Source organism: Pseudophaeobacter flagellatus, assembly GCF_021228235.1.
Classification (GTDB): domain Bacteria; phylum Pseudomonadota; class Alphaproteobacteria; order Rhodobacterales; family Rhodobacteraceae; genus Pseudophaeobacter; species Pseudophaeobacter flagellatus.
Window position 1 is genome coordinate 332,387 of record NZ_JAJQRG010000004.1, and the last position, 57,671, is coordinate 390,057.

Here is a 57,671-nt window from a genome sequence, read left to right on the forward strand (position 1 = left end):
AGATCCGTTCAAGCGGGATGCGCACCATATTGTCCAATGCTCCGGTGAACAGGATGACAAGCGCCTGGATCACCACGATCAGTTCGCGCGGGATATTGGTCCAGAGTGCCAGTTCTGCGCCGCCCTGATAGAGAAAGCCAAACAGGATCGCGGCCAGAAAGACGCCAAAGGGGTGGTTGCGCCCCATTAAGGCCACGGCAATGCCGATGAAACCGGCACCTTCCGTCGCGTTGAGCACCAGACGCTCGGCCTCGCCCATGACGTTGTTGATTGCCATCATTCCGGCCAATGCGCCCGAGATCATCATGGTGATGATGGTGATTTTCACTGGCGAAATACCGGCGTAGCGTGCGCCTGCCTCGGATTTGCCAAAGGCGCGGATTTCAAATCCCAGCGGCGTGCGCCAGATCAGCAGCCAGACCGCCAGACAGGCGGCAATGGCCACCAGCAGGCTGACATTGGCAGGGGCCGATTTGGAAAAGGCAATGCCAAGCGGCGTCAGCAATTCATGCAGCGTGGGCAGATGTATCGTATCGCTGAACCGGGCCGAGGCCGGATCCATCGAACTGGGGGGTTTCAGCACGTTGACCAGCACATAGTTCAGTACCGCAGCGGCGATGAAATTGAACATGATGGTGGTGATGACGATATGACTGCCGCGTTTGGCCTGCAGATAGGCCGGGATGGCCGCCCAAGCGGCACCAAACAGGCCTGCACCAAGGGTGGCAAACAGTAGCGCCAGCGTCCAGTGCGGCCAGGGAATGAATAGGCAGATCAGCGCAACGCCCAACCCACCAAGCATGGCCTGACCTTCGCCGCCGATATTGAACAATCCGGCATGGGCTGCAACCGCAACCGCCAAGCCGGTGAACATGAAGTTGGTGGCGTAATACAGCGTGTAGCCCCAGCCGTAGCTGGAGCCAAGCGCCCCATCAACCATGAGCTTGACCGCCGCCGTAGGGTCTTCGCCAATCGCAAGGATCACCAGCGCCGAAAGGCCGGCAGCCAGCAGAAGGCTGATCAAGGGAATAAGCACCACATCGGCCCATTTAGGCATTTTTTCCATTTACGCGACCTCCCCCGCGACGCCGGCCATCATCAGGCCAAGCTCTTTCTCATCGGTTTCGTCGACGGCACGTTCGCCCATGATTCTGCCGTCAAACATCACCGCAACGCGGTCGGCCAGCGACAGGATCTCTTCCAGCTCGACCGAGACCAGCAGGATCGCCTTGCCCTGATCGCGCAGCGCGACGATTTGTTTGTGAATGAATTCAATGGCGCCAATGTCGACGCCACGGGTGGGCTGACCAATCAGCAGCAACTCTGGGTTGCGTTCAATCTCGCGGGCGACCACGATTTTCTGCTGGTTGCCGCCAGAAAAGCTCTTGGCTTCAAGCCAGGGATCCGGGGGACGGACGTCAAACTTGGCCATCTTCGCTTCGGTATCGGCGCGCAGGACGGCATTGTCCATCAATAGCCCTTTTTGGTATTCCGGCGCGTGATGATAGCCAAAGGCGACGTTTTCCCAGGCGTGAAAGCCCATGATCAGCCCCTCGCTTTGCCGGTCTTCGGGCACATGTGCCACATGGGCGGCACGGCGGGCACGGGCATCTGATCCGGCCCCCTGCAGCGGCAGATCCACCCCATTAAGCCGGATCACACCTTCGCCGCTGCGCATACCGCCGAGCACCTCTAGCAGTTCCGACTGGCCATTGCCCGCGACCCCTGCGATGCCCATGATCTCTCCGGCGCGCAGGGTCAGGTCGATACCCTTGAGCCGCTCGACGCCAGCCTCGTCCACCACTCGTAGCTGTTCGATTTCCACGATCGGTTTACCGGGTTTGGCAGGTACTTTATCAACCCGGAGCAACACCTTGCGGCCTACCATCAGCTCGGCCAGATGTTCTGGGCTGGTCTCAGACGTTTTGACCGTCGCGGTCATCTGACCACGCCGCATGACGGAAACGGTGTCGGTGGCATCCATGATTTCGCGCAGCTTGTGGGTGATCAGGATGATGGTTTTACCCTCGGCCCGCAGCCGGTCCAGAATGCGAAACAGCTGGTCGGCCTCGGGTGGGGTCAGCACCCCGGTTGGTTCGTCCAGGATCAGGATGTCGGCCTGACGATACAGCGCCTTGAGGATCTCTACCCGCTGCTGCATGCCCACGCCGATTTCATCAATGCGCTTGTCTGGATCGACATGCAGTTCATATTCGGCGGCAAGCTCTTTGAGGATCTTGCGGGCCTTGGACAGCGACGGCATCAACAAGCCGCCGTCTTCGGCTCCGAGCACAATATTTTCCAGCACGGTGAAGTTTTCCACCAGCTTGAAATGCTGAAAGACCATGCCGATGCCCGCTGCGATGGCGGCCTGGCTGTCGGGGATTTCAGTGCGGTTGCCGTTTATCCAGATCTCACCCTTATCGGCTTTGTAAAAGCCGTAGAGGATGCTCATCAGGGTGGATTTTCCAGCGCCATTTTCCCCGATGATACCGTGGATGGTACCGGGGGCGACGCGGATCGAGATATCTTTGTTTGCTTGAACCGGGCCAAAGGATTTTGAAATCCCTTTGAGTTCAATGGCGGGGGCAGTCAATCGGGCTCTCCCATGCGTGAAATCCGATCATGGGGCACCGTTTGGATGCAGGATGCCGCACCGTATTGGTGGGATCCATGGCCAAAGACACAGCCAGATGCCCCGGCTTGGATATCGGCGCGTTTCGATCAGAGGATTTGATGTTGAACCCAATTGCCGTCTGCCACTGGCGGGCAGGCGCATCAGGCGATGGGGGGACCCAGGCCGAGAACAAGGTATGATGACACATTGTCATGGCCTGGGGGTCTTTGCTTAGAACTTCAGCGCGGGGCAGCTGTTGTCGGTATAGTAAGAGACAACCTCGATCTCGCCGTCGATAATCTTCTGGCGCGCGGCGTCAACGGCGGCCTTCATTTCATCGGTGACTAGGTCTGCGTTATTTTCATCCAGCGCATAGCCGACGCCATCTTCGGCCAGGCCCATCGAGAAGACACCGGGCTCGACGGCTTCGCCTGCGATCATCGCATCATAGACGGCGATGTCGACGCGTTTCAGCATCGAAGTCAGGACCTTGCCTGGGTGCAGGTGGTTCTGGTTGCTGTCAACGCCGATCGACAGGATGTTTTCGTCCGCAGCAGTTTGCAGGACGCCAACGCCGGTCCCACCAGCGGCCGCATAGATTACATCTGCGCCCTGGCTGATCTGCGCCTTGGTCAGTTCAGAGCCTTTGACCGGGTCATTCCAGGCAGCAGGTGTGGTGCCGGTCATGTTGGCGATCACCGTTGCATCGGGGTTCACCGCTTTGACGCCCTGGGCGTAGCCACAGCCAAAGTGGCGGATCAGTGGCACATCCATGCCGCCAACAAAGCCAACCGTGTCGGTCTTGGAGGCCATCGCGGCCATCATGCCAACCAGATATGAGCCTTCGTGTTCGGCAAAGCCAACCTGACGAATATTGGGCACATCCAGCCAGGTCACGTCGATCACGACGAACTTGGTGTCAGGATAGTCCGGCGCAACCGAGCTGAGCGGATCGGCCATGGCAAAGCCCATGGTAACGATGGGATTGGCACCAGCCTCGGCAAAGCGGCGCAGTGCTTGTTCCCGCTGTGCTTCGGACTGCAGTTCAATTTCGCGGAACGATCCGCCGGTTTCCTCGGCCCACCGCTGAGCACCGCCAAAGGCCGCTTCGTTAAAGCTCTTGTCGAACTTGCCGCCCAGATCAAAGATCAGCGCAGGTTCCGCCAGGGCAGCGCCCGCAGTCAGAGCCAGCGTCGCAGCCGCGCCCATCAGGGATTTCATCAGCGTCATAAAGGTACTCCCGGTTTGTTATTCCGCACGGTGGCCCGTTGCGATCCGCCAGAGCAGACCTGATTGGCCCCACAGGGTGTGTTATAAAAAAGGTGTGGCAATTTAGCCCTTTGCGCAGGTAGGGGGTCAACCGCTTTTTGACCAATCGGTGCGAAATCCGCGCCGCTTGCCTAACGTAACCCTCTTTGCATCACAATCGCGTCGACCGAAGCGCCATTTGCGCGCGGATAATAGCCCCGTCGTCGGCCGCAGGCAGCGAATCCCTCGCTTTCGTACAGCAAGAGAGCCGGGGCATTGTCGGCGGCCACTTCCAGAAAGCTCTCTGTTGCGCCGCGCAGCTTGGCCTGGGATTGCCAGGCTTGCATCACGGCCCGGCCCAGCCCCTGGCGTTGGTGCGCGGGGTGGGTGGCAAGGGTCAGCAGCTCGGCTTCACCCGCGACAAGCCGCACCAGGGCAAAGGCGCGAGCATCGCCACAGGCTAGCACCAGCGGGCTGTCCAGCAGGGCGGTGAATTCCGTTTGTGACCACGGGCGCGATTGGGTGAAGGCGGCAGCATGGATCTGTGCCATCTGCTGCGAGGTCAGCGGATCAGCCATCAATCAATTGCGGCGGCACATCGCGGGCTGGGGCCGCATCGGCGGCACGCAGATACAGCGGTGCAGGGGGGGGGATCTCGGTCAGGGCACCCGTCTCTAAATGTGCCAGATAGCGGCGGCAGGCCTGTTTTGCGATCTGCTGGGCCAAACCTGCGGGAGAGGCCTCAGGCGCAAAGCTCAGCCCGGCGCAGCGGGCGGCGTCTTCGGCCTCTGTCTCGGGCATCAGACGCGGCGCGTCCTCGTCGGGTAGCTGGGCGTAGACCTGGCCACGGGGCGCGGGTACCGCCGCCAGGGTGCCGCTGCGTGCCCGGGCATCAAACCCCGAGACACCAATTGCAGGCACCTCCAGCCCCAGCGCAAGACCGCGGGCGGCAGAAACTGCGATGCGGATGCCGGTGAAGTTTCCAGGTCCGACCCCAACCCCGATGGCATCCAGATCAGACCAGTTCTGGCCTGTCTCTGCCAGAATCTCTTCGATCAGCGGCATCAGCCGTTCTGCCTGGCCGCGCGTATGGGCTTCAAAACGTTCTGCCAGCACCACATCGCCTTGCAGCAAAGCGGCCGCGCAATGCGCGGCCGAGGTGTCAAAGCCAAGAATCAGGGGCTTGGGGCCCATCCGATTTTCCTTTCAGGTTGCGTGCCAGTGGTCCGCAGCTGTTCGGCATTGCCCGATCTCCTGATCAGGCGGCGACAGGTCAAACGGCGACAGGGCGCACTTCAGTGACTTCGGGAATATAGTGGCGCAGCAGGTTTTCGATGCCCATTTTTAGCGTCAAGGTTGAGGAGGGGCAGCCCGCACAGGCCCCCTGCATATGCAGGTAGACAACACCGCGATCAAAGCCGTGGAAGGTGATATCCCCCCCATCCTGGGCCACGGCAGGGCGCACGCGGCTGTCCAGCAGCTCTTTGATCTGGTCGACGATTTCGCCGTTCTCACCGCTGTGTTCTGCATGGCCAGAGGCCTGTTCGCCGCCCGCATCCACAATGGGCTGGCCGGATTGATAGTGCTCCATGATGGCACCCAGGATGGCGGGTTTGATATGGTCCCATTCCACAGTATCCGCTTTGGTTACCGTGACAAAATCATTGCCAAAGAATACGCCGTTCACACCAGAGACCGCAAAGATGCGCGTCGCCAGAGGCGAACTGCCGGCGGTATCGGCGCTGGGGAAATCAGCGGTGCCTGCGTCCAGAACGGTCTGACCCGGCAGGAATTTCAGCGTCGCCGGATTGGGCGTGGATTCGGTCTGAATAAACATTGGGGCCTCCAAGAATTGTCTGAGCGATATGCGCCCCGAGGGGCATCAAGTCAAGGTTTAGAATTATTCTAAGTTTGTGAGCGGCACCTGGCAAGTGCTTTTTGCTACCAGTACGCCCACCAGCATATCCCGGCCTGCCCATGCCAACTGCTCTGCAGTGGTTGCGGCGCTTAGGTGATGGCGTCCAGGCGGTCTTTCGACAGATCGCCAGGCACGATGGTGATTGGCACCTGCAGGCTGCCCGAAGATTTGCTGAGCTGGGTCACCAGCGGGCCGGGGCCTTTGCGATCGTTTCCCGCGCCGAGAACCAGCACGCCAATTTCGGTATCGGTTTCGATCTGAGCCATGATTTCAGGCACGGCCTCGCCTTCGCGTATGACCAGTTCGGGGTCCACGCCCTGCCGATCCCGCATCCATTTGGCGAAAACTTCAAAATGGGCGTGGATGCGTTCTCGCGCCTCTTCACGCATGACCTCTCCGACGCCAATCCAATGATTGAACTCATCCGGGGGGATGACCGACAGGATGGCGACACCCCCGCCGGTCTTTGCTGCGCGCATGGCGGCAAAGCGCATGGCATTCAGACATTCACGGCTGTCATCAAGTACAACAAGGAATTTGCGCATGGTTAGCCTCTGGTTGATCTGGCAGGGATCATGCCGCAATCGGGGCTGCGCAACAATAGCCATGACACAGAAGCCTGTCGCGCCCCCGGTTAGTTTTTGCTGGCGGCCCAGTCCCAGTATAGCGCGCGGGCGCGTTTTGTTACTGGCCCCACCGGATAACTGCGGCTGTCAAAGGCGGTCACAGGGGTTACCTTGCTCATATTACCAGACATGAAGACTTCATCCGCGGTTTCAAAGTCCTGATAGCCAAGCACGGTTTCATGCACGGTGACGCCGTCTGCCCGCAGGTTTGCGATGTGGCGCGCGCGGGTGATCCCGGCCAGGAAAGTGCCATTTGCAATCGGGGTAAAGACCTCGCCATCGCGCACCATAAAGATGTTGGCAGTGGCCGTTTCCGCCACATTGCCCATGGCATCCAGAGCCAGCGCATTGCTGAACCCCTTGTTGCGGGCTTCACGCAGCATCCGGGCGTTATTGGGATATAGACAGCCGGCCTTGGCGTTGACCACGGCGTTTTCCAGCAGCGGGCGGCGGAACTGGGTGCGGGTCAGGGTGGCGCTGGCCTCTGCCGGGGCCATCGGGATTTCTTCCAGGCAGAGCGCAAATTCGGTGCTGTCTGCTGCCGGAGCGATCAGCGTGGCATCGCCATTTGTGGCCCAGTACATCGGGCGAATATAGACCGCCGCGCCGGGGGCAAACCCTTTCAGGCCTTCCAGCGCGATTGCAACCATATCCTTGGTCTGAATGCTGGGGGTCATCATCAGCGCCTCGGCCGAGGCATTGGTCCGGGCGCAGTGCAGATCCAGATCCGGGGTCATTCCCTCAAAAAAGCGCGCCCCGTCAAACACGGAGGAGCCCAGCCACATGGCGTGATCCGCCGCCTTGAGCACCGCCAGATCGCCGTCATGCCAGCTTCCCTGAAAATAGGTGCGAATGGTTTTGCTTATGGCCATGGTCTTCCCCCCGTCAGTGTGTGCTGCAAAACTATGCATTACAAGGTCAGAGAGCCAGACCTTTTTTTCGTCCCGCCTGCCCCTGGGTCTGCCCCGTCACGGGGGCCATCAAGGGGCAGGGGGCAAAGCTATGGCACCACTATGCGGCAGGCGGTGTAAGCCCCAGCTGTGTCACCAGGGCGCTGGCCTCTGCCTGCCAGCGGGTCCTGAGCACCTCATTGGGGGTGCGGCGCAGGCCAAGGGCTTGCAGGCCCTCAAAGGCGGCAGAGTCTTCGGTGCCAAAACTGGCGGCGACCCGTGGCCACCAATAGTCGATACTGTCTTGCAACCCGGCCGCCCCGTTGGTCTTGATCCGCCAGGCCAGCCCCTTTTCGGCAAGATCGGCATGGTGGGCTTCGACCGGGGCTACGGCGCGAAAGACTTCGGCCAGGGGCTGATAAGAGATCAGCGAAAATTCAGCCAGTTGCAGTGTGACGGCGCGCCCCATCAACAGGTTCATCACTACCGCATCGTCCCAGCCCTGCAGCGGGTAGTTGAAGACCGCCAGCCGCATATCATGATCCGAGCGACGCTGGCCGATATCGGCGCTGCGCGCCAGCCGGGCGGTCCAGGGGTGATGGTCGGCATAGCGTTTGGTATCGGCGCCAAAGGTTCCCATGATGGCCAGTACCCGGTCGGCATTGTCGCTCTTTTCCATCACGATTCTGGCGGCGGCAATACGCGCCTTGATGCCGGGGCCCTGGTTGATCACCTCGGCGAAACCCGCTGCCCCGGCCAGTTCGCTGTCCACGAAGGTTGCCATCAGTTTCAACAGTGCCGCACGGTAGCGCGGCGGCACATTGGCAGGATTGCTCAGCATGCCGCCCTGGGCCAGGTAGCTTTCGATGCTCATGTCTTCGGCCATTGGGTCTCCCTCCCTCTTGAACGCGTTATTGATCGTAATCGACAACAACCCTGTCGGTCACTGGAAAGGCCTGACAGGACAGTACATAGCCCTTTTCGACCTCGTAATCTTCAAGCGCATGGTTGGCGACCATCTCGACCTCGCCTTCGATCACCTTGCAGCGACAGGTAGAACAGACCCCGGCCTTGCAGGCGTAGGGCGCATCCATGGCGTTTTCCAGCGCCGCATCCAGTAGCGTTGTATCCTTGCCCATCTGCACGGTCTGGGTGGCACCATCCAGTGTGATGGCGGCGCTGGTCTGATTGTCGCGGCTGGCTGCGGTGCTGCCGTTTGCCTTGCGCTTGGCCCGGCCCGGCTGGGCGCTGGCGAAGAGTTCGAACTTGATCTGTGCTTCGTCCAGCCCGGCGTCGCGCAGGGCAGCGGCGATGCCCAGCATCATCGGTTCGGGGCCACAAATGAAGGCGGTGTCGACCGATTTGATATCAATCCAGCTTTCAAACAGCTGGGCGCATTTTTCCTGCGTGACCAAGCCGGTGAACAGATCAATGTCCTGAGCGTCGGATTCCAGAATATGGATGACGTTGAACCGCCCCATATACAGGTTTTTCAGATCCTCCAGCTCTTCGCGGAACATGATCGTGTTGACGCCCCGGTTGGCGTAAACCAGCGTGAAAGAGGCGTTTGGCTCGGCTGCCAGTGTGGTTTTCAGGATCGACAGCACCGGAGTGATGCCAGACCCACCAGCAAAGCCAAGATAGTTTTTCTGACTTGCCGCATCCAGCGGGGTAAAGAAACTGCCCATGGGCGGCATGGCTTCGATCTTGTCGCCTGGCTTTAGATCGGTATTGGCCCAGGTCGAAAAGGCACCGCCATCCACCCGTTTGATGCCAACCTGCAGGATGCCGTCGTCTTTGCCTGCACAGATCGAATAGCTGCGCCGGAGTTCTTCGCCGTCAAAATCGCGGCGAAAGGTCAGATACTGGCCTTGGGTGAAGTCAAAGTCCCCTTCGGCGTCTGCGCTGGGTTTCAGCGAGACGACAACCGCATCGCGGATGGTTTTGCGGACATCGGTAACGTCGAGTTGGTGGAAGCGCGCCATGGAGCTCTCCTCAGATGCACTTGAAATAATCAAAGGGTTCAAGACAGTCCTGGCAACGCCAGTGTGCCTTACAGGGGGTAGAGCCGAACTGGCTCACACGGGTGACATTCTTGCTTTGGCAATTGGGGCAGCGTTCAGGGCCGCCCGCCGCCTGGGGGGGCGCAATGCCATAGTCTTCCAGCTTGGCCCGGCCCTTCTTGGACATCCAGTCGGTGGTCCAGGCGGGTGAAATCTGGGTTTTGAGCTGGATCTTGTCGATCCCCCGGTCCCGTAGCGCGGTTTCGATATCGAGGTTGATAATCGCCGTTGCCGGGCAGCCGGAATAGGTGGGCGTGACAGAGACCACAAGGGTGTCATCCTGCCATTCAACGCCGCGAATGATGCCCAGATCGACCAGGCTGATCACCGGGATTTCCGGGTCTGGCACCGTGTCGAGCCATTCCCAGATCTGGTCTGTGCTTGGCTGAGTTGTAGCTTGGCTCATACGATTTACCTCGTTTGAAAATCCCGCCCGGCGGGTTGCCGGGCAACGCCAGGATTTTCCCGTCAAACCAAAGGCGTGCCTCTGGCCAAGCGGGAAGACGCTTGCGCCCCCATGCGGGGGCTGGCACGGCCCTTCTGTTTTACCAGCTGGCACCGGGGTAGGCGCGTTGCAGCCATTGCATCTGGGTTAGCAGATGGCCCAGGTGCTCGGTATGCATGGCACCGGTGCGGCCCCCCTTATGGGCGAACCGGCTGTCGGGAACGGTCAGCGTTGCATCCTCCAGAACCCGTAGGACCAGCGCGTCATAATCGCTGCGCAAAGAGGCTGGATCCGGCGCGATACCCGCGTCGACCATGGCCGCATCGACGGCGTCTGATGTGAACATCTCGCCGACATAGGGCCAGAGATAATCCAGAGCGGCCTGTATGAAGCCATGGCTTTCCTCGGTGCCGTCGCCCAAGCCCACAACCGTATCGGCAGAGCGCTCCAGGTGGTAGGCCACCTCTTTCGAGGTCTTTGCGGCAATGGCAGCAATGCGTGGATCTGAAGATTTCATCAGATGGCCCAGCTGGATCGAATGCCAGGCATCAAACAGGAACTGGCGCATCAGGGTGCGGCCAAAATCCGCGTTTGGAACCTCGACCAGCAGCACATTGCGAAAATCCCAGACATCACGCAAAAACGCCAGATCATCTGCCGATTTTCCTGCGCCCTGCACCTCTCCGGCGAGGCCCAGCCACATCTGGGTCTGACCAATCAGATCCAGTGCGGTATTGGCCAGGGCAATGTCTTCTTCCAGCACTGGCGCATGGCCGCACCATTCGCTGACCCGGTGCCCCAGGATCAGGGTGTTGTCGCCCATGCGCAGCAGGAACTGAAACAGGGCCTCATCTTGTGTAAGCGTGGCGGCCATTACATTGCCCCCACTTCATCTGGGATGTCAAAGAACGTGGGATGGCGGTAGACCTTGCTCTCGGAAGGTTCATACAGCGGACCCTTGTCGCTGGGCGAAGAGGCCGCGATATTATTGGCCTCGACCACCCAGATCGACACGCCTTCATTGCGGCGGGTATAGACATCGCGAGCGTTCTTGATCGCCATTTCCGCATCCGGCGCATGCAGGCTGCCGACGTGACGGTGGCTTAGACCGTGCTGACCACGGATGAAGACTTCCCAGAGGGGCCATTCGTTTTTCATAGCTCAGTTCTCCTGGCTGTGCAGTCCTGCGCGAGGGGCAGGGAAGCGGTTGTTTACTCGGCGGCTACCTTGCGGGCGGCCTTCTTGCGGGCATGCGCCAGCAAGCCATCGCGCACCCACTGGCCGTCTTGCCAGGCCTTGTTGCGCGCTGCGAGCCGGTCGGTGTTGCAGGGGCCATTGCCCTGGATCACATCAAAGAATTCGTCCCAATCGGGATCGGAATAGTCATAGTGACCGCGCTCTTCGTTCCATGTGATGCCTGCGTCTGGCAGGTCGAGCCCCAGGAATTCGATCTGCGGCACTGTCTGGTCGACAAATTTCTGGCGCAGCTCGTCATTGGTGTTCATCTTGATCTTCCAGGCCATCGACTGGGTCGAGTGCACGGAATCGGCATCTGACGGTCCAAACATCATCAGTGCCGGGAACCACAGCCGGTTGAGCGCGTCCTGTGCCATTTTCTTTTGCGCGGGCGTGCCGTTGGCCATCTTGCGGATGGCATCAAAGCCCTGGCGCGCATGGAAGCTCTCTTCTTTGCAGACCCGGATCATGGCGCGCGAATAGGGACCAAAGGAGGTCCGCTGCAGCGGCACCTGGTTCAAAATGGCCGCGCCATCCACCAGCCAGCCTACTGCGCCCATATCGGCCCAGTTCAGCGTCGGGTAGTTGAAGATGGACGAATATTTCATCCGCCCATCCAGCAGCATCTCGGTCAGCTCATCGCGGGAGACCCCCAGCGTTTCAGCTGCGCAATAGAGGTAGAGGCCGTGGCCAGCCTCGTCCTGCACCTTGGCCAGCAGGATCGCCTTGCGTTCCAGTGTCGGCGCGCGGGTGATCCAGTTGCCTTCGGGCAACTGGCCGACAATTTCCGAATGGGCGTGCTGACCGATCTGGCGGATCAGGGTTTTGCGATAGCCCGCGGGCATCCAGTCCTTGGGCTCGATCTTTTCTCCGGCATCAATGCGGGCCTGAAAGGCGGCCAGTTTTTCCGGATCATCCGTTGAGGCTTCGGATTTGACCATCTGTGCATACATGACTTGCTCCTCCCGATTGGGGTTACTGGCTTAGACGCGTTCCAGGATCAGGGCGGTGCCCTGACCGACACCAACGCACATGGTGCAGAGCGCATAGCGCCCGCCGGTGCGTTGCAATTGATAGGCGGCTGTCAGCACCAGACGGGCACCGGACATGCCCAGCGGATGGCCAAGGGCGATGGCGCCACCATTGGGATTAACATGGGGGGCGTCATCGGCAATGCCAAGCTCCCGGAGGGTCGCCAGGCCTTGACTCGCAAAGGCCTCGTTCAATTCTATCACATCCATCTGTTCGATGGTCAGTCCAGTGCGGGCCAGAACCTTGCGGGTGGCGGGCACTGGGCCAATGCCCATGACACGGGGTTCAACCCCGGCGGCGGCCATGCCGACGATGCGGGCCATTGGTGTCAGCCCGTTCTTGGCCGCGGCGGCTTCGTTTGCCATCAGGATGGCGGCAGCACCGTCATTGACGCCCGAGGCATTGCCGGCAGTCACCGTCAGATCAGGGCCATTGACGCCCTTCAGCTTGCTCAGCTTATCCACACCAGTGCCAGGGCGGGGGTGTTCATCGGTGTCGACGATCAGCGCTTCGCCCTTGCGCTGGGGCACAGATACAGGCGTGATCTCATCGCCAAAGACACCTGCGGCATGCGCGGCGGCCCAACGGGCCTGACTGCGGGCGGCAAAGGCATCCTGGTCGGCGCGGCTGATGTCATAATCGGCCGCGACATTGTCGGCCGTTTGCGGCATCGAGTCGGTGCCATGCAGCGCCTGCATTTTCTTGTTCACAAAGCGCCAGCCGATGGTGGTGTCATAAACTGCATTGGCGCGGGTAAAGGCGGACGTGGCCTTGGGCATTACAAAGGGTGCCCGGCTCATGCTTTCGACCCCGCCTGCGATAGCCATATCATAATCGCCTGCGCGGATCCCTCGGGACGCCATGCCAACCGCATCCATGCCAGAGGCACAGAGCCGGTTGATGGTAGTGCCGGGCACATCCACGGGCAGACCTGCCAGCAGGGCGGCCATACGGGCCACATTGCGGTTGCTTTCGCCAGCCTGGTTAGCATCGCCAAAGATCACATCATCAATGCTGGCCCAATCGACCTGCGGATTGCGGGCGGCCAGCGCGGCGATCGGCGCAGCGGCCAAATCATCGGTGCGAACCTGGGATAGGGCGCCGCCGTAGCGGCCAATGGGGGTGCGGGTGGCATCGCAGATGAATGCATCCATGGTGAGCGCGTCTCCTGATCTGTTGGCTGAATAAGCCGACCGTTGGGTCGGTGTTAAGCCTATCGCCGATTCGTGGCAAGTAAAACGTAACACTAAAATGTCATATTTGATAACTCTGTAACATGTCTGAGTTTGTGACTTAACGTCCTGTGCGGATGTTCGGGTTTTTCCTTGCGCGTTGGACGTTGTCTGCACCACGCTAAACAGAACGATCGGTCTGTTCTTGACCGGGGGAGACAGGATAGGGGAGAGGCGCAGATGTCACAGCAATTGCGCATTGGCGGAGCCAGTGGATTCTGGGGCGATGCCAGCCTGGCGACACCGCAATTGCTGGCGGCTGGCGGGCTGAACTTTATCGTTTATGATTACCTGGCCGAGATCACCATGGCGATCTTGGCGCGGGCCCGGTCGCGGGATGCGGCGGCGGGCTATGCCACGGATTTCATCACTTCGGCCATGGTGCCAAACCTGACCGAGATCGCCCGGCAGGGCCTGCGGATCATCTCCAACGCGGGCGGCGTGAACCCAGAGGCCTGCGCGGCAGCGCTGCGGGCCGAGATCAAGGCGCAGGGTCTGGCCCTGCGGGTAGCAGTGATCACCGGCGATGACCTGATGGCGCAGCGCGACGAGATCGCCGCCCGTGCGCCGCAGGATATGTTTTCTGGCGCTCAGATGCCGCCCCGGGGGCAGATTGCTAGCATCAATGCCTATCTGGGGGGCTTTCCCATTGCGCAGGCACTGGACCGTGGGGCCGATATCGTCATCACGGGCCGCTGCGTTGACAGCGCAGTGACGCTGGGCGCGGCGATACATCATTTTGGCTGGGGGCCGCAGGATCTGGATGCCCTGGCAGGCGGTAGCCTGGCGGGCCATATCCTGGAATGCGGCCCCCAGGCCACGGGCGGCAATTTCACCGATTGGCGCGCGGTGGCGCAGGATCTGGATAACATTGGTTATCCGATTGCCGACATGCGCCCCGATGGCAGTTTTGAAGTGACCAAACCTGCAGGCACCGGTGGTCTGGTTTCGCGCGCCACGGTGGGAGAGCAGCTGCTTTATGAGATCGGCGATCCGCAGGCCTATCTCTTGCCGGATGTGGCCTGTGATTTCTCGGATGTGACGCTGACAGAGACCGGTGTCGACCGGGTTCTGGTTCAGGGCGCGCGTGGGCTGGCGGTGCCGGACAGCTACAAGACCTGTCTGACCTGGCACGATGGCTTTCGCACCGGGCATGTTTTCACCTTTTACGGGTTGGAGGCCGAGGAAAAGGCGCGCCACTTTGCCGACACGGTGCTCCGGCGCTGTCGCGCGGCTTTGCGCCGGATGCAAGCGCCGGATTACACCGATGTCAGTGTCGAGTTGCTGGGCGCGGAGAGCCAGTTTGGCGCGATGCGTCAGGCAGGTCCGCAGCGCGAGGTTGTGGCCAAGGTCGCCGTACGCCACCCAGATGCCCGCGCCGTTGCCTTGTTCCTGAAAGAGGCCACCGGCCTGGGCTTGGCGACGCCTCCGGGGCTGAGCGGCTTTGCCGGGGCGCGGCCAAAACCGACGCCGGTGCTGGCACTGTTTTCCTATCTGACGCCCAAGGGTCAGGTCTCTGCGCGGGTGTCGGATGATTTTGGCGCAACCGAATATGTTGCCCAGCCCGGCCCGGCAGCCCCGGCACACCAGGCCCCGCCCCCCCCAGCGGCCCCGCAGGCCGACCAACTGTGCGAGGTGCCGCTGATTGATCTGGCCTGGGCGCGCAGTGGCGACAAGGGCAATATCGCCAATATCGGTGTGCTGGCCCGCGATCCCGTCCTGATGCCCTGGATCTGGGCGGTGCTGACGCCTGCGCATCTGCGGCGGGTTTTTGGCCACTTTTTACAAGAGAGCGACGCGGCAGAGCAGGCCGCGATTGAACGCTTCTACCTGCCGGGATGCTTTGCGATGAACATATTGCTGCATGGGGCGCTGGGCGGTGGCGGGACCTCGTCATTGCGCAATGACCCGCAGGCCAAGGGCTATGCCCAGCTCTTGCTTGCGGCCCCGGTTCTAGTGGATGCTGACCTTCTGGATCGACTGCGAGGGCAGGGTTGATGGCGTTTGATTATCCAGTGGTGCAGCAGGCCCGGCCTGCTGCTCGCCGCTCTGCTCTGGCTTTTGCAATAAGGACCTCCCGATGACGGCGTTTCACAGCAAGATCAAACCCACCAGTGACAGCTTTGCCAGCAACCGCGCCCAGATGCTGGCACTGGTTGACCGGATGCGCGCCCTTGAGGCCCGCGCCGCAGCCAAGTCAGAGGAACGCCGCCCAGTCTTTGACAAACGCGACCAGCTGTCGCCGCGCGAACGCTTGGCGGCTTTGCTGGATCCCGGCATGCCATTTCTTGAGCTGTACAACATGGCCTCGTATCTGGTGGATGACCCGGATCCTGAGACCTCGATCCCCGGAGCCTCTATCATCCTGGGAATAGGCTATGTCTCTGGGGTGCGCTGTCTGGTTTTTGTTGATGATGCGGGCATCAATGCTGGGGCGATGACCGGGAAATCGGTGGACAAGGCGCTGGGTGCTATTGATATCGCGCTGAAGCAAAAGCTGCCTTTTGTGCATCTGGTTGAAAGCGCCGGGGCGGATCTGATGCGCTATACGGTTGAACTCTGGGCGCATGGCGGGGGCATGTTTGCCGGGCTGGCGCGGCTGTCGGCGGCGGGCAATCCGGTTATCACGGTGCTGCACGGAGCCTCAACCGCTGGCGGTGCCTATCAGCCGGGGCTATCGGACTATGTGATCGGGGTTAAAGGCAACGGCATGGCGATGCTGGCGGGGGCGGCACTGGTACAGGCTGCGACGGGTGAAGTGGCCAGTGACGCCGAGCTGGGCGGTGCCGAGATGCATGCCGAGGTCACTGGCCTGGTGGAGTACCTGGCCGAGGATGATGCTCATGGGCTGGAAATTGCCCGCGATGTGGTGGCGGGGCTGGGCTGGCCCCGCAGCAGCGCCCCGGTTGCCGCCTATGACGCGCCGCTGTATCCGCCAGATGAACTTGCCGGGGTGGTGCCGGTGGACTACGCCAAACCCTATGATATGCGCGAACTGGCGGCGCGACTGGTGGATGGCTCTGTGCTGCGTGATTTTAAGCCCGGCTACGGCGCGGCGCTGGTCTGCCTGCAGGCGCATATCATGGGTCAGCCAGTGGGCATTCTGGGCAACAATGGCCCGATTGACCCGGATGGTGCCACCAAGGCGACGCATTTTCTGCAACTGATGGATCAGGCGGGCACACCGGTGATTTTTCTCGGCAATACCACCGGCTATATGGTGGGCAGCGCCTATGAGCGCGCGGGCATGATCAAACATGGTGCCAAGATGATCCAGGCGGTGACCAACCTGCGGGTGCCCAAGATTTCGCTCTATACCGGTGCCAGCTTTGGCGCGGGCAATTACGGTATGTGCGGCCATGCCTTTGGTGCCGATTTCCTGTTCACGTGGCCCAATGCCATGACGGGCGTGATGGGCGGTGCACAGGCAGCGCTGACCATGGAGCAGGTGGCGCGCCGCACCGCCGCGCGCAAAGGTGTCGAGGTGGATGAAGCCCGCCTGGCCAAGCAGCGCGTGGGTATCACCGCCCATTTTGATGGCCAGTCGGATGCGTTTTTCACCTCGGGGCGGATGCTGGATATGGGGATGATCGACCCACGCGACAGCCGGGCGGTCATCGGCTTTTGTTTGGCCACCTGCCAAGAGGCGCGCCACCGTGATCTGAACCCCAATGTCTTTGGCGTTGGGCGGGCCTGAGGGGGGCACAGTTATGACAGATTTCACATCAATCCTGGTGGCCAACCGGGGGGAAATTGCCCTGCGCATCATGCGTACCGCGCGCCAGCTGGGGCTGACCTGTATCGCCATCTATACCGAGGCGGATGCCGATGCCCCACATGTGGCGTTTGCCGATCGGGCGATCTGCATTGGCGCAGGGCCGGTGAGCGATAGCTATCTCGATATGGGCAAAATCTTGCAGGCTGCGCAGGACAGCGGTGCAGAGGCGCTGCATCCCGGCTATGGATTCCTGTCGGAAAATGCCGAGTTTGCCGCCGCCTGCTGTAAGGCGGGGCTGGTCTTTATTGGCCCCAGCACCACTGCGATTGCACTGATGGGCAACAAGGCGGAAGCCAAGCGGCGGATGGTCAAGGCCGCGGTCCCCTGCCTGCCGGGCTATGAGGGGGCGGATCAGTCGTCGGCACATCTGCAGGCGGAGGCGACGGCGATTGGCTATCCGGTGATGATCAAGGCGGCAGCCGGGGGCGGCGGTCGGGGCATGCGTCTGGTGCGAGAGCCCTCAGAGTTTGCTGCGGCGCTGGAACTGGCCAAAAGCGAGGCCCTGTCTGGATTTGGCTCGGATGAGATGATCCTGGAAAAGGCCCTGCTGCGGCCCCGCCATGTGGAGGTGCAGATCTTTGCCGATGCCACCGGCCATACCATCCACCTGGCAGAGAGGGACTGTTCCGTGCAGCGCCGCCACCAGAAGGTGGTCGAAGAGGCCCCCTGTCCGGTGGTGACGCCTGCGCTGCGTGCCAGGATGGGGGCAGCCGCCGTCGCGGCGGCACAGGCCATTGGCTATCTGGGGGCGGGTACGGTTGAATTCTTGCTGGATGACAGCGGCGATTTCTACTTTCTTGAAATGAACACCCGCCTGCAGGTGGAACATCCGGTTACTGAAATGATCACCGGGCTGGATCTGGTGGCGCTACAGATCAGCGTGGCCAGGGGCCATCCTCTGGGCTTGCAGCAAGACGACATTGCCTTGAACGGTCATGCCATTGAGGTGCGGCTCTACGCTGAAGATCCGGCGCAGGGGTTCTTGCCGCAATCCGGGCAGATCCGTGATTGGCAACCGCCGGTGGGGCCGGGGATCCGGGTGGATGCAGGGATCCGCACGGGGCAGGAGGTCAGCGCCTTTTATGATCCGATGCTGGCCAAGGTGATCGCCCATGGTTCCACGCGGGATCAGGCATTGCAGCGGCTGGTGGCCGCCCTGCGCCAGACGGTGCTGTTCGGGCTTGCCTGCAATCGCGATTTCCTGCTTGCGGTGCTGTCGCATGACGCCTTTGTCGATGGCAGGGCGACGACGGGTTTTATTGCGGATCATTTCGACCCGCTGCCGCCAGCACAAAACCCCAGCGCGGATCTGGCGCTGGCGGCGGCGCTCATCTACCAGACCGAACGGGCGCGACAGGCCGAGCTGACCCAGACCCCTGCCGAGCTGATAGGTTGGTCCAGCCAAGGGCACGATCTAGGCGGCTTGCAGACGCAAATGCTGCTAGAGGTGGCCGGGTCTGGCAGCGCCCCTGTGCTGGCTTTGCTGCGCCAAAGCGGTACGGGCATAGAGATCAATCTGGGCGGCACCCGGCATTTTGTGCAGGGCGATACCGGGCACAACGCGCCCCTGCGCGTGGATGGCAATCGGGTTGATTTGCGCGGCTACCAGATGATCGGGCAGGATTTGTTTCTGGCCACCGGGGATCGCCTATTGCAGGTGACGCGGCTGCGCGCGGGCAGGCCGGGCCAAGCTGCGGCAGGCTGCGGGGCGCATCAGGCCCCAATGCCGGGCAATCTGTTCGCGCTGCATGTCGCGGCGGGGGATGTGGTCGTCTTGGGGCAATCCCTAGCGGTGCTGGAGGCAATGAAGATGCAGCATGAAATTCTGGCGGATGTCGCGGGCACCGTGACCCAGATTGCCTGCGCTGTTGGCGAGCAGGTCAAGGCTGGGGATCTCCTGGTCGAAATCCGGCCAGAGATCACCGGCTGAGGATCGGCGAACCGGCAGTAGGTGTCGCAGAGAACTGAGACCACCGCGGGGGCGATTCGGGGGCGGAATGGGGCGCAGATGATTTTCGTTTTGGCCTCGCATTTTTGCTTCACCTGTTCAATAGTTGTGACAAGTGGAAGAGGAGGCCCGCGATGAACATTCTCTACATTATGTTTGACCAGCTGCGGTTTGATTACCTGAGCTGCGCAGGCCATCCGCATCTGCAGACCCCGCATATTGACGCCATGGCGGCCAAGGGGGTGCGCTTTACCCGCGCTTATGTGCAATCGCCCACCTGCGGGTCTTCGCGCATGTCGAGCTATACCGGGCGCTATCCGTCCAGCCATGGGGTGCAGTTCAATTCTTACCCCCTGAAGGTTGGCGAATGGACCATGGGCGACCATCTGCGCAACATTGGCATGAGCTGCAGCCTGATCGGCAAGACCCATATGGTGGCGGATGCCGTGGGAATGGAGCGGCTGGGCCTGGCCCCGGACAGCGTGATCGGGGTACGGCAAAGCGAATGCGGGTTTGATCCCTATGTGCGCGATGACGGGCTCTGGGCAGAGGGGGAGGCGGGATTTTATGACCCAAAGCGCAGCCCCTATAACGAATATCTGAAACAGCGGGGCTATCCCGGCGACAACCCCTGGAATGATTTTGCCAATGCCGGCATCACGCCGGGCGCGGCGGGGGATGAGCTTGCCTCGGGATGGTTCATGGTCAATGCCGACAAGCCGGCAAATATTGCCGAAGAGGACAGCGAAACGCCCTGGCTGACCAGCAAGGCGATAGAGTTCATGGAAGACCAGCGCACCAACGGGACAGGGCCCTGGTGCGCGCATCTGAGCTATATCAAGCCGCATTGGCCCTATATTGTTCCCGCCCCCTATCATGACATGTATGGCCCCGAGGATGTGCTGCCGGCCGTGCGCTCCGAGACCGAGCGCGAGGGGGCGCATCCGGTTTTTGCCGGTATGATGAATAATCCGATCGGCAAAAGCTTTAGCCGCGAAGAGGTGCGCCAGAAGGTGATCCCAGCCTATATGGGGCTGATCAAACAGGCGGATGATCAAATGGGCAGGCTGTTTGCCTATCTGGAAGAAACCGGACGGATGCGTGACACCATGGTGGTGATTACCTCGGATCATGGCGATTATCTGGGCGATCACTGGCTGGGCGAAAAGAACCTGTTCCATGAGCCTTCGATCAAGGTCCCGCTGATTGTCTATGACCCGCGCGCCGCCGCGGATGCGACGCGGGGCAGCACCTGTGACGCCCTGGTCGAAGCCATCGATCTTGCACCAACCTTCCTTGATTTTGCCGGCGGAGCGCCATTGGAGCATATCCTGGAGGGGCATTCGCTGGTGCCCTGGCTGCATGGGGTGCAGCCGGACTGGCGCGATTATGCGGTGGCAGAGTTCGACTATTCCACCATGCCGCTCTGTGCCAAGCTTGGGTTGCAGCCGAAAGATGCACGGCTGTTCATGGTGACCGATGTGCGCTGGAAGTTTATGCATGCCGAAGGCGGGCTGCCGCCGATGTTGTTTGATCTGCAAGAAGACCCGGAAGAACTGGTCGACTTGGGACAAAGTCCGCAGCACGATGATGTCATATCGCTGATGTATGATCGCTTGCGGCACTGGGGGTTGCGAATGTCGCAGCGCACCACCATTTCCGATGATCAGATCAAAGCCGGGCGCGGAAAATCTGCGGCAAAGGGGATCTTGCTTGGGGTTTATGAGGCCGACGAGGTTGCCCCCGAGTTGACCCGGAACATTCGTGGTCCAGTTCCGCATCGCACCGGTTGAAGGCTCCCGATATGACAGGCGCCGTCACGCCCCCGGGGGGCTTTGTTGCCATGGTCGGTGCGGCACCTTAATGTGCGGGCGAATTTGGCAACAGACAAGACAGGATGCTGGGCAGTGGCAGGGCAGACCGAAGGGCTATTGAATGCGATCCTTGAGGATATCGACGCAGGGGCGTTAAATCCTGGGGACCTGCTGGATGAGGCGGGGCTGGCCGCGCGCCATAACGTGTCGCGTACCCCAATTCGCGAAGCCCTGATCCAACTGGAAGCGGCGGGGCTGATCCGGCGTTTGCCGCGCAAGGGGGCGGTGCTGTTCAAGCCGACACTGGAAGAGTTTCTTGCGATCCTTGAAGTGCACGCCAGCCTGGAGGGCCAGGCGGCAGGGCTGGCGGCGCGGCGTATGACCCCCGATCAGGCCCGGGCGCTGGAGCAGGCGGTGCAGGCCTGTGAAGCCCATGCCGACAAAAAGGGCGATGGCGATCCCAATGGCTATTACCAGTTGAACCTGCAGTTTCATGCGGCGGTGGCCATGGGGGCGGGCAATCCGTTTCTGCTGGAGATGATCAAGACCAATGCGCGCAAGCTGATGGCCTATTATCGGGCGCGCTATCAGTATCCGGGGTCGATAGCGCAATCTGCCCGGGAACATCGCGAGATTGCCGAGCTGATATTTGCCCATGACCGCAGTGCGGCGCGGGCCAAGATGACTGAGCATGTGCAGTTTGATCAGGTCACGGTGATGGACCTTTTGGCGGCGCTTGGCTAGGTGGCTGTTACGCAGGCGCGTTGCGCCGTTTCTATGCCTCCGGCGGAGGTATTTAGGGTAAGATGAAATCTGCCGGGGCCGTGGCGCGGGGCTGTGCGCAGCGGGGCTGGTTAAGCGGCCTAGTTAAGCGGCCTGGTCAAAGAACTGAGCCAGGCTTTGTGCGAAGAGCGCTTGATCTGCCTGTTGGCGCAGGCTGTCCTTGGCCCGGGCGTAGGCGGCAGTGCCAAGGCTGTGGCGCATTTCTTCGGTCAGGGCGGTGATGAAGTCATGGCTCATCTCGGGGTGGTGTTGGCTGGTCCAGATGTGGCTGCCTATGCAAAATCCCGCATTCAGCCCTCTGCTTTGTGCGGTTTCAATGGCATCGCCGGGCAGCCGGGCGACGTATTCGCTGTGAGAGCCGTAGAGGGAAAAATCTGCGGGCAGTTCCTGTGTCCAGGAGGGGCGGGTCTGCATATGATTCAGGATCAGCCCATGTACCCAGCCTTCGGGGTTTTGCGCCACCTGGCCACCAAGCGCCAGCGCGATGGCCTGATGGCCAAAGCAGGCACCGAACAGGGGCAGCTTTTGGGCGTGCATGTCCTGTATCAGTGTCAGGAGTGGGTCGATCCAAGGCAGGTCGCTACGGGTTGAGGCGGGGCTGCCTGTGATCATCACGCCATCAAAAGCCTGCAGATCTGTCGGAAAATCGTCGGCATGAATTTGAAAGGCGCTGCAGAGCCAATCGGGGCGCGCCATTTGAATAAGATGAGTGAACTTCTCTTCATCAAGGGGGTGCTTTGCGGCAAAGGTGCTCTTGTCGGTATTCGTGACCAGAATGGCTAAGTGCATGGAATAGCTCATCAGTTTTACATTTACATATTTATGAGCTTCAATAGTATACATAGTAGAGATATTCGGGAAGCCCAATATGACCATCTGGACACCACAGGACGACGGCTATGCTGATCTCAGCAGCCATGACAGTTTTGCCCATGGCGCGCCGCACAACACCTTTGCCCGGCTACGTCGCGACGATCCGATACATTGGACCCAGTACCCCGGCGGGGAAAATTTTTGGTCGGTGACCCGCTATGAGGATATCACCCGGATGAACAAGAATACCGAGGTGTTTTCCTCGGCGCGCGGGATCCGCATGGAGGATCAAAGCTATGAGGAATATCTGGCGCGACGGACCTTCCAGGAAACTGATCCGCCAGAGCATTCGCAGGTGCGCATGAAGCTGATGAAGGCTTTTTCCAAGACCAGTATGGCGCAGTATGAGCAGGAAATTCGCGATATCTGCGCGGAAATTCTGGATCCGGTACTGGAACAGGGGGAGTTTGATGCCACCAAGCAGATTGCCCGGGCCCTGCCGATGCGGATGCTGGGACGGGTGGTTGGCCTGCCCGAGGCGGATTTGCCCTGGTTGGTGGAAAAGGGTGATGCGCTGATTGCCAATACCGATCCGGATTTTACGGCCCATGTAATGGACAAGCTGGATACCGATGAGTTTCGGTTGATGCCTTTCAATTCCCCGGCCGGGGCGGAACTGTATCTTTATGCCAAGCAGTTGATGGCCGACAAAGCCAAAGCGGGCGATACGGCAGGGGTGCTGAACATGATCCTAAAACCGGGCAAGGATGGCTCGATCATTTCCGAGACGGAGTTTCGCAACTTTTTCTGTCTTTTGGTGGCGGCGGGAAATGACACCACGCGCTATTCCATTGCGGCAGGGATCCAGGCGCTGTGTCACCAGCCTGAGCTGTTGGCGCAGATGGAGGCGGGCGGTGCCATCTGGGATACGGCAGCGGATGAGATCATCCGCTGGGCCACCCCGGCGATCTATTTTCGCCGCACCGCAACACGCGATATCGAGGTGCACGACAAGCTGATCCGCGAAGGGGATAAGGTGCTGTATTGGTTTGCTTCGGCCAATCGCGATGATAGCTATTTTGACGATCCTTTTCGGGTCAACCTAATGCGCAGCCCCAACCGGCATCTTTCTTTTGGGCAGTTTGGCCCGCATGTCTGCCTGGGCATGTGGTTGGCGAGGCTGGAGGTGACGGTGCTGTTTCAAGAACTGGCCAAGCGCATCAGCCATATCGAGGCTGCCGGGCCGCATAAGTTTCTGCGATCAAATTTTGTCGGCGGCATAAAAGAGCTGCCGGTACGCGTGACACTGTGCTCGCGCCACTTTTGCCAGGATGCGCGAAAATAGTAGCCCCCGCCTAGCCTTGAATATGTTAAGTAATGCCATGTTTCTGAAACCGGAACAGGTCTCTGTTCCAAGATGAAGACGGACTGCAATAGATCAAACACAGTCGCCTCTGCAGATTGACCAACCTAGAAGGATCAAAGCCATGAAAACCCGCTTGCGTGCGATGTTCTGCGACCACCTTAGCATCATGCGGGGGAAGTATCTGCCAGCGGCCAAGATTGGCGATGATGACACCCGGTTTTGTCGTTCAGTTTTTGGGACACACTATGATCGCGACCTGTTGGATGCGCCGGGGGCGATGGTCAAACAGGGGATGCCAGATATGGAGCTGCGCTGGCAGCATGACGATATTCGCAACAGCTGGCATGCCAATACCAATGTCGTGCTGGGCGATCTGTTTGATGTGGATGGGGTGCCGCTGTCCCTGTGCCCACGCGGGGCGCTGAAGCGGGCTGTTGCGGGCTGGCAGGCGCGCGGCTTGCAGCCCAAGGTGGGGATCGAGCTGGAAGCCTATGCGCTGCAGGCGGATGAGCGCGGCCGCTTGATGCCCTATGACGCGCCGGGTGGCGTGGTCTACGGCACTGGGCCATTTGCCGATCCTTTGCGGTTTAACGACCGGATTTGGGCGATGGCAGATGAGATGGGTTTTTCGCTGGATATGATCACGGCGGAATTTGACTCGCCGCAGTTTGAATACACCTTGACCTTTGATGATGCGGTGAAGGCGGTGGATGATATCGTGCTGTTCCGTCTTATGGCGCGAGAGATCGCGCTGGAATATGGGATCGTCCTGACCTTCATGCCCAAACCAGTGCCCGAGGCCGGCGGGTCTGGTATGCATATCAACTATTCCTTCGTGAACGAGGTGGGCGGCAATGCCCTGTCCTCGGGGTCGCGTGGCGGGCCAGAACATATGAACGATCTGGCGCGGGGCTGCCTGGCGGGTGTTGTGAATCACCATAAAGGGCTGGCGGGGCTGATCGCGCCCACCGCCAACAGCTATATGCGACTGCAGCCGGGGTCTCTGTCGGGCTATTGGCAGAATTGGGGGGGGGATCATCGCAATGTCACCACTCGGATCAGCTCAGAAGGCGGGGCCAAGGCTCGGCTGGAGCATCGCATGGCGGATGCATCCGCCAATCCGTATACGGCGGTTGCTGCAGTGTTGCAGGCCTCTTTGTTGGGGGTGGAGCAGGGCTACGCACTGCCTGCGATGGAGACAGGAGATGGTTTCGATCGGACGGATGCGCGCGAGGGTACGGCGATTGACCTGAAAGGCGCGGTGGCTGATTTGGAACGCGACCATGCTCTGTGCAAAGCGGTGGGGGGCGATCTGATTGCCAACCATGTCTTTATGAAGCGCAAGGAAGCACGCAAGACCCGCGATCTGGAAGGCGACGGGATGCGCGATTTTTATGTGCATTTCGTCTGACATTCTGGCGCTTTTCCGCTTTGTGAAGCGGGAGGTGTTCTGTCCCGAGCTTTGCGGCATCAAGGGTTTGCGGGATTGTAAGCCTTTCGTCACATGGATTGCGGCAAGTTAATCCGGACAGTTCGGGCCGTTTTAACCAGTTGGCGGCCTGAAATCAGTGCGGATACCCAGGGCGAACCGGTGTTCAAGACGGCAAACGATACCGGTTGATCCTGCGACAGCGTCGTTGCTTGCCATATCACGGTGCCGCGCCGCGTGCGCAGCGCTATGAGAGGCAGCGGGCCCAAAGCATATGCTTCGGGCCCGCCATGGTATCTGGTGGCAGCCTCCCTTTGGTCGGCTGCGGTTGTGTCTTGGGCCGGTGCTTGGGCCATTTTCCTGCGCTGTCCTGTGCGGGCAGGCGAGAGGCATTATTTGGTTGGGGTAATTTCCACCTCGCACCAAATTTTCAGTCTTATATCAACTGACTGCGGCAAAACCTATGTCGAGAGCAGCAAGGATGTCGGTGACGTCCTGCGCGCTAAGGATCAGGGGGGGCGACAGGATGATATTGGGGCCAGAGACCCGCACCATGGTACCGTTCTGATAGGTGACCTCTTGCAGCGTGGCGAGGGTCTTTTTGTCGGCTGCCGATTTGGTGTCGCGGTCTGCAACCAGCTCCATTGCGCACATCAGCCCGTGACCACCGCGCACATCGCCGATCAGCGCGTATTTTTGTTGCAGGGCCTGCAGCCCTTGGTGCAGCTCTTGCCCACGGGCGGCGGCGTTTTGTGGCACATTCAGGCGCTGGGTTTCCTGTAGGCAGGAAAGGGCAGCGGCGGCACCCACGGGATGGCCTGAATAGGTATAGCCATGGCCAATGGCGGCGCGGCCTGTTTCGTCCTGTTCAAATACCTCGGCCACCTGATCCGCGATCATCACTGCGCCAAAGGGGAAATAGCCATTGGTGATCGCCTTGGCGGTACACATGAAATCTGGCTGCACCCCCCAGTGGCGCGATCCGCTCCAGGATCCGGTGCGGCCAAAGGCGGTGATCACCTCATCCGCGATCAACAGGATACCATATTTGTCGCAAATTTCACGCACGCCGGGCATGAAGCTTGCATGTGGGGGGATCACCCCGCCGGCGCCCAGGATCGGCTCCATGATGAAGGCGGCGATGGTGCCAGCCCCCTGAAAGGTGATCTCGTCCTCCAGCGCCTGCAGGCAGAGCTGCGCCAGGCGTTCCGGGTCGCTCTCGTTGAAGGGATTGCGGTAGGTATAGGGCGCGGGGATGTGATGGCAACCGGGCAGGAGCGGTTCATACTGGGTGCGGAAGTTGGCATTGCCATTGACCGAGGCCCCGCCCATGTGGGTGCCGTGATAGCCCTTCTTCAGGCTGAGGAATTTGGTTCGTGCAGCCTCGCCACGGATCTTGTGATACTGCCGTGCCAGGCGCAGGGCAGTTTCTACGGAATCAGACCCCCCCGAGGTAAAGAATGCCCGGCTGAGACCATCTGGGGCAAAGAAGGTGCGCAGCTCTTCCGCCAGCTGGATCACCTGATCGTTGCTGGTGCCGCGAAAGGTTGAATAATAGGGCAGCACATCCAGCTGCGCGGCGATGGCATCTTTGACGGGCTGGCAGGAAAATCCGAGGTTGACGTTCCACAGCCCCCCCACTGCGTCAATGACTTCATGGCCATCGATGTCGCGGATCCGCACGCCACTGGCCCCCGTGATGATCGTTGGCGGATTGGCCAGGCTGTCGGCAGGATGCGCCATCGGATGCCAGAGCGATTTTGCATTGTGTTCTTTGAGGAAATTGGAATCGTTCATCTGGTAAACTCCTGATCAGGTCCGGAGAGGACCGGGGTATCTTGAAGGAAAAACGGCAGGGTCACGAGGCTGCGCTCTGGGGGTAATCCGCAGGCGCGCGGCCCCCGATACGATGGGTTAGGGCTGCCCCGGCGCGCCGCAGGGCTGCGCGAATGGTGTCTTGTTGCGCGGCAGTCATGCGGGCAGCGGGGGCGGCCACCGCCAGTGCCCCAATGGCGCGATGGTCGGCACCAAAAATCGGCACCGCATGGGAATGCACTTCCAGCTCAAAGCTGCCCAGCGTATCGGCCAGACCGGTCTGGCGGATCTGTTCCAGCTTGCTGCGGATGAGATCGGGGTCAACCAGCGTTAGGTTTGTGTGACTTTTCAGGGGTTGCGACAGAATGCTGTCGACAAACTGTGGATCGGCATAGGCCAGGATCGCGAGGCCCGAGCTGGTGGCATGATAGGTTACCGTCTGGGCATCCTCCATCGTGACCTTGGTGGCATGGCGCGGCGAATAGGCATGGCTGAGGGTCTGCACCCAGCTGCCATGTCCCAACGACACATGGGTGGTTTCGCCGGTTTCATCGCTCAGCTCGCGCAGGATCCGGCGCGAAACGGACAGGATCGGCGTCGATGCCTCGCGCAGGGCGGCCAGATGCAAAACCTGCGGTCCCAGCCGATAGGCGCGGTCGCCTTCTCCCTGCTCAACGAATCCCGCCGCCTGCAACTCGCCCATCAGGCGATACACCGTTGCCTTGTTCATGTTTGACAGGCGGGTGAGGTCGCTTAACCCGATTTCGGGTCGGTCGGGCGCGAAATAATTCAACAATGACAATGCCTTGGTGACAGTTCCCATGCGCTGATCTGGTCTCCATCTGGGTGAATACAGGGCATTGGTTCGCAAAAACAAACACCCAAGATGTTATTTTGTTGACAGATAAGCGGGTGGACTGTCAATCTAAATTCAAACCGATGGTTCAAATAATGAACCGCACCTGCTGAAACCTCAGCACCAACCGGGAGACTAAAATGCAATTGACCAATCTTGTGAAAGGGGCCGCTGCGGCGGCAGCTCTGGGCATGAGCGCAGTGGCTGCGCAGGCGGAATACCCAGAAAAGCCAGTTAGCTTTATCGTGCCCTGGCCCCCCGGCGATCTGGAGGATGTGCTGACGCGGATGATTGCCGATGATTTTGAGGCCGAATATGGCGTGGCAGCTGCCGTGGTGAACAAGCCCGGCGGCGGCGGTGGGCCGTTCCCCGGCGCAATCGAAGTGGCCAATGCGCCGGCCGATGGGTACACAGTTGGCTCTTTTGTGATCGGCGTGCCGGTAATGGGTCACCAGATCGACATCCCGCCGCTGACGCCGGCCAAGTTTGACCCGCTGGGGATTTTCCTGACCTATCCCTTTGTGGTCGCCACCTCGGCTGATGCGCCATATTCAACGATGGAAGAACTGGCCGCCTACGCCAAGGAAAATGACGTGGCGCTGGGCCATTTTGGCGATGTGCTGACGCCAACCCAGGTGACCAAGGCCTTTGCCAAGAACGCCGGATTCGAGTGGGGATCGGACGCCGCATTTGATGCGCTGGATTGCAATACGCTGGCCTCGGGGGATGCGGATGTCATTAACACGACACTGCAGCTGATCCTGCCCTGTCTGGACCAGATCAAAGTGCTGGTTTCGATCACCGATGAGCGCATTCCGCTGGTTCCCGATGCCCCCGCCATCGGAGAGCTGGATGCAGATCTGAACATCGCCCTGTGGAACGGCTTGTTTGTATCAAAGGATACGCCGCAGGATGTGCGTGAAAAGATCATCGCCGTGGCCGAGAAAACCATGATGAGCGATCGTGCCCAGGCCGTGGCGGAAGAGACCGGTGCCTTGGTCTACTGGCAGGACGCCGACCAAAGCGCCAGCCGCGTGGCCACTGATATTGCCACTATGGCGAAAATCGGCGCTCTGCTTGAGTAGTCAGCCAAATATCTTGCCGGGGCCTGCTGTGGCCCCGGCTTTCTGTTTCTGCGCAAAAAAGATCCCCCAATGACAACGGAACGAGAACGCCGCTTTGTCGGACCCCGACGCGGCCAGCTGATTTTTGCCCTGGTTTTTCTGACCCTTTCAGTGCTGCTCTTGGCGCTGATCGGAGAGCAGACCGCTTGGGTCAAAAAAACCCAGCTTTTTGCCCAGCCCCGGTTCTGGCCTGCGGTCAGCCTTGGTGGCATGGTGCTTCTGGGGGGCTTGCATGTCTACGCCCTGCCATGGCGCCGCACCTCGCGCTATGACCTGTGGGAAGCCAGACTATGGGGGCGCAGCCTGGAATTTGCAGTTTGGTTCATGGGCTACGTGCTATTGGTGCCGCTGGTTGGCTACCTGCCTGTGACCCTGGTCTTTGTGCCGCTGCTGGCGCGCCGCATGGGCTATCGCAGTGGCTGGATGCTGGGCATTTCCGTCGGCTTTGCGGTGGCGGTTGTGGTGGTGTTCAAGGTGGTTCTGGGGGTGAGAATTCCCGGTGCGCTGCTTTATGACTACCTGCCGGCTGGTCTGCGCAGTTTCTTTATTCTGTATCTCTAAGGTCGGGGTGTTCGATGGATCTTTTCCTCTCTGCGATTGACATCCTGATGCGCTGGGACGTGGCGCTGGCGCTGCTTGCCGGATCGGTTGGCGGGGTTTTGATTGGTGCGATCCCCGGCGTTGGCCCAGCTGTGGCGATTGCCATTTTGCTGCCCGCGACCTTTTCGATGGATCCCATCGTTGGGCTAACGGTGCTGTTGGGGATCTATGGCTCGTCGATGTATGGCGGTGCGATCCCGGCGATCTTGATTAATACGCCGGGCACGGCTGTCAATGCGCTGACCACCTATGATGGTTATCCGATGACCGCCCGTGGAGAGCCACGCCGTGCCCTGAGCCTTGCCTATTCAGCCAGCTTTTTTGGCGGAGTTTTCTCTGTCATCTGCCTGATCCTGTTTGCCCCGGTTCTGGCCAAGGTGGCGCCGATGTTTGGCAGCCGTGAAATCTTTCTCGCCGCCCTGTTAGGTCTGCTGCTGGTGGTTGTGGCACATCGTGGCCAGGCGTTGATTGCCGGGGCACTGGCCTGTCTGGGGATCTTTTTGAACTCTGTCGGTATGGAGCCTGTGAAATACACCCAGCGCTATACCTTCGGGCAGGATTTTCTGAGCAGCGGCGTCAATCTGATCGTGGTGGTTCTGGGGCTTTTTGCCCTAAGCCAGGCCTTCGTCTTGCTGATGGATGAAGACGAAAAAGTACATCTGAACAAGCTACGCGGCGGCATGTTCCAAGGGCTGCGCGAACTGGCTCGCCATCCACGTGTCACCGCGGTTTCAGCCAGCTTTGGCGTCTTGATGGGGATGATTCCAGGTGTCGGAGAGTTCACTGCCCAGTTCATGTCCTACACCTACGCGCAGAAAACCTCTAAGCGGCCGCAGGATTTTGGCAATGGTTCTTCCGAGGGGCTGATCGCGGCGGAAACCGCAAATAATGCCGTGCCGGCGGCGGCCATGGTGCCGCTCTTGGCGCTGGGCATTCCGGGCGAGGCGCTGACAGCAATGATGCTAAGCGTCTTTTATGTGCACAATGTGGTGCCGGGGCCGGCGTTGTTTCAGAACGACATGGATTTTGTCGTCGCGCTCTATCTGGCGCTGCTGGTGCTGAATGTTCTGGTGCTCGTCTTTCTGCTTTTTGCGACCCGGTCGCTGGTGCAGGTTGTGAAAATCCCCAATCGGTTCCTTGGGGTGTGCATTCTGACCCTGAGCTTTGTTGGCGTCTATTCGCTGCGCAATTCAGCCACGGATTGCCTGATTGCGGCGGGGTTCGGCATCTTTGGCTTCATCCTAAAACGGCTGTCGCTGCCGGCGGTTCCAATCATTCTGGGGATGGTGCTGGGCGGCATCATGGAGGTCAAGCTGCGGGCTGGTATGGCTCGGGTCAAAGAGCCGCTTGATTTCATCAATCGACCGATATCATTCATTCTTTTCATCATCATCATCTTGGTTCTTGCAAGCCACCTGCTGCGCGTCTGGCGGGATCGCAAGGAGCTAAAGGAGGCCGAATGGCAGACCAAAACCGCATCAACCAGCTTCGGGCAGCTGATGTCGCGCCGCAAAAACTCTTTCTTGAAGGATCGTGGCAAAGAGGTTCGGGCACGCCACTCGAAGTTACTTCGCCGATTGAGGGGGCTGTTCTAACCACGCTGGAAGGTGCCTCTGCGGCTGATGTCGAAAAGGCGGTCGCCTCGGCGCGCCGTGCCTATGATGATCGCCGTTGGGCGGGGCAGTCCCCCGCCGCACGCAAGAAGGTTCTGTACCGTATCGCAGAGCGTATCGAAGCCGACGCGGTTGAACTGGCCGTCCTGGGGGTGCGTGACAATGGCACCGAATTCAACATGGCCCTGAAGGCAGAACCAGGATCCGCCGCCGGGACCTTTCGCTATTATGCCGAGGCTCTGGACAAGATTGCGGGCGAAGTGGCCCCGACGACATCGGATGTTCTGGGGCTGGTACACCGGGTGCCGGTTGGCGTGGTGGGGGCGATTGTGCCCTGGAACTTTCCCCTGATGATCGGTGCCTGGAAGCTGGCGCCAGCCCTGGCTATGGGCAATTCGGTGGTGCTGAAACCGGCCGAGACAGCTTCGCTGACCTTGTTGCGACTGGCTGAGATCTGTGTCGAGTGCGGCTTGCCGGATGGGGTGTTCAATGTGGTCACCGGCAGCGGCGCAGAGACGGGCGCGGCGCTGGCAGGGTCGATGGGGGTTGATGTCCTGGCCTTTACCGGTTCGGGCGGGACGGGGCGCAAGCTGCTGGAGGCCTCGGCGCGCTCGAATCTGAAACGCTGTTATCTGGAGCTGGGGGGCAAATCCCCCAATATCGTTTTTGCCGATGCACCGGATCTGGCCAAGGCGGCCAAAGTTTCGGCCATGGGGATTTTTCGCAATTCCGGCCAGGTCTGCGTCGCCGGGGCGCGGCTCTTGGTGGAGGCCTCGGTACATGATGAGTTTGTTGCGCGGCTGACGGCTGAGGCAGAGGCGCTGCGGGTGGGGGATCCGCTGGATCTCGGCACGCAGATCGGCGCAGTGAATTCTGAAGAGCAGCTGCGGCGCAACCTGTCTTTTATGGATATGGCCCGTGCAGAAGGGGGGCGGGTGATCACCGGTGGCGCGCGGATCCTGGCTGAAACGGGCGGCAGCTATATGGCGCCAACAGTTGTAACGGGCGTCGCACGCGATCACGCCCTGTTCCAGCGCGAGGTCTTTGGTCCGGTCCTGTCAGTGAGCGCCTTTGACAGCGAGGCAGAGGCCTTGAGCCTGGCCAATGCCACCGACTTTGGTCTGGCGGCGGGGGTTTGGACGGCGGATCTGTCGCGGGCCCATCGCATGGTCGCGGGCATCCGGGCTGGCGTGGTGCATGTGAATACCTATGGCGGTGCGGATAATACCGTACCGCTGGGCGGGGTTGGCCAATCGGGCAATGGGCATGACAAATCCCTGCATGCCCTGGACAAATACCTGGATCTCAAAACCGCCTGGATCCAGTTGTAAGGGATGCTGTGAACAGGTTTTGCAGTGCAAAACCTGTGGCCTCCGGCGGAGGTATTTGGAGCAAGATGAAATGGGCGGCGCCAGGGGCTGCTGGGGGAGTGAGCGATGAAGGTTGAAAAGACCATATTGGTGGTCGGCACCTATGATACCAAAGAGGATGAGCTGTGGTATTTGGCAGAGATCATTCGTGGCCAGGGGGGGGGCGTTTTGTCGATGGATGTGAGCGTGCTGGGAGATCCGCTGCGCCCGGTGGATGTGAGTAAGCACGAGGTGGCCCGTGCCGGAGGCGGTAGCATCAAGGCGGCGATTGCGAGTGGCGATGAGAATATCGCGATGCAGATCATGGGGGCGGGAGCAGCTGCTGAGGCGCGTCAGTTGCATCTGGCTGGGCGCATTGATGGGGTGGTGGTCTTGGGGGGCACCATGGGCACCGATCTGGCGCTGGATCTCTGCGCGGCGCTGCCAGTTGGGGTGCCAAAATATGTGGTTTCTACTGTTGCCTTTTCGCCCTTGATGCCGCCGGATCGGATCCCGGCGGATGTGCAGATGATTCTTTGGGCTGGCGGGCTGTATGGGTTGAATTCGATTTGCAAGGCGGCACTGAGCCAAGCCGCCGGGGCGGTCTTGGGGGCGGCGCGTGCGGTTGAGGCGCCACGGCGGCAGCGCCCACTGATTGGGATGACCTCTTTTGGCAAGACCGTGCTGCGGTATATGGTGCAGCTGAAGCCCGCGCTGGAGGCCCGGGGGTTTGAGGTTGCAGTGTTTCATGCCACCGGCATGGGGGGGCGCGCCTTTGAGAGCCTCGCAGGCGAGGGCGCCTTTGCTGCGGTGTTGGATTTCGCACCGCAGGAGGTTTCAAATCATTTGTTTGGTGGGCTGTCGGCGGGGGCGGATCGCATGACCAATGCGGGCCGGGTCGGCACGCCGCAGTTGGTGGCTCCGGGGTGTTATGATCTGGTGGATTTTGTTGGCTGGCAGGGGGTGCCAACCGCACTGGAGGGCCGCCCGACCCATGCCCATAACCGGTTGTTGTCTTCCGCAATACTGGATGGGCAGGAGCGCCGGGCGGTGGCGCGGTCGATCTGTGATAAGTTGTCAGGGGCGAGGGCACCAGTGGCGCTGTTTCTGCCTGAACGGGGCTGCAACGAGTGGGATCGCCCCGGAGGAGACCTGCAGGATGCGGCGGGGCTCGCGGCGTTTTGCGCAGAGATTCGCGCTGTCTGCCCTGATAGTGTCGATCTGTACCCACTGGACTGTCACATCAATGACGCGGCGTTTTGTGACAAAGTGTTGGAGGTTTTTGACGCCTGGGTGACAAGTGGGGTCATCAAGGCGGGGCTATAGGTGCAGCTGGTCGGCGGGGGCTGGGATCTCGCGCCGACGCTTGACTGGACTGGCCAGGTTGGACTGGCCGGGTTGGGCCGCGGAGATATCTGAAGGGGAGGGCATCTGCAGAGGCAGGTGCCCTTTTTCCTTGATCTGTGGCTGTCGGTTGATGCCGCTGTTTGGGGCAGGAATTCCGCTAGGTCGTCTGGATTGTTTATGGCTTGATCCTAAGAAGGCTCTTGCCTAAGGTGAGGTGAATTTTGTGGAATAGATTTCCGCAATGTGGAATTTTCGAAAGCCTATCATTGCCCTTGGTTGATGTGCCGGGGGTGACGTGAGGTTCTGCATTGGCGCTTTGCGCTGGGACTTTGCGCTGAGACATGGCTTATGCTGAGATTGACGAAATACAGGGGCTAACCGGGCGGTTGCGCTGGGGCCCAACGGGAGAGAAGGAATTCGAATGACAGATGCCATCGGTTATGAACGCGTCGGAGAGATTGCCGTTTTGAAAGCACAGAACCCACCGGTGAATGCGCTGGGTTTTGATATTCGCGAAGGCCTGCTGGCCGGGATCGAGCGGGCAGAAGAAGAGGGCGCCAAGGCGGTTTTGATCTATGGTGAGGGCCGCACCTATTTTGCCGGCGCCGATATTCGTGAATTTGGCGCGCCACCGCGGGGGATCTTTTTGCCCGATCTGTGCAACCGCATCGAGGCCTCGCCCTTGATGGTAGTCTCGGCGCTGCATGGCACTGCCCTGGGGGGCGGGCTAGAGGTGGCGCTGTCGTCGCATTATCGTGTTGCTGTTCCATCGGCGAAAATGGGGCTGCCCGAAGTGCATCTGGGTATTCTGCCAGGCGCGGGTGGTACGCAGCGTTTGCCCCGTGTGGCGGGGACCGAAGCCGCGCTGGAGATGATTACATCCGGGCGCCAGGTGGGGGCCAAAGAGGCGCTTGCCATGGGGATCATTGACAAGATTTCCGAGGGAGAGCCGCGGGAGGTTGGCCTGGCCTATGCGCAGGAACTGCTGGATCAGAGCGCGCCGCGACGCGCGGTAGGCGAATTGCCCGCACCGCAGGCCATTGATTTTGATGCGGTCTATGAGGCAACGCTGAAAAAGGGTCGGGGCCAGTTGTCGCCTGCGATCTGCGTGCGTGCCGTGCAGGCAGCGGCAGAGTCCAGCTCTCTGCAAGAGGGGCTGAAGCGCGAGCGTGAATTGTTTATGCAGCTGATGAATTCAGACCAGCGCGAGGGGCTGATCCATGCCTTCTTTTCAGAGCGCGCGGTTAGCAAACTGCCCGAGCTGAAAGGCGTCGACCCGCGTGATCTGGCCGCCATCGGCGTGATTGGCGGCGGCACCATGGGGGCAGGCATCGCCACTGCTGCGCTGTTGGCTGGCCTGACTGTCGTGATGCTGGAGATGACCGCCGAGGCGGCCGAGGCCGCCAAGGGGCGCATCAGCGGCAACCTGCAGGGGGCACTGAAGCGCGGCAAAATCTCTGAGGCGCAGTTCACCCAGTTGACCGAAGAGGCGTTGACCCTGGCCACCGACTATAGTGCGCTGAGCGAGGTTGATCTGGTGATCGAGGCGGTCTTTGAAGAGATGAGCGTCAAAAAGCAGGTCTTCACCAAGCTGGATGAGGTCTGCAAGAAGGGCGCGATCTTGGCGTCCAACACATCTTATCTGGATGTGAATGAAATCGCCGCCTGCACTTCGCGTCCCGAAGATGTGATTGGGCTGCATTTCTTTTCGCCAGCGCATGTGATGAAGCTGCTGGAAATCGTGGTTGCGGATAAGACCGCGCTGGACGTGGTCGCCACGGGCTTTGCCCTGGGGCAGCGGATGAAAAAGATCTCGGTACGGGCCGGCGTCTGCGATGGCTTTATCGGCAACCGGATCCTGGCCACCTATCGCAAGGCGGCGGATCATATGGTGCTGGATGGGGCCTCTCCCTATCAGATCGACAAGGCGCTGACCGATTTTGGTTTTGCCATGGGGCCCTTTGCGGTGGCCGATCTGGCGGGGCTGGATATCGGCTGGGCGGTGCGCAAACGCAAACGGGCCGAGGGCATGGATCCACGCGACCGCGACAGCAATTATATGGATAAGGTCTGCGAGGCCGGACACTTTGGTCAGAAGACTGGCAAAGGCTACTATGTCTATGAGGCTGGCAAACGCGGTGGCACGCCAAATCCTGAAATCACCGACCTGATTGCGGCGGAACGCGCCGAAAAAGGCATCACCCCGCGCGCCTTTAGCGACGAGGAAATCGTCACCCGCTATATGGCGGCCATGGTGAATGAGGCAGCCAAGGTGCTGGGCGAAGGCATCGCGCGCCGTCCGCTGGATGTCGATATGACATTGCTGTTTGGCTATGGGTTCCCGCGCTATCGCGGCGGGCCGCTGAAATGGGCCGACATGCAGGGGCTGGATAAGATCCTTGCCACAATCACCGAAGGCGCCAAGGTGGATCCCTACTTCTGGGAGCCCGCACCATTGTTGGAAAAACTGGTGGCCGAAGGCCGCAAATTTGACGATCTCAACAAGGAAAACAGCTAATGAAACAAGTCGTTATTGTCTCTGCCGCCCGCACCGGGCTGGCCAAATCCTTTCGCGGGTCGTTCAACATGACCCATGGGGCCACCATGGGCGGCGCTGCGGTCGAAGCAGCCGTTGCCCGTGCCGGTATCGAGGGGGCCGAGATCGAAGACTGCATCATCGGCTGTGGCACGCCCGAAGCCGAAACTGGCGCTAATATCGCGCGCCAGATTGCGCTGCGCGCCGGGCTGCCGGTGACCACTTCAGGGATGACGGTGAACCGGTTTTGCTCTTCCGGGTTGCAATCCATTGCTCTGGCGGCGCAGCAGATCATCTGCGAAGGGGCCGGCCCCATGGTTGCAGGTGGCGTCGAGAGCATCTCTATGGTGCAGCCCAAAGCGCGATCAGCGCATGAAAGCTGGCTGCTCGAGCATAAGCCAGAGGTCTATATGACCATGATCGAAACCGCCGATATCGTGGCGCAGCGCTACGGTATCAGTCGCGAAGATCAGGATGCCTATGGCTTGCGCAGCCAGCAGCGGATTGCTGCGGCGCAATCGGCGGGGCTGTTTGCCGATGAAATCATTCCAGTGACCACCACCATGGCGGTCAAGGACAAGGAAACCGGCGAGATCTCGATGAAAGAGGCGCTGGTGGACCGGGATGAATGCAACCGTCCCGGCACCACGCTGGACGGGCTGTCTGGTCTGGCACCTGTGCGGGGCGATGGCAATTTTGTCACGGCTGGCAATGCCAGCCAGCTGTCCGACGGTGCCGCTGCGGTGGTGTTGATGGATTCCAAAGAGGCAGAGCAGCGCGGGATTGAAGCCATGGGCGCCTTCAAGGGCTTTGCGGTTGCCGGTTGTGAACCCGACGAAATGGGCATCGGCCCGGTCTTTGCCGTGCCCCGCCTGCTGGAACGCCACGGGCTGACCGTGGATGACATCGACATCTGGGAGCTCAACGAGGCCTTTGCCAGCCAGGCGTTGTATTGCCGCAACCGTCTTGGGATCGATGATGCCAAATGCAACGTCAACGGCGGCTCTATCGCGATTGGTCACCCATTTGGCATGACGGGTGCGCGCATGACGGGGCATATCCTGCGTGAAGGCAGACGTCGCGGCGCCAAGCTTGGCGTTGTGACCATGTGCATCGGTGGTGGCATGGGGGCTGCTGGCCTGTTCGAGATCTACTGATCTCGCTCATCATTCAACAAAATGCGCCCAAACGTCGCCGTGAAGAGACGTCTGGGCGCCCCTCTGGAGCGATATCTGGGGGTGGCTTTCTGGGAGGAAGCACCAAATGGATCTGAATTATTCTGCCGAAGAGCAGGCGTTTCGCAGCGAAGTGCAGGATTTCCTGGCACAAAAGCTGCCAGCAGAGATGGCCGATGCCGTGCGCAACGGCAAAGAACTGGGCAAAGAGGGGCATGATAAATGGCATGCGATCCTCAACGATCAGGGCTGGTTGGCCCCCAACTGGCCAAAGGAATTTGGCGGTTGCGAATGGAACGCTGTCCAGCGCCATATCTTTGAGGAAGAGTGCTGCCGAGCCAATGCACCACGCATTGTGCCTTTCGGTCTGTCGATGCTGGCGCCTGTGTTGCAGAAATTCGGTTCCAAGGCGCAGCAGGACCACTACCTGCCGCGCATCCTGTCGGGTGAAGACTGGTGGTGCCAGGGCTATTCTGAACCAGGCGCAGGCTCTGACCTGGCCAGCCTGAAGACACGCGCGGTGCGCAACGGTGACCACTATGTGGTCAATGGTCAGAAAACCTGGACCACCCTGGGGCAATACGCCAACTGGATCTTCTGTCTGGTGCGGACCGATCCCGATGCGAAACAGCAATCCGGCATTTCCTTTCTGCTGATTGATATGGATACCCCCGGCATCGAAGTGCGCCCGATCATCCTGCTGGACGGCACCCATGAGGTGAACGAAGTCTGGTTCACGGATGTCAAAGTGCCGGTTGAAAATCTGGTGGGCGAGGAAAACAAAGGCTGGACCTACGCCAAGTATCTGCTGACCCATGAACGCACCAATATTGCCGGTGTTGGCTTTAGCCGCGCAGGCCTTGAGGCGGTGAAACGCATGGCGCGCAGCCAGATGCACCGGGGTCGCCCCCTGATCGAAAATGCGCATTTTGCCGCCCGTGTGGCGCGGGCCGAGATCGACCTGATGGCCATGTCCACCACCAACTTGCGGATTATCTCGCGGGCTGCTGCCGGACAGGCCCCAGGCGTCGAGAGCTCAATGCTCAAGGTAAAGGGGACAGAAATTCGTCAGGAAATCAACGACTTGGCTCGCCGCGCCGCCAGCGCCTATGCACTGCCCTTCGTTTCCGAAGCCCTGGAAGGCGGTAATGAGCCTGCGATGGGCCCAGAGGGGAGCGCCGCCGCCGCACCGCAGTATTTCAACAATCGTAAACTCTCTATCTTTGGGGGCTCTAACGAGATCCAGAAAAACATCATCGCCAAAGTCAAACTGGGAGGCGGGGCATGAACTTCGATCTGACAGAAGAACGCCAGATGCTGCAGGATACGCTGCGCCGTTTTCTGCGTGACAACCAAGAAGCGCTGCGCGCCAGCACCCGTCTGGGCGAGAGTGACAACAAGCTGGGCTTTGACGCCGAAATCTGGGCCAAACTGGCCGAACTGGGCGTCATTGGCGCGCTGTTCAGCGAGGACGACGGCGGTTTTGGCGGCGCGGGCTTTGATCTGAGCACCGTATTCGAAGAGCTGGGACGTGCAGGCGTGGTTGAACCACTGCTGGATAGTGCTGTTCTTGGCGGTGGCCTGATTGCCGCTCTGGGCAATGAAACACAAAAAGAGCTGGTTGAGGCGGTGATTGGCGGCACGGTGCATCTGGCCCTGGCCCATGGGGAACCCAACAGCCGCTATGACCTGTCCCATGTGGAAACCACCGCACGCGCGGCGGGCGATAATATCGTTCTCAGCGGGCGCAAAGCCGTCGTGGTCAATGGCGAAGCGGCAGATTATCTGCTGATCTCGGCCCGCGAAAGTGGCGCATCTGACGCGCAGGATGGCATTTCTCTGTTCCTGGTGCCGCGCGATACGGCGGGTCTGTCGCTGCGGGGGTATCCGCTGTTGGCCGGGGGCCGCGCTGCTGAGATGGACCTTGACGATCTGCACCTGCCGGCCTCTGCCCGCCTGGGCGCGGCTGGCGCGGCCTATCCGGCGCTGCACCGCGCCATGATGCGTGCCGAGGTTGCGCTGGCAGCGGAAACGCTTGGTGCGATGGAAACCGCGACCGAGCTGACCCGCGAATACCTGTTGACACGGCAACAGTTTGGCCGCCCGATTGGCAGCTTTCAGGCGCTGCAACACCGCATGGCCACCCTGCTGATCGAGCTGGAACAGGCGCGTTCGGCGGTGATCAATGCCGCTGGTCATCTGGACACCGGCCCAGAGGAACAGGCGCTGCAGATTGCCGCTGCCCGCAACCTGATTGGCCGCGCCGGGCGCCTGGTGGCAGAAGAAAGCATCCAGCTGCATGGTGGTATTGCCATGACCGAAGAGTATGAGCTGGCCCATATCGCCAAGCGTATCGTGATGGCGGATCACCGCTTTGGCGATACCGATACCCAGCTGGAGCGGTTCCTTGACCTTAGCGCCGCCTGATCAGGCCCCGGATCCTTTCTTTGAGATCGAAGATCCGGGCGTTCAGCAACTGGTGGGGTATAAAACCACCATTGATCGGCGCGATGGCAGCTGTCTTGTCACACTGGATCTGGAACCGCCGCACCTGAATCGCCATGGCATCCTGCATGGCGGTATTGTGGCGACGGTTCTGGATGTGGTCTGCGGCAATACCGCCTCGCAGTTCTTTGATCGGAAAAACCACGCGCCGCTGGTGACAGTCTCGTTGACGCTGTCCTATGTGGCAGCGGCAAGGGCGGGCCGGGTCAGCGCCACTGCACGGGTGACGGGGGGCGGGGCCTCTATCGCGCATGTCTTTGGCGAATTGGTGGATGCAGAGGGCCAGCTCTTGGCTACGGCCACCGGTGTATTCAAGAGGATCAAGAGATGAGCCCCTTGGCCCGGCTTGAGGATCAGGGCGACCGCGCGGTTGTCGTCAATATGAACGCTGCCCGCCGTGGGGCGCTGTCGCCGGATCTGTATGAAGCCATTGCGGCGGCGATTGATCTGGCCAAAGAGCCGCGTATCCGCGCCATTCTGCTGACCTGCGAGGGGGGCTTTTTCTGCGCAGGCGGTGATCTCAATGTCTTGATCGAACGGCGTGGGCTGAGCGAAGCAGAACGCCGCGATAAAGTGGATCAGCTGCATGGGCTGATCCGCGGATTGCGCGCAGCCCCGGTGCCAGTGATCGCAGCGGTGGAGGGCGGCGCTGCTGGGGCGGGTGTCTCCTTGGCCCTGGCTGCGGATTTGATCGTCGCGGCTGAGGGCGCAAAGTTCACCGCGGCCTATGTCAAGGCCGGGCTGGTGCCGGATGGCGGTTTGACCTCTGCCCTGGCGCGCAGCTTACCGCGCCCGCTGGCCATGGAAATGTGCCTTTTGGCGCGCCCGGTTATGGCGCAGCAGATGGCGGATCTGGGTGCGGTGAATCTGGTGGTGCCAGAGGGGGCTGTGCTTGCAGCGGCCCATGGTCTGGCCGATCAGCTGGCCGAGGGACCGCCAGCTGCGCAACGGGCCATTCGGCATCTGGTGTCTGACGCCTATGAGGCAAGCGAGGCGGCGCAACTGGATGCAGAGCGAAACGCCATGGCCCATGCCGCCGGTGCGGCAGAGGCGGGCGAGGGTATCGCAGCCTTTCTGGAAAAACGAAAACCTCGCTTCCCGTCAGAATAATGGCGCGAAACAGGGATCTATAAATCAAAACCGATGGGGAGAAGCGGTGATGAAGCGATGGCACGATCTTTTGGCGGCGCAGGCGGCAACCCGCCCCGAAGCTGCGGCTTTTTCTGACAGTCTGGGCCTCAGCTGGAGTTATGGCGAACTGGCCGCCGCCGTGGCTGAGCTTGGCGATCTATTCAAGGGGGCTGGGGTTGTCCCCGGTGACCGGGTGATGGTGCTGTCGGAAAATTGCTGCGCCACCGTGGCGGCTTTGATGGCGACCTCGCAGTGCGGCGCGGTTGCGGTTCCGGTCAATGCCCGGATGAGCGCGGGCGAGGTGGACAGGATTATCGACCACGCCCGTCCGGCGCTGGTGCTGATTACCACGCAAATCGAAGGCGCAGCCCAGGGCCATGCTGACCGTCTGCAGGCGGTGCCGATTTCCGGGGGCTTTGGTGCGCTGCATATGGCGGATCTCACGGCCAAGAGACCGGCCGATGCGCAGGCCGCTGACGATGGTGTTGCCCCGGAAGAGGTTGCAGTTCTGCTCTATACCACTGGCACAACCGGCGCACCCAAGGGGGTGATGCTGACCCATGGCAACCTGCTGTTTGGTGGCCGGACTTCGGTTGAACTGCGCGATATGGTGCCGGGGGATGTAATCTATGGCGTCTTGCCGATGACCCATGTCTTTGGGCTGGCCTCGGTGATGACCGCCGCGCTCTACTCTGGGGCAGAGGTCTGGCTTGAGGCCCGGTTTTCTGCGGCGAAGCTCTATGCGGCGCTGCGTCGTGGGGTGACGCGGCTGGCTGCGGTGCCGCAGATGCACGCACTGGTGATGCAATTCGCCAAGGAGCAGGGGTTGGAGCGCCTTGATAGCCCGGTGTTGCAATATGTCTCTTCCGGGGCGGCGCCACTGGACCCGGACTGGAAGCGTCGGGCCGAGAGTTTTTACGGTGTTGCGCTGCAGAATGGCTATGGCATGACCGAGGCCACTGCCGGTGTCTGTGCGACCAAGAATAGCGTCTTGGGGGATCCCGATATCTCTGTTGGGCCACCGTTGCCCGGGGTCGAGGTGCGGATCAACGAAGAGGTGCCGGGCGGCGGCGATGGCATCGGCGAGGTGCAGATGCGCGGTGCCAATGTCATGCTGGGCTATTATCGCAACGTTGAGGAAACCGCGCGGGTGCTGGATGCCGATGGCTGGCTGAGTAGTGGCGATCTGGGGCGGCTGGATGAAAAAGGCTTTCTGCATATCGAGGGGCGCTGCAAAGAGCTGATCATCCACGGTGGCTTTAATGTCTTCCCGCCAGAGGTCGAGGCGGCGCTGAATGCCCATCCACAGGTGGTGCAGTCTGCGGTGGTGGGGCGCCCTACCAAAAGCGACGAAGAGGTTCTGGCCTTTGTGCAGATCAGTCCGGATGATCGTCCGGAGGTGGCGGATCTGATGCAATTCGTGCGTGCCCAGCTGGCGGGGTATAAATGCCCGGCCCAGATCGTGCTGAGCGAGAGCCTACCAGCGGCACCGACCGGGAAAATCCTGAAACATAAGCTTCTGGCCGAGTTTGCCGCTGACCTGAAGTAAGCTCATCCAGTCGTCTTTGGGGCGCGCTTGAGGATCGTTTGATCTGCTGCGCGCCCTAAAAATCCTGCCACTTGCCGTTGTCAGTGTTGTTCGCAACAACCCGGAGCGGCTGGGCGGGTTTCTGCGCCGCCGGGTCAGGTTGCGGCGCGGCCTTATCGCCCCAATCAAGGTAGTCATAGGCAACGCGGTCTTGCACTGTCTCTGACGGGGTGTGCTGCGGTTTGGGTTTTGGGGCCCCGCCCTGGATCTGGAAACCAGACACCACCTTGGTAAGCTTCTCGGCATCCGCCTTGAGCAGATAACCTGCGGCTGTCGACTCTTCTACCATGGCGGCATTCTGCTGGGTAACCTGATCCAGTTGGGTCACGCCGACGTTGATTTCGGCGAGGCCGGTTGATTGCTCGACAGCGCCTTTGGTAATATCAGAGACCAGTTCGGAAATCTGGTTCACCCGTCCGACAATGGCAGAAAGCGCATGGCCAGCCTTGCCCACCAGATCGACCCCGCGCCCGACCTGTTCGGCACTGGCGTCAATCAGCTCCTTGATTTCCATCGCCGCCCCTGAGGACCGACCGGCCAGCGCCCGCACTTCGGCGGCAACCACGGCAAAGCCTTTGCCCGCTTCGCCCGCGCGGGCGGCTTCGACCCCAGCGTTCAGGGCTAGCAGATTGGTCTGGAATGCGATGTCGTCGATAACGGTGATGATCTGGCCGATATGCTTTGAGGATACTGAAATCTCGGTCATGGCGGAAACGGCGTTTTCAACCACCCGGCTGCTGCTCTTGGCCTCTTGCTTGGCCTCTTCCATGGTGGCCTCGACGCTGCGGGCGCCGTCTGCGGCCGCCTTGACCGAGGCGGTCATCTGATCCAGCGCGGCGGCGGTCTGCTCCAGGGTTGCCGCTTGGCTTTCGGTTCGATGTGACAGATCATCGGAGGCCTGGCTAATCTCGATGGCGCCATTGCGAATAGAGCCGGAGGCTTCAATCACCTGGGATACCGTGCCGGAGAGCGTATCTATGGTCTGATTGTAGTTTTGGCGCAGTTTTTCATGCGCGCCAGAAAATTCCGCGGTGATTGGCCTTGAGAAATCCCCCTGCGACAGCCTGACCAGACCAGAGCTGAGGTGCTGCACCACATCATGCTGTTCCTGTTGGAGCGCCGCCCGGCGCTCTTCCCCACTGCGGGCCCGTTTCAGATCGTCCTGCAACCCAACGAGCGCCTTGCCGATCCTGCCAATTTCATCCCCGCGCCCGGCCGTGCTGATCTCGCTGTCCAGATCGCCATTCGAAACGGCGGCAATGTCGCGGCAGACACGATTGATCGGGCGGGTTACCGAACGGGCGACCAGGAGACAGGCGACAAGCAGCAGAACGGTGACCAAAGCCATAGCCATGAGGATCTTGCCCGACAGGCTCTGGGTGCCAGCCAAAATAGTATCGACATTGCGGCGCACTTCGATCACGCCACGCAGATCCCCCAGCTGCCAATCGGTCTTGGGTGAGCCAGCATGGCTATTGTGGCAGGCAACGCAGGCCTCTGCGCTCATCTGATCGGCGACTGCCACGCGCAGTGTGGTGCTGCCATCAATGACTTCGGTCCGTTGAAAGGGCGTTTCTGGGTTTTTGGACAGGGCTTCCCAGGCGTCTTGCATAAAGGTGTCTGTTGGCCGGTCAGCCCGGTTGTCAAAGGGGTAGGGGCTATAGAGAGAGATATTGGTTTGTTCAGGGGACAGCAAGGCGCTGAGATCATGCACCATGGTCGCAGGCAGGGGAATGACTGCGGGATCGGTTTCATGATCGTGGCCGGCTGACAAACTCTCTACGGTGTTAACATCGCCAATCACATATTTAGTGTAGTAGCCGCGGATGGTTTTAATCTGGTTGGCGGTCTGGGTGGCTGCCTCGGTTGCCGATGTCATGGCGGAGTCGCGCAGCGCCGCTGGCAGGGTCAGCCCGGCGAGCAAAAGTGCGAAACATAGGCACAGCGGGACTGGCAGAGCCAATTTGAAAACAAGAGAATTTCTATTCACCTAAGACAAACCTTTTCTGCTCTAAGGCGTTGCACAGGGCAAACTGCCAGCAGCAGATCCTGTTCGGATGGAGCACGATCTGCCTTGCCAAGATTACGGGTTAATCTGCAGTGATTCGGTTAATTTTCTGCAATCAGGCCTTCCTGGCAGCGCTTTTCCAAGCGCAGATGCGCAGCAGATAGGGCTACATCTCTGGCTGGTTGCGCCGCAAGGGGTGTGGTCAACCTAAAAACTCACAAAAAAGAGCGGATCCAGGGATCCGCTCTGCTGTGTCGAAGGTGTTCGCCAGAGGTTACTGTCTTGTGAGAGGTCGACCGCTGGCGATGGTTGTCGGATCCAAATGGGCGACAGGGGTTGAGGCGGGGACGGTCGTAAGGGGTGCTTAGACCCAATGCCCTTCGGCTGCGGCACGGATAAGGCGCATGTTTTCACCGTAAACCTCAGGGGCGGTAACCGATCCGCCTTTGAAGACGGCAGAGCCTGCGACCAGTACATCTGCGCCGGCTTCGACCACAAGAGGCGCGGTTTTGGGATCAACCCCGCCGTCGATTTCGATATGTACCGGGCGGTCGCCAATCATCTGTCGCAACTGGCGCACCTTGGTGGTCATGTCGATGAATTTCTGCCCGCCAAATCCTGGGTTTACCGTCATCACACAGATCAGGTCGGTCAGGTCCAGCAGATGCGCCACGGCCTCGGCTGGGGTGCCGGGGTTCAGGGCGACACCGGCCTTCATGCCAGCGGCACGGATGGCCTGCAGGGTGCGGTGGATATGCGGCCCTGCCTCGATATGGGCGGTCAGCACATCGGCCCCGGCATCGGCATAGGCGTCGATATAGGCATCCACCGGTGAAATCATCAGGTGTACATCCATCACGGTTTTGACATGCGGGCGAAAGGCTTTGACCGCCTGCGGGCCAAAGGTGAGGTTGGGCACAAAGTGGCCATCCATCACATCGACATGCACCCAGTCGGCCCCCTGCGCCTCAATGGCCTGGATCTCTTGTCCAAAGTTGGCGAAATCGGCGGATAGGATAGAGGGGGCAATCTTGATCTTGCGGTCAAAGGACATCGGGCAGTTTCCTTTTGGAAGGGCAAAAGAGGAGTCTTCAGCCGCCATATAGCGCCTTGCCGAGGTGCTGCACAGGGGCAGTTTGTCCCGCCAAGGGGGGTGCAGTTTACAAAAGCTTCACGGCCTTGACACAAATCGGTTGTTTGCCCGGCTTAGGCAGTGCCTCAAACGAGAGGAATAAACTGTGCTGCGTATCGACAAATTGACCAAACGTTTTGGGGACAAGGTTGCGGTGGATACCGCCACGCTGGATATCGACCAGCCCTGCATGATCGGGATCATCGGACGTTCGGGGGCGGGGAAGTCTACATTGCTGCGGATGGTAAACCGTCTTGCCGATGCCAGCGCCGGGCGCATCCTGTTTGAGGGGCGCGATATCACTGCGCTGCGCGGCCGGGACAAGCGTGCATGGCAGTCGGACTGCGCGATGATCTTTCAGCAGTTCAATCTGGTGCCGCGTATGGATGTGGTCTCCAATGTATTGCATGGCACGCTGAACCGACGCTCAACCTTTGCCACCATGTTTAACCTGTTTCCGATGGAAGACATCCACCGGGCGATTGATATTCTGGATCGTCTTGGCATCGCAGAACATGCCGCCAAACGCGCCGAGGCCCTGTCGGGTGGGCAGCAGCAGCGCGTCGCCATTGCGCGCGCCCTGATGCAGGATCCCAAGATCATTCTGGCGGATGAACCGATTGCCTCGTTGGACCCGATGAATGCCCAGACCGTGATGGAGGCATTGCGCCGCATCCACGAAGAGGACGGCCGCACCGTCATTGCCAACCTGCACACGCTGGATACCGCGCGGCGCTATTGCGACCGGGTTGTTGGCATGCGCGACGGGCGCATCGTCTTTGATGGGTTGCCCGAACAGCTGACTACCGGTGTTGCCCGCGAAATTTACGGTGCCGATGCCAGCTTTTCGGAGGCCGCGACCTCGACCGAGATCGAAACCCTGGATGCCACCATCCGGGCAGAGATGGCGCAAGCCTGATACCTAATAACCCCAAATTTCATCACCCGCACCCGATGGGGGGACGGGCATACTTAACCGGAGAAAAAGATGAAAAAACTGCTGCTGGCCGCATTGGCCTCGACTGCCCTGACAACACCCGTCATGGCCGAAGAAATCACCCAGTTCCGCATCGGTCTGTTGGGCGGCGAGAACGCCCAGGACCGTCTGAACAATAACGAATGCCTGCGCGAAATGACCGAAGAGCTGTTGGGTGTTGAAACCAAGCTATTCGCCCCGGCCGATTATAACGGCGTGATCCAGGGCTTGCTGGGCGGCACGCTCGATATGGCCTGGCTGGGGGCTTCAGGCTATGCCAAAACCTATCTGTCCGACCCGGAAGCGGTGGAACCGATCCTGGTCAAGGTCAACAGTGACGGCGGCTATGGCTACTATTCGGTTGGCTTTGCCCGTGCCGACAGTGGCATCACCTCGCTGGAAGACATGCAGGGTAAGGTCTTTGGCTTTGGCGACCCCAACTCGACCTCCGGTTTCCTGATCCCTTCAATCGAGATCCCCGAAATCACCGGTTCCACTATGACCTCGGGCGATTACTTTGGCGAAGTCAAGTTTTCTGGCGGCCATGAGCAAACCATCGTTGGCGTCAACAATGGCGATTTTGATGGCGGTGTGACCTGGGCAGATGGTCTGGGCAACTGGGAAGACGGTTACAACTCTGGTGCGCTGCGCCGGGCTGTGGATGCCGGCCTTGTCGACATGAACGACCTGGTGCAGATCTGGCAGTCAAAGCCGATCCCCGAAGGCCCCATCGTGTTGCGCAAGGATCTGCCCGAAGATGTGAAGGTCAAGTTCACTGCTCTGATGGCCTCGCTGCCCTCGATGGATCCTGAATGCGCCTATGGTGTTCTGTCCGGCGAAGCCAAGGGCGTAATGCCAATCACCCATGACGCCTATCAGGCGATCATCGAAGCACGCCAGTTGAAGTCTAACTAAGACGCCTCACTGGCATGGGTTTGGGGTTCGGGCAGCTTTGTCCGAACCCCGTTTTTCAGTGAAGACGTGGCCCAATGCGGCTGCGCGCACGCCTCTCAATCAGGATGGCAAGGATGGCAGATCTAACCGCAGGGCCGATGACAACCGCAGAAATTCGGGCCGAGTACGATACAATGACCCGGCGCAAGCGTCTCTATGGCGGTATCATGTTGGTTCTGTTTGTCGCCATGATGATGGCAGGCTTTCGCACCGCAGATGGCCGCAACGCCGGGTCGTTTCGCGATGGTATTACCCATGTGTTTGATTACCCGGCCGAGGTTCTAAGCGAGGCGGGCGAAAAGCTGGCATTGCTGCCGGGCCATCTCGTCACCTTTTTTCCTGCCCTGATCGAGACGCTGAACATTGCTGCCGCCTCGACCCTGGTAGGGCTGGTCTTTGGCACACTGCTGTCCCTGTTGTCGACGCGCGGTATGGCGCGCTGGCCCGCATTTATTCCGCTGTTTCGCCGGATCATGGACATCTGCCGCGCCATTCCCGAAATCGTCATTGCGCTGGTGCTGATCTTTCTCTTGGGTGGTGGCCCGGTGCCCGCGATGATTGCCATTGCGATCCATACCGCCGGCGCGCTGGGCAAACTGTTTTCCGAAGTGAATGAAAATGCCTCGCTCAAACCGGTTGAGGGTCTGGAATCCGCCGGTGCCAGCTGGGGCCAGCGTATGTGGCTGGGGGTGATCCCGCAGGTGGGGCCAAACTATGTGAGCTATGCGCTCTTGCGGTTTGAAATCAACATTCGCGCCTCTGCAATCCTTGGTTTTGTTGGGGCGGGCGGCATCGGCTATGAGCTGAAGAACGCCATGTCCTGGGGCCAGGGGCGCTATGACGAAGCCGCCGCCATTTTCCTTTTGCTGTTTATCACCATCACGCTGGTTGATCAGATCTCCAGTGGGATGCGCGACCGCCTGATCCATGGAGCCAAGGCATGACCTATCTTGACGCTGAATTCTGCCCTGTCGCCGCCAAACGGGATATGGATCACCTGTTCTGGAAGAAAAAGTTGTGGAGCTTTGCCCTGCCGGCCCTGGTGCTGGTCTATCTGGCCTATGTCTTTGTTGCCTTTGACATGGCCGGGCTGTGGCAGCGGGTCAGCCTGCAAAACGCCCAGACCCTGGTGAGTGATACCTACAGCTACAAAACCCATGTAACGCGGGACAATCGCAACGGAGAAGTTTCGGTCGCCATCGAAGGAGAGCGTAAGGGGGCCTACCCAAAAGGCGAGAGCCCGGCCTGGGTGACATTGGGGGCAACCTCGGTGATTGATCTGGAGCAGGGTCATGAGGTGCGCTTTGGTCCCGAAAGCATTGAATACGCTATCCCAGGGTATGGGCTTGTGCGCGCCACCCCCAGCCGCAGCAAGGGGGTGCAGGCCGAATTGCCCCCCGGTGAGGTGCCTGACTGGATCAGCGTTTCCAAGAACCGGCTTGCAGTCAAAACGGATGCTGGCCGCCTGACGGTTACCCGCAATCGGTCCGAAGTGTTCCGCTATTTCACTGGCTGGGAGCTGTTCTTCTTCACTCTGGACAGCCCCTATCACGGGCTTGGGCTTGTGGAGCTGGCACAGCGCGCCGCCACGGGCGAAGCCGGGGCGATCTTCAACGATTTCTGGACCAACAAGATGTGGCGGCATCAGGATGTGGCCTGGGCCATCGTTGAAACGCTGTTGATGGCCTTTCTGGGCACCATTGGTGCTGGCATCATTGCCCTGCCTCTGGCCTTTCTGGCTGCCCGAAACTTTGCGCCGCTTGGTGCCCTGCGGTTTGCCATGCGCCGGGTGTTTGATTTCCTGCGCGGGGTGGATTCATTGATCTGGACTGTTGTGCTGGCGCGGGCCTTTGGGCCGGGGCCTCTGACCGGGGCCTTGGCCATTCTGGTCACTGATACCGGCACTTTTGGCAAAATCTTCTCGGAAGCGCTGGAAAATGTCGATGACAAGCAGATCGAAGGCATCACCTCGACCGGGGCCAAACCGGCGCAGCGCTATCGCTTTGGGGTGATCCCGCAGATTACCCCAGTGCTGCTCAGCCAGCTGTTGTATTTCCTGGAATCCAACACACGCTCGGCCACCATTATTGGGGCGATCACGGGGGGCGGCATTGGTCTGCTGCTGACCCAGGCAATTATTACCCAAAAAGACTGGGAAGAAGTCGCCTATTACATCGTGCTGATCATTCTGATGGTGATGATGATGGATTGGCTGTCGGGCTGGCTGCGCCGCCGCCTGATCAAGGGCGAGGGCGGCAAGGCCAAGCGTCGCGGATCTGCGGCTGGCAAACCCTTCGTGCTGCCGTGACCATCTGCCCGTTCTGATTTGCCACGCCCCAGTCAAATCTGGACTGACTGGGGCTGATTATGGGAGCCCCCAATGGCACGATTATCCGCCGATCATCCTTTCCTGCACCCCGATTGCCAGATCAGTGACAGCAGCTTTGGCACCTATGTCGAGATTGGTGCTGGCAGCCGGATCTCAAATAGCACTATTGGCGATTACTCCTATTGCGATCGCGGCTGCGACATCGCCAATGCCACAGTGGGCAGGTTCGCCAATATCGCCAGCGCCACGCGTATCGGGGCCACGGATCACCCGATGGAGAAGGCCTCGCTGCATCATTTTCATTATCGCTCGGCGCTGTACTGGGACGATGTGGCGGATGATGCGGATTGGTTTGCCCACCGGGCGACACGGCGGGCCTATATTGGCCATGACACCTGGATAGGACATGGCGCGCTGATCAAGCCAGAGGTGCGTATCGGACATGGCGCCGTTGTGGCCTCGGGTAGCGTGGTGACCAAGGATGTGGCCCCCTATACCATTGTTGGTGGCAATACCGCCCGTCTGATCCGCCGCCGCTATCCCGCCAAAGTCGCAGAGCGCATGATAGAGCTGGCTTGGTGGGACTGGACCCATGCAGAACTGCGCACCGCATTGCCAGATTTTCGCACTATGACCGCAGAGGCCTTTTTGGAAAAATACGCCTGACCGCCCTCCTCGGCAGCAGGACTTGCCCAAGATCTCTCAGAGAGGCCAGCGGCCGCCACAGCAAAAGGCGGAGCTCCCGCGCCCGCAGGCTCAACAGGCTTAGCCAGTTGAGCCCTGGCGGCCTTGGGCCCGGCACCGCTGCGCGGTGCATCAAGAGAAAAACCTGCTGAGAAGCCCCTGAAGGGCTGGCTTGCCCTTCAAGGGGTATAAGTTGGCGGAGACACCTCAAGGGTAAACCCTGCCTGCGGCAGGGCCGCTCTGCAGCCCTTGACCTGTCTCTGCCTGGAAGGGGCGCCGCGTCAGCGGCGCCGGGCCCAACGGGAGAAGATGCCGCAGGCATCTTTCGACGGGCGGGAGAGCCACGTTGGGGCGTTTAGCTATCTGGAGTGACGTGAATGGCGAACTGTTCCAGATCCGCCGACTGCGGGGCAATGCTGCGGTAGCTTTCATGCACCCCGGCATCGCGCAATTCGCGGGCCACCGTTAGCAGGGTATTGGCCTCGTGTTCGGCGCAGATCTCCTGCATCTGGCGCAGCTCTTCCTGCGCGACGGGGTGGGCGGTTGCCTGATCGGGGGCGCCATAGTGGCTGACAAAATGCTGCGCCAGCTGATTGATGAGCTCTTCCAGCTCACCCTCCTCAATTTTGGTCACCGCGACAAAGGTGACCCGCCCGGCAGTCTCTAGCCCCAGCCAGCCATTGGCAAAGGCCTGGCGTTGCTTGCCGGTAAGATCGCCCTCGACCCAGTTGGAAAACTCAAAACCGCCCGAAATGCACCATTCACCGGTGCGGGCGGGGTTGGCAAAGATGTTTTGGTCGCTCTCGTCAAAGTGGATGGCACGGGCCAGTTGCATCATGGGGTCTCCAGTCGTGTGGTCAAGGGGATCAGCCGGGTGCCGCTGGCATCTCGCAACAGCATGCCAAAATCTTCATCGACCCCCAGAAAGGTGCCGGTGTTACCGTACCAGTCCCTCTCTTCGCCCAGACCATGGGCCAGGCCGCGCCATTCGGCATGCAGCGGCTCGGTGCCGTCCTGTTCCCAGCGGGTAATCCAGTGCAGCGCGTGACGCGCCCAGCTTTCCAGCAGGGCAGGGGCGGTCACATCAGCGCAGCCTTCGGCGTAAAGCGCGGTCTGGTCTGGGGTGTCGCCGCCGTCCTGATCGGCTGGCCAAAGCGGCAGCTGCAGCGCCAGCACCAGCCAGTCGGGCACCTGATCCGGATCGTCGGTGCTGGCAGCCACGCGCAGGTTGCCGCAGCGCCCGCCATTGATCCGCAGCCCGCCGCCCCATTCCAGGTGGACCGCCACCTCTGGCGGGGCCAGGGCCCCTAGGGCATTTTGCAGACCGATGCCACAGGTGGGCAACATGGCCATGGCCTTTTGCAGCGGCACCTCTGGCGCAAAAACGATGGCGGCGCGCAGCTGATCTGCACCTAGGTTATAGACAATCAAACCGGCATCGCAGCCCAGCACCGCCCGCTGGCAGGCGGTCTCGAAAGGATCCTCTTGTCCGGTCACGGCAAGGCCAGACATCAGGGGCGGGAAGGTGGGGGCTGCGTTCATGCAGCGCCCCGTTCAACCAGCGCCTTTGCTACATCGAGAAAGGCCTGCGCCTGGGCACTGTCGGGTTTGGCAGCCACAATCGGCGCGCCACTGTCTGCCGCCAGGCGCACATCCAGATGCAGCGGGATTTCTGCCAGCAAGGGCACGTTCAGCTTGGCCGCTTCGGCCGCAACACCGCCATGACCAAAGACATGTTCTTCATGGCCGCAGTTGGAGCAGATATGGGTCGACATGTTTTCGATCATGCCCAGGATCGGCACGTTTAGTTTGTTGAACATATCGATGCCTTTGCGGGCATCAATCAGCGCCACGTCCTGCGGGGTGGAGACGATCACGGCACCATCCACCTGCGCCTTTTGGGCCAGCGTCATCTGCACGTCACCGGTGCCGGGCGGCAGATCCACGATCAGTACATCGAGGGCGCCCCATTGTACCTGCATCAGCATCTGCTGCAGTGCCCCCATAAGCATTGGCCCGCGCCAGACCACGGCCTGATCATCATTTGTCATCAGGCCAATCGACATCATGGTGACGCCGTGATTGCGCAGCGGCAGGATGGTCTTGCCGTCGGGGCTGGCGGGGCGTCCGGAAACCCCCAGCATCCGGGGCTGCGAAGGGCCATAGACATCGGCGTCCAGCAGGCCGACACGCCGCCCCTGGGCCGCCAGCGCACAGGCGAGGTTGGCGGAAACGGTGGATTTCCCCACACCGCCCTTCCCCGAGGCAATCGCAATAATGCGATCAACGCCGGGGATTTTTTGCGGCCCCTGTGGCGTGGCTGGCTTGGAAGCTTTCAGATCCGGCGGCGCCTTGGTGGAATGCCCGGTCAGCATCACCGAGACCTTGTCGACGCCCTGCAGGTCCTTGATCACAGCCTCTGCCTGATCCCGGATGGGCGTGTAGGTTTCTGATTTTGCAGGGTCGATTTCCAACACAAAGAGCACAGAGCCTGGTTCAACCGTGAGGCCACGCACCAGGCCTGCGGCGACAATGTCCTGGCCGCTGATGGGGTCGGAAATGCTTTTGAGGGCCGCGAGGACGGTTTCTCGGGTAATGGACACGCGGGACTTGCTCCTTTGATGTGGCCCGACGGGCGGGCGCTGTCTGTCTGATGGCAAAGAGAAAAAGGGCCAATTGGCACCTGCTGCTCTCTTGGGTTTTCATCTGTCTATCTGATCTGCACCGCTGGTGCATCCGCCATCTGTAAACAGCCCGGCGAGCGACTATTGACGCGTGGACCGGGGGAACAGGCTACGGATGCGGCGGGCTCTTGCGGCGGGATTCAATGGTCGCGGCGTTTGCTGAGGTAATCCTCCGTTGTGCGTACCCGCGGGCGTTCCGCCCCGGCAAGGGGGCTGTCTTTTTGGTGGAACTGGGCCTGAACCCGGCAGTCATCACACATCTGGATCATTCGGGCCATTTCAGGGCGGGCAAACATCGCGTGTTTCCCGGCCAGTTTTTCCGTGATCTTTTCGATGGTGGATTTCACCCCAAAAAGCGCGCCGCATTCAACGCAGGCAAAGGGGTCTTCTTCATGCAGAACCACTTGCGACAAGGCCGCCGGATCAAGGTTGAGCCGTGGCTGAAGGGTGATTGCATCCTCTGGGCAGGTATTGGCACAGATCCCGCATTGCAGGCAGGCTTCTTCCTGAAACCGCAGCTGCGGCAGATCCGGGTTGTCGCCCAGGGCCCCCGAAGGACAAAGCGACACACAGGACAGGCAGAGGGTGCAGCTGTCCTGATCCACCAGTACCGCCCCATAGGGGCTCTGATCGGGCAGGGAGAGCGGGGGGGGCGCCGCTTTGCCCTGCCCTGACGTTGCGTGCAGGGCGAGGGCGGCCTGGCGGGTGATCTGGCGCCGCGACCCCATGGGGCGAATAGGCGTGGCGATGGGCGTGGCTGGCTTGCTGTCATAAAGCGTATCGCTCAGGGCATCCGGGTCCTGGATATCCAGCAGGCGCGCCGTGTTGCTGCCGCTGATGGCCTGTGCCAGGGCCAGCTCTGACGCCTGCACCTCTGGGTCGGCACCTGGGGCGAGCAGGATCGAGACATCGGCAAACCCTGCCGCGAGGGCAGCCAGGATTTCCGCATGGCCAAAAGCATTGAGGGCTGTCACCTCAAGCGGCACAACATCGGCCGGCAGGCCGCGGCCAAAGCGGGCGGCAAGCTGGATCATCTCGCCGCCATGGTCATTGACCACTAGCAGGCGTGGGGCGGTGCCGCCTGCGTCTTGATAGGCCTTGGCAAGGGTCTGGATCCGACGAAACTGGGCCTCGGTTGGTGGCGCGTCATAGGTGATGGCCCCTGAGGGGCAGAGCGAGGAACAGGCCCCGCAGCCGGCGCAGATCATCGGATCAATCGTGACGTGATCCCCGGCGGAACTGATGGCAGAGGTGGGGCAGTGATCCAGGCATTTGTTGCACCCGGTCTGCGAGGCACGCGAATGGGCGCACAACAGCGGCTCATGGCGCAGGTAGAGCGGTTTTTCAAAGGTCCCGACCAGCTGGCTGGCAGCCAGAATGACATCCGCCACTGCCTGTGGGTTCCTGGGGTCGGCACGCAGATAGCCTTCGCGTTTTTCCGGGGCCGGAAACAGCGGCGTGCCGCCACGCAGATCCAGCAGGATATCGCAGTCTGACACAGCCCCATCGCGCGGCGCGCTCCAGCCCCACTGGCGGCCCGTTACATCGCGTTGCTGCAGGGCGTCAAAGCGCAGCTGAAATTGCCCCAAGGCCCCTTTGGCCTGGCGTAGTTGGCCCCGGATCAAGTCAAAGCCGCGCCCCAATCCGGCGATGTCCAGATCTTCGCCTGGTGTTTCAATCAAGACCGTCACGCCGAGCAGATCCTGCAACCGTGTGGCGGCGGCCAGGGCAATTTCTGGCGCGCCCAAAATCAGGCAGAGCCCCTCTGATGTGACATCCAGGCTCTTGCTCGGGGGCAGGTCTAGCGCGGCCTCGGCCACAAGGGCGGACATTTTGGGTAGCAGATCCCCACTATCTGCGGTCCAACCCGCCCGGTCCCGCAGGTCGAGACCGGCAGGGGCGGGGGCCTCCAGATCGGCGGCAAGATCGGCAAAAAATCTTTTTTCCTGGGCGCAGCAAATCACCGATTCTCCCGAGGAAATGGCGGCAGAAGCGGCATCGATCTCGGTGCTGCACAGGGCCGAATAGACCGGGCTACAGCGCAGGCCAGTGGTGGTTGACAGGGCCTCAGGGTTGAGCGCCTGTGTTCCTGAACAATCGCATAAAATCAACTGCTTGGCCATTGTATTCCTCGCGAGAAATTGTGGCAAAACACCCATGGTTTTGCCGCTTGCTGGGAGCCTAGACTAGCTCTGATTCTTTGACGAGGTAAACCGGTTTCCAGTGGCGGCAGGCCGATCTGGCGGCCCTGGCGTGGCCTGTGATTCGCCAAATGCAGCACAGCCCGTTTTCCGAGCCATTTTGTCGAGATAGACATTTAGACCGGCTTGGTCCGGCGGTGCCGCGTCGGTGTCCCAATTTGTCCCGTCCTGGCAGTTTTCTGCAATGGCGCAAAATTCATCCTTTCGTTGGGTCAGCGACCCGGCGCAATCTGATCAATAGGAATTGACGCCTCGGCCCGACAGCATCTGCTGCGGCGACAGGGGGGGCAGACAGAATTATGAAGCTTATAAAGGGCGTTGTGACGGGGTGAGCCAAAGCGCAGAGAAAACTGATGTGATGCCAGTCGGGGTGGTGATACGTCGCGCGCCTGGCGTGACCCGTTGGGCCAGATGGAGCTGGACCGTTTCGGGGTTGTTGCCTGCTGCGCGTCCGGCGGACTGGCATCTGCTGCGCACAGAGGCGGGGGTGAGCGAATATCACGCCGCCACCTTGCCGCTGGAGCTGCACCGCGCCGAGGCTGAGGCCTATATGCAGGCGCTGGCCACCCATCCCCCCAGTCTTTATGTGATCCTGCGCGAGGCCGAGCATGGCAGCTTTCCTTTGGAGGTGACGCTGATCACGGCCTCTCCGTTTGAAGCGCAGGACTATGCTGACAGTGGCGAAGAACTGGTGGAAAAGGTGGCGATGCCCAGCGGGCTGGTGGCCTGGCTACGCGCCTTTACTGTGGCACATTTTCGCGAAGAAGAGTTCGTAAAGCGGCGTCGCGATAAAAAGGATATTGGTGGCGTCGAGGATGGTATCGGCGATCCGCGCATTGCTCAGCTGACCGATGTATATCGCTCTCCGGCGCTGGCCAAGAAGGAGCGGCTGCAATGACCTTCTGGGCCCGCCGCCAGGCCGCCGTCGCCGCCGAAGAGGCAGCTGAAGAACAGGCGCAGATCGCGGTCGAACGCGCTGCCCGCGATGAGGCCGTCGCCGAGAAAAGCGACGAAGATCTGTTGGCGGAGCTGAACCTGCCGGAGCCAGAGAGCCTGAAAGCTGGAGATGATTTCAAGGTGTTCTTGGACGAGCAGGTGCCCGCGCGGATCAAGACACGCGCTCTGCGTCACCTGTGGCGGGCTAACCCGGTGTTGGCCTGCGTTGACGGGCTGGTGGATTACGGCGAGGACTTCACCGATGCCGCGCTGGTGCTCGAGGGAATGCAGACCGCCTATCAGGTGGGGAAGGGCATGACCCTGCATGTAGACGCGCTGGCCCGCGAAGCTGCGCAGGCAGAACAGGATGCCGCGCAACAGGTCGATTTGGCTGATGCGCAGCCCGTGGAGCAGAGCGCAGAGCACAGCGAGAGCGCAGAGCCAACCCCAAGCGTCGATGCGGCGGGGCAGGTTCCGCTGGCTGACAAGCAGACCCCTGATTGGGAGCATGTTGTCGGCAGCCCAGCCCCGGTTGGGGCACCAGACCCCCGTGCCGAGATGGCCCCAAGCCAGCACTATACTGCCCTTCGCCGTATGCGGTTCTCTTTTGAAGGGACGCTAGAATGACCCCCGACAGCCCTCAGATGGAGCCCCAGATGTCAGCCACTCTTGAGACCCCCACGACAGGGGCAAAGCCACCGATCGCCCTCGGTGCCGAGGATCAGATGCGGGCGGATCTCTATAATTACCTTGGGGTCATGTTGGCGGGGCCACCGGACCAGATGTTGCTGCAGCAGACTGCTGGGCTGTCTGGGGATGACACCGACCTTGGCCAAGCGATCAATGGGCTGGCCAAGCTGGCCGCCCATAGCAAGCCTGCCGCCAGCGAG

The 57,671-nt window shown here is 60.5% G+C and carries 51 protein-coding genes (2 of these 51 running past the window's edge); 27 read left to right on the forward strand and 24 right to left on the reverse strand.

The window, feature by feature from the left end; all coding sequences use genetic code 11:
- The 15 genes from LRK71_RS10575 to pcaF form a co-directional block, all read right to left on the reverse strand.
- Window positions 1–1,066, reverse strand: partial view of an ABC transporter permease gene (locus LRK71_RS10575; RefSeq protein WP_232403267.1) — the 5' portion only. It extends 29 nt beyond the left edge of the window; 1,066 of the gene's 1,095 nt are visible here — the first part of the coding sequence; the start codon lies at window positions 1,064–1,066; the stop codon falls past the left edge of the window.
- The gene (locus LRK71_RS10580) at window positions 1,067–2,596 is read right to left on the reverse strand and encodes an ABC transporter ATP-binding protein (protein ID WP_232403268.1); all 1,530 of its coding nucleotides are present in this window, start codon (window positions 2,594–2,596) and stop codon (window positions 1,067–1,069) included. It abuts the gene before it with no gap.
- A gap of 252 nt (window positions 2,597–2,848) precedes the next feature.
- Window positions 2,849–3,847 (reverse strand): BMP family lipoprotein, encoded by a 999-nt coding sequence (locus tag LRK71_RS10585; protein ID WP_232403269.1) that lies wholly within the window; start codon window positions 3,845–3,847, stop codon window positions 2,849–2,851.
- A 170-nt stretch (window positions 3,848–4,017) separates the two neighbouring features.
- The gene (locus LRK71_RS10590) at window positions 4,018–4,443 is read right to left on the reverse strand and encodes a GNAT family N-acetyltransferase (RefSeq protein WP_232403270.1); all 426 of its coding nucleotides are present in this window, start codon (window positions 4,441–4,443) and stop codon (window positions 4,018–4,020) included.
- The gene (tsaB, locus tag LRK71_RS10595) at window positions 4,436–5,059 is read right to left on the reverse strand and encodes a tRNA (adenosine(37)-N6)-threonylcarbamoyltransferase complex dimerization subunit type 1 TsaB (protein WP_232403271.1); all 624 of its coding nucleotides are present in this window, start codon (window positions 5,057–5,059) and stop codon (window positions 4,436–4,438) included. Before tsaB ends, LRK71_RS10590 begins: the two co-directional genes overlap by 8 nt.
- A gap of 79 nt (window positions 5,060–5,138) precedes the next feature.
- Window positions 5,139–5,702, reverse strand: a complete 564-nt coding sequence (locus LRK71_RS10600; RefSeq protein WP_232403272.1) for a NifU family protein — start codon at window positions 5,700–5,702, stop codon at window positions 5,139–5,141.
- Window positions 5,703–5,872: 170 nt separating this feature from the next.
- Window positions 5,873–6,328 carry a universal stress protein gene (locus LRK71_RS10605; RefSeq protein WP_232403273.1) on the reverse strand — a complete coding sequence of 152 codons (456 nt, stop codon included), beginning with the start codon at window positions 6,326–6,328 and terminating at the stop codon, window positions 5,873–5,875.
- 89 nt (window positions 6,329–6,417) lie between these two features.
- The gene (locus LRK71_RS10610; protein WP_232403274.1) at window positions 6,418–7,281 is read right to left on the reverse strand and encodes a branched-chain amino acid aminotransferase; all 864 of its coding nucleotides are present in this window, start codon (window positions 7,279–7,281) and stop codon (window positions 6,418–6,420) included.
- Window positions 7,282–7,420: 139 nt separating this feature from the next.
- Window positions 7,421–8,185 (reverse strand): Phenylacetic acid catabolic protein, encoded by a 765-nt coding sequence (locus LRK71_RS10615; RefSeq protein ID WP_232403275.1) that lies wholly within the window; start codon window positions 8,183–8,185, stop codon window positions 7,421–7,423.
- A gap of 25 nt (window positions 8,186–8,210) precedes the next feature.
- A complete protein-coding gene (gene paaE, locus LRK71_RS10620) occupies window positions 8,211–9,284 on the reverse strand; it encodes a 1,2-phenylacetyl-CoA epoxidase subunit PaaE (RefSeq protein WP_232403277.1) in 1,074 nt (357 codons plus the stop codon).
- A 10-nt stretch (window positions 9,285–9,294) separates the two neighbouring features.
- Entirely contained in the window at window positions 9,295–9,768 is a 474-nt protein-coding gene (gene paaD / locus LRK71_RS10625; RefSeq protein ID WP_232403278.1) for a 1,2-phenylacetyl-CoA epoxidase subunit PaaD, read from the reverse strand.
- A 139-nt stretch (window positions 9,769–9,907) separates the two neighbouring features.
- Window positions 9,908–10,681 carry a 1,2-phenylacetyl-CoA epoxidase subunit PaaC gene (paaC, locus tag LRK71_RS10630; protein ID WP_232403281.1) on the reverse strand — a complete coding sequence of 258 codons (774 nt, stop codon included), beginning with the start codon at window positions 10,679–10,681 and terminating at the stop codon, window positions 9,908–9,910.
- Window positions 10,681–10,965, reverse strand: coding sequence for a 1,2-phenylacetyl-CoA epoxidase subunit PaaB (gene paaB / locus LRK71_RS10635; protein WP_232403285.1), 285 nt, complete (start codon window positions 10,963–10,965; stop codon window positions 10,681–10,683). Before paaB ends, paaC begins: the two co-directional genes overlap by 1 nt.
- A 53-nt stretch (window positions 10,966–11,018) precedes the next feature.
- Window positions 11,019–11,996 (reverse strand): 1,2-phenylacetyl-CoA epoxidase subunit PaaA, encoded by a 978-nt coding sequence (gene paaA / locus LRK71_RS10640; protein WP_232403286.1) that lies wholly within the window; start codon window positions 11,994–11,996, stop codon window positions 11,019–11,021.
- Between the two features lie 30 nt (window positions 11,997–12,026).
- Window positions 12,027–13,229, reverse strand: a complete 1,203-nt coding sequence (gene pcaF / locus LRK71_RS10645; RefSeq protein ID WP_232403287.1) for a 3-oxoadipyl-CoA thiolase — start codon at window positions 13,227–13,229, stop codon at window positions 12,027–12,029.
- Window positions 13,230–13,487: 258 nt separating this feature from the next.
- Between pcaF and LRK71_RS10650 the strand changes: the two genes are divergently transcribed.
- From LRK71_RS10650 to LRK71_RS10670, 5 genes are all read left to right on the forward strand, one after another.
- Complete coding sequence (locus LRK71_RS10650; RefSeq protein WP_232403288.1) at window positions 13,488–15,305, forward strand: acyclic terpene utilization AtuA family protein; 1,818 nt, start codon at window positions 13,488–13,490, stop codon at window positions 15,303–15,305.
- Window positions 15,306–15,387: 82 nt separating this feature from the next.
- Window positions 15,388–17,004, forward strand: a complete 1,617-nt coding sequence (locus LRK71_RS10655; protein ID WP_232403289.1) for an acyl-CoA carboxylase subunit beta — start codon at window positions 15,388–15,390, stop codon at window positions 17,002–17,004.
- 13 nt (window positions 17,005–17,017) lie between these two features.
- A complete protein-coding gene (locus LRK71_RS10660) occupies window positions 17,018–19,015 on the forward strand; it encodes an acetyl/propionyl/methylcrotonyl-CoA carboxylase subunit alpha (protein WP_232403290.1) in 1,998 nt (665 codons plus the stop codon).
- 152 nt (window positions 19,016–19,167) lie between these two features.
- Window positions 19,168–20,826 carry a sulfatase-like hydrolase/transferase gene (locus LRK71_RS10665; protein WP_232403291.1) on the forward strand — a complete coding sequence of 553 codons (1,659 nt, stop codon included), beginning with the start codon at window positions 19,168–19,170 and terminating at the stop codon, window positions 20,824–20,826.
- 114 nt (window positions 20,827–20,940) lie between these two features.
- Entirely contained in the window at window positions 20,941–21,591 is a 651-nt protein-coding gene (locus LRK71_RS10670) for a GntR family transcriptional regulator (RefSeq protein WP_232403292.1), read from the forward strand.
- Between the two features lie 123 nt (window positions 21,592–21,714).
- On the opposite strand, the gene LRK71_RS10675 is transcribed toward LRK71_RS10670, so the two are convergent.
- Window positions 21,715–22,419, reverse strand: a complete 705-nt coding sequence (locus LRK71_RS10675; RefSeq protein ID WP_232403294.1) for a type 1 glutamine amidotransferase — start codon at window positions 22,417–22,419, stop codon at window positions 21,715–21,717.
- Between the two features lie 79 nt (window positions 22,420–22,498).
- On the opposite strand from LRK71_RS10675, the gene LRK71_RS10680 reads away from it, so the two are divergent.
- Both LRK71_RS10680 and LRK71_RS10685 read left to right on the forward strand, forming a co-directional pair.
- The gene (locus LRK71_RS10680; RefSeq protein WP_232403306.1) at window positions 22,499–23,788 is read left to right on the forward strand and encodes a cytochrome P450; all 1,290 of its coding nucleotides are present in this window, start codon (window positions 22,499–22,501) and stop codon (window positions 23,786–23,788) included.
- A gap of 142 nt (window positions 23,789–23,930) precedes the next feature.
- On the forward strand, window positions 23,931–25,220 hold the full coding sequence (locus tag LRK71_RS10685; RefSeq protein ID WP_232403308.1) for a type I glutamate--ammonia ligase: 1,290 nt from the start codon (window positions 23,931–23,933) through the stop codon (window positions 25,218–25,220).
- A 459-nt stretch (window positions 25,221–25,679) separates the two neighbouring features.
- On the opposite strand, the gene LRK71_RS10690 is transcribed toward LRK71_RS10685, so the two are convergent.
- Window positions 25,680–27,035, reverse strand: a complete 1,356-nt coding sequence (locus LRK71_RS10690) for an aspartate aminotransferase family protein (protein WP_232403310.1) — start codon at window positions 27,033–27,035, stop codon at window positions 25,680–25,682.
- A gap of 61 nt (window positions 27,036–27,096) precedes the next feature.
- Entirely contained in the window at window positions 27,097–27,876 is a 780-nt protein-coding gene (locus tag LRK71_RS10695; RefSeq protein ID WP_232403311.1) for an IclR family transcriptional regulator, read from the reverse strand.
- A gap of 173 nt (window positions 27,877–28,049) precedes the next feature.
- On the opposite strand from LRK71_RS10695, the gene LRK71_RS10700 reads away from it, so the two are divergent.
- The 12 genes from LRK71_RS10700 (at window position 28,050) to LRK71_RS10755 (ending at window position 42,838) form a co-directional block, all read left to right on the forward strand.
- Entirely contained in the window at window positions 28,050–28,994 is a 945-nt protein-coding gene (locus LRK71_RS10700) for a tripartite tricarboxylate transporter substrate binding protein (RefSeq protein WP_232403313.1), read from the forward strand.
- A gap of 69 nt (window positions 28,995–29,063) precedes the next feature.
- The gene (locus LRK71_RS10705) at window positions 29,064–29,594 is read left to right on the forward strand and encodes a tripartite tricarboxylate transporter TctB family protein (RefSeq protein WP_232403315.1); all 531 of its coding nucleotides are present in this window, start codon (window positions 29,064–29,066) and stop codon (window positions 29,592–29,594) included.
- A 14-nt stretch (window positions 29,595–29,608) separates the two neighbouring features.
- Window positions 29,609–31,228 carry a tripartite tricarboxylate transporter permease gene (locus tag LRK71_RS10710; RefSeq protein WP_232403317.1) on the forward strand — a complete coding sequence of 540 codons (1,620 nt, stop codon included), beginning with the start codon at window positions 29,609–29,611 and terminating at the stop codon, window positions 31,226–31,228.
- The gene (locus LRK71_RS10715) at window positions 31,210–32,577 is read left to right on the forward strand and encodes an aldehyde dehydrogenase family protein (RefSeq protein ID WP_232403445.1); all 1,368 of its coding nucleotides are present in this window, start codon (window positions 31,210–31,212) and stop codon (window positions 32,575–32,577) included. Before LRK71_RS10710 ends, LRK71_RS10715 begins: the two co-directional genes overlap by 19 nt.
- 105 nt (window positions 32,578–32,682) lie before the next feature.
- The gene (locus LRK71_RS10720) at window positions 32,683–33,921 is read left to right on the forward strand and encodes a Tm-1-like ATP-binding domain-containing protein (protein ID WP_232403318.1); all 1,239 of its coding nucleotides are present in this window, start codon (window positions 32,683–32,685) and stop codon (window positions 33,919–33,921) included.
- A gap of 442 nt (window positions 33,922–34,363) precedes the next feature.
- Window positions 34,364–36,460, forward strand: a complete 2,097-nt coding sequence (locus LRK71_RS10725; RefSeq protein WP_232403319.1) for an FAD-dependent oxidoreductase — start codon at window positions 34,364–34,366, stop codon at window positions 36,458–36,460.
- Window positions 36,460–37,635 (forward strand): acetyl-CoA C-acyltransferase, encoded by a 1,176-nt coding sequence (locus LRK71_RS10730; RefSeq protein ID WP_232403320.1) that lies wholly within the window; start codon window positions 36,460–36,462, stop codon window positions 37,633–37,635. The genes LRK71_RS10725 and LRK71_RS10730 overlap by 1 nt, the downstream gene beginning before the upstream one ends.
- A gap of 106 nt (window positions 37,636–37,741) precedes the next feature.
- Window positions 37,742–38,941 carry an acyl-CoA dehydrogenase family protein gene (locus LRK71_RS10735; RefSeq protein ID WP_232403321.1) on the forward strand — a complete coding sequence of 400 codons (1,200 nt, stop codon included), beginning with the start codon at window positions 37,742–37,744 and terminating at the stop codon, window positions 38,939–38,941.
- Entirely contained in the window at window positions 38,938–40,080 is a 1,143-nt protein-coding gene (locus LRK71_RS10740) for an acyl-CoA dehydrogenase family protein (protein WP_232403325.1), read from the forward strand. Before LRK71_RS10735 ends, LRK71_RS10740 begins: the two co-directional genes overlap by 4 nt.
- A complete protein-coding gene (locus tag LRK71_RS10745) occupies window positions 40,061–40,489 on the forward strand; it encodes a PaaI family thioesterase (protein WP_232403326.1) in 429 nt (142 codons plus the stop codon). Before LRK71_RS10740 ends, LRK71_RS10745 begins: the two co-directional genes overlap by 20 nt.
- Entirely contained in the window at window positions 40,486–41,268 is a 783-nt protein-coding gene (locus LRK71_RS10750; protein ID WP_232403327.1) for an oxepin-CoA hydrolase, alternative type, read from the forward strand. The genes LRK71_RS10745 and LRK71_RS10750 overlap by 4 nt, the downstream gene beginning before the upstream one ends.
- A 49-nt stretch (window positions 41,269–41,317) precedes the next feature.
- Window positions 41,318–42,838 carry a class I adenylate-forming enzyme family protein gene (locus tag LRK71_RS10755; protein ID WP_232403328.1) on the forward strand — a complete coding sequence of 507 codons (1,521 nt, stop codon included), beginning with the start codon at window positions 41,318–41,320 and terminating at the stop codon, window positions 42,836–42,838.
- Between the two features lie 55 nt (window positions 42,839–42,893).
- Here the strand turns inward: LRK71_RS10755 and LRK71_RS10760 are convergent, their stop codons facing one another.
- Both LRK71_RS10760 and rpe read right to left on the reverse strand, forming a co-directional pair.
- Window positions 42,894–44,756 (reverse strand): methyl-accepting chemotaxis protein, encoded by a 1,863-nt coding sequence (locus tag LRK71_RS10760; RefSeq protein WP_232403330.1) that lies wholly within the window; start codon window positions 44,754–44,756, stop codon window positions 42,894–42,896.
- 493 nt (window positions 44,757–45,249) lie between these two features.
- Window positions 45,250–45,939, reverse strand: a complete 690-nt coding sequence (rpe, locus tag LRK71_RS10765) for a ribulose-phosphate 3-epimerase (protein WP_232403332.1) — start codon at window positions 45,937–45,939, stop codon at window positions 45,250–45,252.
- Window positions 45,940–46,123: 184 nt separating this feature from the next.
- Here rpe and phnC point away from each other — a divergent pair, with 184 nt between their 5' ends.
- The 5 genes from phnC to LRK71_RS10790 all read left to right on the forward strand — a co-directional run bounded on the left by phnC (window position 46,124) and on the right by LRK71_RS10790 (window position 50,942).
- On the forward strand, window positions 46,124–46,936 hold the full coding sequence (gene phnC / locus LRK71_RS10770) for a phosphonate ABC transporter ATP-binding protein (protein ID WP_232403334.1): 813 nt from the start codon (window positions 46,124–46,126) through the stop codon (window positions 46,934–46,936).
- Window positions 46,937–47,005: 69 nt separating this feature from the next.
- A complete protein-coding gene (phnD, locus tag LRK71_RS10775; RefSeq protein WP_232403336.1) occupies window positions 47,006–47,908 on the forward strand; it encodes a phosphonate ABC transporter substrate-binding protein in 903 nt (300 codons plus the stop codon).
- Window positions 47,909–48,021: 113 nt separating this feature from the next.
- On the forward strand, window positions 48,022–48,891 hold the full coding sequence (gene phnE / locus LRK71_RS10780; protein WP_232403338.1) for a phosphonate ABC transporter, permease protein PhnE: 870 nt from the start codon (window positions 48,022–48,024) through the stop codon (window positions 48,889–48,891).
- Window positions 48,888–50,255 (forward strand): phosphonate ABC transporter, permease protein PhnE, encoded by a 1,368-nt coding sequence (phnE, locus tag LRK71_RS10785; RefSeq protein WP_232403339.1) that lies wholly within the window; start codon window positions 48,888–48,890, stop codon window positions 50,253–50,255. Before phnE (LRK71_RS10780) ends, phnE (LRK71_RS10785) begins: the two co-directional genes overlap by 4 nt.
- 72 nt (window positions 50,256–50,327) lie before the next feature.
- A complete protein-coding gene (locus LRK71_RS10790) occupies window positions 50,328–50,942 on the forward strand; it encodes an LbetaH domain-containing protein (protein ID WP_232403341.1) in 615 nt (204 codons plus the stop codon).
- Between the two features lie 373 nt (window positions 50,943–51,315).
- Here the strand turns inward: LRK71_RS10790 and LRK71_RS10795 are convergent, their stop codons facing one another.
- The 4 genes from LRK71_RS10795 to LRK71_RS10810 form a co-directional block, all read right to left on the reverse strand.
- The gene (locus LRK71_RS10795; RefSeq protein ID WP_232403446.1) at window positions 51,316–51,795 is read right to left on the reverse strand and encodes a DUF6505 family protein; all 480 of its coding nucleotides are present in this window, start codon (window positions 51,793–51,795) and stop codon (window positions 51,316–51,318) included.
- Window positions 51,795–52,502 carry a biotin/lipoate--protein ligase family protein gene (locus LRK71_RS10800; protein WP_232403343.1) on the reverse strand — a complete coding sequence of 236 codons (708 nt, stop codon included), beginning with the start codon at window positions 52,500–52,502 and terminating at the stop codon, window positions 51,795–51,797. The genes LRK71_RS10795 and LRK71_RS10800 overlap by 1 nt, the downstream gene beginning before the upstream one ends.
- Entirely contained in the window at window positions 52,499–53,563 is a 1,065-nt protein-coding gene (locus LRK71_RS10805) for an Mrp/NBP35 family ATP-binding protein (RefSeq protein ID WP_232403345.1), read from the reverse strand. The genes LRK71_RS10800 and LRK71_RS10805 overlap by 4 nt, the downstream gene beginning before the upstream one ends.
- A 221-nt stretch (window positions 53,564–53,784) precedes the next feature.
- A complete protein-coding gene (locus LRK71_RS10810) occupies window positions 53,785–55,767 on the reverse strand; it encodes a 4Fe-4S binding protein (protein ID WP_232403347.1) in 1,983 nt (660 codons plus the stop codon).
- 436 nt (window positions 55,768–56,203) lie between these two features.
- Here LRK71_RS10810 and LRK71_RS10815 point away from each other — a divergent pair, with 436 nt between their 5' ends.
- The 3 genes in view from LRK71_RS10815 to LRK71_RS10825 are tightly spaced (at most 29 nt apart) and all read left to right on the forward strand, a layout consistent with a single transcriptional unit that may run on beyond the window.
- Window positions 56,204–56,743, forward strand: coding sequence for a DUF3305 domain-containing protein (locus LRK71_RS10815; RefSeq protein ID WP_232403448.1), 540 nt, complete (start codon window positions 56,204–56,206; stop codon window positions 56,741–56,743).
- Window positions 56,740–57,408 (forward strand): DUF3306 domain-containing protein, encoded by a 669-nt coding sequence (locus LRK71_RS10820; protein WP_232403349.1) that lies wholly within the window; start codon window positions 56,740–56,742, stop codon window positions 57,406–57,408. Before LRK71_RS10815 ends, LRK71_RS10820 begins: the two co-directional genes overlap by 4 nt.
- A gap of 29 nt (window positions 57,409–57,437) precedes the next feature.
- A protein-coding gene (locus tag LRK71_RS10825; protein ID WP_232403351.1) for a TorD/DmsD family molecular chaperone crosses the window boundary here: on the forward strand, window positions 57,438–57,671 show its 5' portion. 399 nt of this gene lie beyond the right edge of the window; 234 of the gene's 633 nt are visible here — the first part of the coding sequence; the start codon lies at window positions 57,438–57,440; its stop codon lies off the right edge, out of view.

Coding starts and splice junctions, on each gene's coding strand:
- LRK71_RS10650 (WP_232403288.1), top strand. CDS start 13,488: ATGTCACAGCAATTGCGCATTGGCGGAGCCAGTGGATTCTGGGGCGAT.
- LRK71_RS10680 (WP_232403306.1), top strand. CDS start 22,499: ATGACCATCTGGACACCACAGGACGACGGCTATGCTGATCTCAGCAGC.
- LRK71_RS10815 (WP_232403448.1), top strand. CDS start 56,204: ATGCCAGTCGGGGTGGTGATACGTCGCGCGCCTGGCGTGACCCGTTGG.
- LRK71_RS10615 (WP_232403275.1), bottom strand. CDS start 8,185: ATGGCCGAAGACATGAGCATCGAAAGCTACCTGGCCCAGGGCGGCATG.
- LRK71_RS10690 (WP_232403310.1), bottom strand. CDS start 27,035: ATGAACGATTCCAATTTCCTCAAAGAACACAATGCAAAATCGCTCTGG.
- rpe (WP_232403332.1), bottom strand. CDS start 45,939: ATGTCCTTTGACCGCAAGATCAAGATTGCCCCCTCTATCCTATCCGCC.
- paaE (WP_232403277.1), bottom strand. CDS start 9,284: ATGGCGCGCTTCCACCAACTCGACGTTACCGATGTCCGCAAAACCATC.
- LRK71_RS10655 (WP_232403289.1), top strand. CDS start 15,388: ATGACGGCGTTTCACAGCAAGATCAAACCCACCAGTGACAGCTTTGCC.
- paaD (WP_232403278.1), bottom strand. CDS start 9,768: ATGAGCCAAGCTACAACTCAGCCAAGCACAGACCAGATCTGGGAATGG.
- LRK71_RS10820 (WP_232403349.1), top strand. CDS start 56,740: ATGACCTTCTGGGCCCGCCGCCAGGCCGCCGTCGCCGCCGAAGAGGCA.
- LRK71_RS10795 (WP_232403446.1), bottom strand. CDS start 51,795: ATGCAACTGGCCCGTGCCATCCACTTTGACGAGAGCGACCAAAACATC.
- LRK71_RS10750 (WP_232403327.1), top strand. CDS start 40,486: ATGAGCCCCTTGGCCCGGCTTGAGGATCAGGGCGACCGCGCGGTTGTC.
- LRK71_RS10760 (WP_232403330.1), bottom strand. CDS start 44,756: ATGACATCGGCAACCGAGGCAGCCACCCAGACCGCCAACCAGATTAAA.
- pcaF (WP_232403287.1), bottom strand. CDS start 13,229: ATGGATGCATTCATCTGCGATGCCACCCGCACCCCCATTGGCCGCTAC.
- LRK71_RS10590 (WP_232403270.1), bottom strand. CDS start 4,443: ATGGCTGATCCGCTGACCTCGCAGCAGATGGCACAGATCCATGCTGCC.
- LRK71_RS10725 (WP_232403319.1), top strand. CDS start 34,364: ATGACAGATGCCATCGGTTATGAACGCGTCGGAGAGATTGCCGTTTTG.
- LRK71_RS10735 (WP_232403321.1), top strand. CDS start 37,742: ATGGATCTGAATTATTCTGCCGAAGAGCAGGCGTTTCGCAGCGAAGTG.
- LRK71_RS10705 (WP_232403315.1), top strand. CDS start 29,064: ATGACAACGGAACGAGAACGCCGCTTTGTCGGACCCCGACGCGGCCAG.
- LRK71_RS10790 (WP_232403341.1), top strand. CDS start 50,328: ATGGCACGATTATCCGCCGATCATCCTTTCCTGCACCCCGATTGCCAG.
- LRK71_RS10610 (WP_232403274.1), bottom strand. CDS start 7,281: ATGGCCATAAGCAAAACCATTCGCACCTATTTTCAGGGAAGCTGGCAT.
- LRK71_RS10695 (WP_232403311.1), bottom strand. CDS start 27,876: ATGGGAACTGTCACCAAGGCATTGTCATTGTTGAATTATTTCGCGCCC.
- phnE (WP_232403338.1), top strand. CDS start 48,022: ATGGCAGATCTAACCGCAGGGCCGATGACAACCGCAGAAATTCGGGCC.
- phnE (WP_232403339.1), top strand. CDS start 48,888: ATGACCTATCTTGACGCTGAATTCTGCCCTGTCGCCGCCAAACGGGAT.
- LRK71_RS10585 (WP_232403269.1), bottom strand. CDS start 3,847: ATGACGCTGATGAAATCCCTGATGGGCGCGGCTGCGACGCTGGCTCTG.
- LRK71_RS10600 (WP_232403272.1), bottom strand. CDS start 5,702: ATGTTTATTCAGACCGAATCCACGCCCAATCCGGCGACGCTGAAATTC.
- LRK71_RS10700 (WP_232403313.1), top strand. CDS start 28,050: ATGCAATTGACCAATCTTGTGAAAGGGGCCGCTGCGGCGGCAGCTCTG.
- LRK71_RS10810 (WP_232403347.1), bottom strand. CDS start 55,767: ATGGCCAAGCAGTTGATTTTATGCGATTGTTCAGGAACACAGGCGCTC.
- LRK71_RS10755 (WP_232403328.1), top strand. CDS start 41,318: ATGAAGCGATGGCACGATCTTTTGGCGGCGCAGGCGGCAACCCGCCCC.
- paaA (WP_232403286.1), bottom strand. CDS start 11,996: ATGTATGCACAGATGGTCAAATCCGAAGCCTCAACGGATGATCCGGAA.
- LRK71_RS10720 (WP_232403318.1), top strand. CDS start 32,683: ATGAAGGTTGAAAAGACCATATTGGTGGTCGGCACCTATGATACCAAA.
- LRK71_RS10605 (WP_232403273.1), bottom strand. CDS start 6,328: ATGCGCAAATTCCTTGTTGTACTTGATGACAGCCGTGAATGTCTGAAT.
- tsaB (WP_232403271.1), bottom strand. CDS start 5,059: ATGGGCCCCAAGCCCCTGATTCTTGGCTTTGACACCTCGGCCGCGCAT.
- LRK71_RS10660 (WP_232403290.1), top strand. CDS start 17,018: ATGACAGATTTCACATCAATCCTGGTGGCCAACCGGGGGGAAATTGCC.
- paaB (WP_232403285.1), bottom strand. CDS start 10,965: ATGAAAAACGAATGGCCCCTCTGGGAAGTCTTCATCCGTGGTCAGCAC.
- LRK71_RS10675 (WP_232403294.1), bottom strand. CDS start 22,419: ATGCACTTAGCCATTCTGGTCACGAATACCGACAAGAGCACCTTTGCC.
- LRK71_RS10800 (WP_232403343.1), bottom strand. CDS start 52,502: ATGAACGCAGCCCCCACCTTCCCGCCCCTGATGTCTGGCCTTGCCGTG.
- paaC (WP_232403281.1), bottom strand. CDS start 10,681: ATGGCCGCCACGCTTACACAAGATGAGGCCCTGTTTCAGTTCCTGCTG.
- LRK71_RS10665 (WP_232403291.1), top strand. CDS start 19,168: ATGAACATTCTCTACATTATGTTTGACCAGCTGCGGTTTGATTACCTG.
- LRK71_RS10730 (WP_232403320.1), top strand. CDS start 36,460: ATGAAACAAGTCGTTATTGTCTCTGCCGCCCGCACCGGGCTGGCCAAA.
- phnD (WP_232403336.1), top strand. CDS start 47,006: ATGAAAAAACTGCTGCTGGCCGCATTGGCCTCGACTGCCCTGACAACA.
- LRK71_RS10685 (WP_232403308.1), top strand. CDS start 23,931: ATGAAAACCCGCTTGCGTGCGATGTTCTGCGACCACCTTAGCATCATG.
- LRK71_RS10740 (WP_232403325.1), top strand. CDS start 38,938: ATGAACTTCGATCTGACAGAAGAACGCCAGATGCTGCAGGATACGCTG.
- LRK71_RS10710 (WP_232403317.1), top strand. CDS start 29,609: ATGGATCTTTTCCTCTCTGCGATTGACATCCTGATGCGCTGGGACGTG.